The following is a 57,671-nucleotide window of genomic DNA, read 5'->3' on the forward strand; positions in this document are numbered from 1 at the left end:
CCCGAACGATGAGTGTGCCCATGCCGGGCAGCGAGAACAGTGTCTCGACGATGACGGTGCTGCCGATCATGCCGCCGAGTGCCAGACCCATCATGGTGATGAGCGAGAACGACGACGGCCGCAGCGCGTCACTGAACAGGACGCGCAGCGTGGGCATGCCCTTGGCCTTCGAAGCGAGGATGTAATCCTCACGCAAGGTGGTCACGAGGTCGCTGCGCAGAACGCGGGTGAACATCGCCATCTCGAGAAGACTGATGGTGATTGCGGGAAGTATTGCGTGCGAAAGGTTTCCGGAGATGCTGTCACCGATTCGCACCCACTGCGAGCGCGGGAACCAACCCAACCAGTTCACCGTCACCATGATGAGGAGCAAACCGGCCAGGAAGCTCGGAATCGAGAGAACACCGAACGTTGCGGCGCTGATGACGCGGTCGATGACGCCACCCTCGTGATGTGCCGACCACAGTGCGAGCGGAACGGCGACAACAAGAGCGATGACAAGGCCCATCACTGCAAGCTGAACGCTGACCGGGAGAGCCGAGCCGATTGCGGAGAGAACTTCCTGCTGCGGCGGGACCAGCGAGGTACCGAGATCACCGGTAAGGGCGCTCGTCAACCAGTCCCAATAACGAACCAGGAGTGGATCGTTGAGTCCGAGCTGCTGGCGCATTTCCTCGTATTCGGCGGGGGTACGACCCTCACCCAATACCGCGACCGCCGGGTCACCGGGGATCAACGACGCCAGCACGAAGGTTCCGAAACTGACGATGAGGAGCACAATGACGAGCTGGCCCAACTTCTTACCGATTGCGCCGATGTTCATAGATTTCGTCTCCTTCGGGCAGCCAACTCGCAATTCACAGCAATTCCTCGTATCTCATTCGTCTCGGTTAACGTGTCCGGCCCCGCGAGGGCCGGACACGTGTAGGTCGAGTCAGGACTTCCAAACGCTGTCGAACAGCATGATTCCGTCGATGCTCTGCTTCAGGCCGTGAACGTTCGTGTTCCACACGTCCAGCGTCGGGACGTTGCCCCAGACGATCCACGGCACCGTCTCGGTGGCGCGTTCCTGAATCTTTGCGAGAACAGCCTTCTTGTCCTCGTCGTTGGTGGCAACACCGAGCTGATCGAGAAGGACGTCCATCTCGGCGTCGGCGTAGTTGGTGACGTTGTTACGGCCACCGGACTTGATGCCCGTGTACAGACGCTCGAACGGGTCTGCCTCGGACAGTGAACCGGCTGCGGTGCTCATGTCGTAGTCACGGTCGACGTACATCCGCTTGACCAGATCGCCTGCGCCGGTGACGTACTCGATCTGCGTGTCGAAACCGACTGCGTTGAGCATTGCCTGCACGCCGAGCGCAGTCGACTGTGCGGACGGCTCCTGGATGGAGAGGAAGGTGACCTTGCCGTCGAAGCCGTCTGCCTTGGCCTGATCGAGCAGTTCCTTGGCCTTGGCCGGATCCACACCGGTCGGAGCGACGTCGTTGTGCCAGCGGGAGGTGTCCTGGAAGATCACCTGTCCGGGAAGGCCCTTGCCGTTGTTGACGCGGGTGTTGAGGGTTTCGGGGTCGATCGCCATTGCCATTGCCTGGCGCACACGAAGATCCGAACCGGGGCGACCTTCGGCCATGTTGACGTTCGCGATGTAGCCGAGCGACGGGATGTCGATGAAGCCAGGGTTGCCGTTCTCGATCAGATCGAGGATCGGGGTGAGCGTACGCATGTACGCCGCGTCGATGCCACCGGTCTTGAGAGCCTCGGCAGTGGGCTGAGCTCCGACGATGCTGATGAGCTTGAGCTTGTCGACCTTCGGTGCGCCGCCGAAGTAATCGGGACGGGCAGCGAGCAACAGCTCCTCGTTGGGAGCAAAACGCTCGAGTGTGAATGCGCCGGCGCCGATCGGCGTGAACTGATCACCCTGCTGCGCAGCCGGAGCGACGATCATGCCGGGACCAGTAGAGAGCATCGATTCGATACCCGTCCACGGGTCGACGAGGTTGAAGACAACCGTCGACGCGTCCGGGGTGTCCATCGAGGCAACCTTGGCTGCCCACAGGCTCGACTGCGCTGCCTTGTTGTTGACGTAGCGGTTGATGCTGTCGACAACTGCCTTGGAATCGAGAGATGTTCCGTCACTGAACTTGACGCCGTCACGAAGCTTCAGCGTCCACGTCTTGCTGTCCGAGCTCGGCTCGAGGGACTGCGCCAACTGCGGAACGAACGTCTTCTCGATGGGGTCGTAGCGCATCAGCACGTCGTAGATCGCGCTGAGCTCACTGCCACCTGTTGCGCCGGCAACCTGGATCTTCGCCGGATCGAGCGATGTCACTGCGGAATAACCGCTGAACGTCAGCGTGCCACCCGTGGTCGGGGTGCCGGGATCAGCCTGTTCGTTGACCAATCCGATCTTGAGCGCGGAACCCGACTCGACAGATTCACCGCCGCCGCTCGACCCGTTGTCGGCGCACGACGCCAGGAACATACTTGCGGTGATCGCCAGCGTGACCGCAGCTAATCTGCGATGCCCGCGGCGGGAACTACGACTCATTCTGATGCCTCCAAGGCAGGAAAAACTGTGACTTCTTGTTGAACAAGAAACAGTGTGTGATGCGACGCACAGAATGGTTCGAACGAGTCCCGCTCAGTGGAATTGGTTAAGTTGCGGTCCTCAACGGTTATCTAAATCGCCCTGGCCTGCGCATTCCGCCAAACCAAAGAGACCTATCGGTCTAGTCCCGATCTAGTCCCGATCCAAGGTCGCTTCCTCCAGATCCAGCTCACGTAGCACCTTCCGTAGGACCTCGTCATCGATGCGGCCGCCATCGCGTTCGGCAATGAACACAGTCCGCTCGGCGTCGATCATCTCGAGACGCAGAGCCCGGAATGCCGCCGACGGGCTCTCCCCCAGATCGTCGTCGCTACGCCCAAGCCGCTCCCACGCCGAATTGGCTCGGTGCGTGTTCCAGGTCCGCAGGATGTCCGCCGCTCGATCCCGCACCGCGGGCACACCTCCGTCCTGCTCGGCAACCAACTCGTCCAGCCGCGCTGCTGCTGCCCGCGCCGCCTTGTCCTGCGCGGCCGCCTCCGCTCTCGCGTCGGACTGCGCTTCCTCCCCCTGAACACCGAGCGTGCGGATAACCCACGGCAACGAAAGACCGTGCAGGAGCAATGTTCCGACCACGACGACAAATGTCAGGAACAAGATCAGCGAACGCCCGGGGAACTCCTCACCACTGTTCACTGTCAAGGGAATGGCAAATGCTGCTGCCAGCGACACGACTCCGCGCATCCCTGCCCACGACACGACAAATACCGACCGCACCGACACGTCCGGTTCCCGCGCGCGGATCCGCGGCGACAACCACCGCGGCAGGTACGTGGCCGGAAAGACCCACGCGATCCGCACAACCACAACGGTCGCGAGCACCGCGATGGACGCCCACACCACCATCGAGGTGCTGTACCCCTGCAATCCGCTCACAACACTGGGCAATTGGAGCCCGATCAACAGGAACACAAACGACTCGAGGATGAGGTCGACGGCCTTCCACACGGCCGTATCCTGCAGGCGTGTCGCATAACTGGCCCGAGTGGAACGCTGACCCAGGAAAAGGCCGGCCACCACTACGGCAATGACGCCCGACGCATGGATCTCTTCCGCAGCCAGGTAGGTGAAGAACGGCACCACCAAGCCGATTGCACTCTCCATCACCGGATCGCGAAGTTTGCCACGCACTTTGGAGATCACGAACCCCACCGCAAGCCCGATCGCCGTTCCGCCGACAGCGGCGATCACAAACGTCTCGAACCCGCTCGCCAATGTGGCACCCGTGCCAACGGCCGCCGCCAAGGCAACCTTGTAGGCCGTCAGGGCGGTGGCGTCGTTGAGCAGGCTCTCACCGCCCAGGAGTGTCATGATCCGACGCGGCAGTCCGAGCCTACGTCCGATTGCGCTCGCCGACACCGCATCCGGCGGCGCCACAATCGCACCGAGAACCAACGCCGCGGCAATCGAGAACTCCGGCACGATCAGATACGCGACCAAGCCGACCGCTGCGGTCGTCGCGAGGGGCAGACCCACCGCGAGCAACCCGATGGGACGCAGATTCGATCGCAATGCCAGATATGAACTGTCCAACGCCGCCGAGTACAGCAACGGTGGTAACACCACGAACAGAACAAGATCCGGATCGAGCTCGAGATCCGGTACGCCGGGTACCTGACACGCGATCAACCCGAAGACCACCAGTATCAACGGCGACGACAAACCGAATCGACGCGCAACCGCTGCGACCAGCAAAGCCGCTACTACAACCCCCAGTAATATGCCGTTCACTCTGGCAGCATGCAGGATCGGCGGCCACCGTGCACTATGGATGGTGATGAAAAAAATCCTGAAGCGCGTCGCCGCCCGCACACCGGCACCCGAACCGGTGGCAAGCGGTTGCGAAGAATTGGCTGAAACGCCCGAAACCGACCCGGCCGCTTTAACTCCCGGCGTCTGTCAAGAATGCGCCAAGCTGGGCGAGGACAACTGGTCACACTTGCGAATCTGCCTCACCTGCGGCCACGTCGGATGTTGCGACTCCAGCCCGCACCAACACGCCACCAATCACTATCGCGAGACCGGACACCCCGTGATGCGGTCCCACGAACCTGGCGAGTCCTGGCGCTGGTGCTATGTCCACGATCTGATGGACTAGATACCGCGAAATACCTGGACACCCCGAAATACACCGAAGCCGGAGATGCAGTGCGCATCTCCGGCTTCAGCTTTGCCGTACTCAGTTATTCACGTTCCGTCAGTTGGTCTTCCACGCCTCGTCGAAGAACATGATTCCGTCGATGCTCTGCTGGACACCGTGAACGTTCTTGGCCCACACGCCAAGCCACGGCGTGTTGCCGAGGATCTGCCACGGCACAACCTCAGTGGCGCGTGCCTGGATCTTGGCCAGGACCTCTTTCTTCGCGTCATCGGACGTCGCGACACCCAACTCGTCGAGCAGCGTGTCCATCTGAGCGTCGGAGAAGCTTGTTGCGTTGTTACGTCCACCGGTCTTGAGGTTCGAGTACAGACGCTCGAACGGATCGGCTTCCGGAAGGTTGGCGGAGCCGGTCGACATGTCGAAGTCGCGGTCGACGTACAAACGCTTGACGACGTCGGCAACCGAGTTGACGTACTCGATCTGGAAGTCGAAACCAACGGCATTTGCCATCGACTGCAGCGCGAGAGCCATCGCCTGAGCCGAATTCTCCTGCATTGTCAGGTACGTGATCTTGCCGTCGTAACCGTCAGCCTTGGCCTCGTCGAGAAGCTGCTTGGCCTTGGCCGGGTCGACACCGATCGGAGCCTCGTCGTTGTGCCAGCGCGAGCTGTCCTGGAAGATGACCTGCCCCGGTAGGCCCTTACCTTCGTTGAGTCGGTTGTCGAGTGCAACGGGATCCGTTGCCAGAGCCAGTGCCTGACGCACGCGCACGTCGGCGCCCGGGCGACCCGGAGCCGTGTTGAGCAGTGACAGGTACGACAGCGACGGGATGTCGACGTAGCCCGGGTAGCCGGAGTCGATGAGGTCGAGCACGTTCGGCAGTGATCGCATGTACGCGGCATCTGCGCCGCCACTCTTGAGCGACTCGCTCGTGGCCTGCGAACCGACGATGCTGATCATGCGCAACTTGTCCACGTTCGGGGCACCCGCGAAGTAATCCTCACGAGCGTCGAGAATCAGCTCCTCGTTGGGAGCGAACTTCTCGAGTGTGAACGCACCCGCGCCGATCGGCGTGAACTGATCACCCTGCTGCGCGCTGGGCGCAACGATCATTCCGGGGCCGGTGGCGAGCAGCGACTCGATACCCGTCCACGGGTCGACGAGATTGAAGACAACCGTCGACGCGTCCGGCGTGTCGACCGACGCGACCTTCGACGCGTACAGGCTGGACTGCGGTCCCTTGTTGGTGACGTATCGAGCCAGGCTCGACGACACTGCCGCAGAGTCGACCTGCGTGCCGTCACTGAACTTCACACCATCGCGCAGCTTGAGCGTCCAGGTCTTGAAATCCGAACTCGGCGACATCGAGTTGGCGAGCTTCGGAACGAACTTCTGCGACGTGGGATCGTAACGAAGCAGGGTGTCGTAGATCGCCCCGAGCTCCGAGCCGGCCACCGAGCCGGCAATCTGTGTCTTCGAGGGATCGAGACTTGTCACCGCGGAGTATCCACTGAATGTCAGCGTTCCCCCCTTGACCGGATCGCCCTCGTTCGTCGATGCGTTGACGGGACCGATCGTCAGAGCTGAGCCGGACTCGGGTGCGTCGCCGCTGCCGCCGTCCGCTCCACTGTCGGCACACGAAGCCAAGAACAAACCGGCGGAAACAGCCAGTGCGACTGCTGCGACCTTTCGACTGCCGCGCCTAGAACTGCGACTCATTTACGAACCTCCAGATCGGACCTTCAACTGTGATGTGATGCGAAGCTGTCACAGTTTGTGACCTAAGGCACAAGTATTAATTCTCAGTCCCACTCAGTGGAAAGTACGAGGCCAATGGCCTGTGCGCCTTTCTGGCAGTGGGGGCTACCAGAAAGGCGCACGGGGGCGTAGCCCCTACTTCTTCCACACCTCGTCGAAGAGCAGAATCCCGTCGATACTCGGCTGAAGTCCGTGCACATTCTGGTTCCACACGTCCAAAGCCGGTCCGGTGCCCCACACCTGCCACGGCAGGGTTTCGTTGGCGCGTTCCTGAATCTTCACGAGGACGGCCTTCTTGTCGTCGTCGCTGATTGCAACACCCAACTCGTCGAGCAACTGATCCATTTCGGCGTCCGAGTAACCCGTGGTGTTGTTACGCCCACCGGTCTTGAGACCCGTGTAGAGACGTTCGGAGGGGTCCGCCTCGGTGAGGTTGAGAGCAGCGGTCGCCATGTCGTAGTCGCGATCGGCGTACATCCGCTTGACCAGGTCACCGACGTTGTTGACGTTCTCGATCTGGACGTCGAACCCGACGGCGTTGAGCATGGCCTGCACAGCGAGTGCCGTGGCCTGCGCCGACGGCTCCTGCATGGTGAGGTAGCTGATCTTGCCGTTGTAACCGTCCGCCTTCGCCTGATCGAGCAGTTCCTTGGCCTTGGCCGGATCCACACCGATCGGAGCGACATCGTTGTGCCAGCGAGACGTGTCCTGGAAGATCACCTGACCCGGAAGGCCCTTGCCGTCATTGGCCCGGACATCAAGGGTGGCCGGATCGACGGCGTATGCCATCGCTTGGCGCACACGCAGATCCGCTCCGGGTCGACCAGCGGCCATGTTGACGTTTGCGATGTAGCCGAGCGAGGGAATGTCGATGAATCCCGGGTAGTCGGACTCCACCAGATCGAGGATCGGCCCCAACGTTCGTATGTACGCGGCGTCGATCCCACCGGACTTCAACGCCTCGGAGGTGGGCTGTGCACCGAGAATGCTGACCATCTTGAGCTTGTCGACATTCGGCGCGCCGCCGTAGTAATCGGGACGAGCAGCGAGCAGCATTTCCTCGTTGGGAGCAAACTTCTCGAGCGTGAACGCACCGGCGCCGATCGGCGTGAACTGATCACCCTGCTGCGCAGCCGGAGCGACGATCATTCCGGGGCCGGTGGAGAGCATCGGCTCGATTCCCGTCCAGGGATCAACCAGGTTGAAGACGACCGTCGTTGCATCCGGCGTGTCCATCGAGGCGACCTTGGCAATCCACAACCCCGACTGCGGTCCCTTGTTGGTCATGTACCGGTTGATACTCGCCGTGACGGCCTGCGCATCGAAAGGTGTTCCGTCGCTGAACGTCACACCGTCGCGCAGCTTCAACGTCCACGTTGTGCTTTCTGCATTGGGCTCGAGCGACTCCGCCAGCTGCGGTTCAAACGTCTGCTCGATGGGGTCGTATCGCATCAGCACGTCGTAGATTGCACTGAGCTCGCTGCCACCGGTGGAGCCGCTCACTTGAGCCTTGGCCGGATCGAGCGTCGTCACCGGCGAGTAGCCGCTGAACGTGAGAGTACCGCCCTTGGTGGGCGATCCGGGATCGGCCTGCTCGTTGACCATTCCGATCTTCAACGACGACCCGGAATCAGCCGACTCGCCTCCGCCCCCGCCCTCGTTGTCGTCATTTCCAGCACATGATGCAAGGAACAAACTTGCGGTGATCGCCAGTGCGGCAGCTGCCGCGCGGCGACTACCTGATCGGGAATTGCGGCTCATCGAAACCTCCAGGTCGGTCGTACAACTGCGGTGTGAAGCGAAGTTCTCACAGTTTGTGACCTGAGACACAGTGTTTCGCAAAATAGCCTAAGCTGCGCAAAACGACGGGGGAAACACATGAGACTGAACCGCATGGGACTACTGAAGGACATCGGGAGCTGGCGACGCGGAGCAAAGCTGCAGCGACGCCTACGCGACCTCACCGGAACACTCGTGGTTGTCACCGGAGCCGGCAGTGGCATCGGCCGCGAGACCGCGCTCGCTTTTGCCGCCGAGGGCGCAATCGTCGTTGTGTGCGACGTCAACCTCGAAAGTGCCCAGGACACAGCCGCACTCGTCAACTCACCCGCAAGTGCCGGCGGAGCCGAAGCCGTCTTCGGTGGAGGCGCACACGCGTATCACGTGGACGTTTCCGACGAGCACGCCATGACTCGATTCGCGGAAACCGTAGCCGCACATCACGGAGTTCCCGACATCGTCGTCAACAATGCCGGTATCGGTTTTTCGGGAACCTTCGCAGACACCACTGTGGCCCAGTTCGAGCGAGTCATGAACATCAACTTCTGGGGAGTTGTGTACGGCTGCCGCGCCTTCTCACCGATGATGATCAAACGCGGCTCCGGCGGACACATCGTCAACCTCTCGTCCGCCGCGGCATACACACCCCAAAAAGCGTTGACCGCTTACTCGACCAGCAAAGCCGCAGTGTTCATGCTTTCCGATTGCCTGCGCGCAGAACTACTTCCGCACGGAATCGGCGTCAGCACCATCTGCCCGGGGATTGTCGACACCAACATCGTCAAGACCACCGAGTTTGCCGGAACCACTGCAGCGGAACAACTTCGAAACCAAACGAAGGCGGACAACTTCTACCGTCGACGAAACTTCACGCCCGACCGGGTGGCAAGCGCAATCGTCAAGGCAGTGCGAACCAACAAGGCAATTGTGCCCGTCACCCCCGAAGCGAAACTCGGGTACCGACTCAGCCGGTTCTACCCGAGTTCCATGCGCGTCGGAGCCCGCATCAATGCTCTATGAGGCGGGCTCTATGAGGCGGCTGTTAGCTCCCGAATGAAAGACTTCCCGTAAATCCTTGTCGGACGTCGTCTTTCGATCGGGGAAGCACTTCATACGTGTCCGCGTACTGCCCACTGAAGCCGGTCACGGTGATCGGTCGGCCAACCAGAATGGACGCCGGGTCGAGACCCGCCTGCGTGTTCACGAAGATGACAGTGTTTCCTCCCGCTCCCGACACCAAGATCTTGTGTCCGTACGGCAGATCGTCGATGACCGGCGCGCTGACGATGCCGGACACCGTGACAAGCCGTCCCTCACTGCTCTCGCCGATTACACTGAGCGGCAACCGCTCCGGCCGTACCGCCGGGGCGGAACCAAGACGCGTGACCACGCTCGGACGAATGACAAGCAGGCCCTCCTGATCCGCGAGAACACCACTGACCTCGACCTGGTCACCAACAGTCACAACCGAGTTGTCAGGATCACTGACATAAATGCCCGAATTGCCGCTCTGGAGACCAAATCCCTTGTCATAGAAGCTGGATTCGAAATCCCCGGATGACGTAGTCGCAATTCCCGACACCGTAACCTCGGCGCCGATTGGCAGCGAGCGAACGAGCTCGATCGAATTGACCGCTACCACCGATGGCACCGGAGGCAAAGGTTCGGCAACTGCAGGTGCGCCAGCGAATATTGCTACTCCCACAGCACCTGCAGCCGCCCAAGTCAGAACTCGAACATGATTCATCGATGAATCTCCCCCGTATGTAGTGAACAGCAGACAATGACTTCCGCTGACAATACTGAGCTACGGGCAAATATGAGGCAACCGAAGCCGAAGCGCGGCAAGAACGGTCAGGAACCCGAGCTACCGCTCGACCCGAGTGAGCCTGTTCCACCACCGAGGTCGTCGAGCGGATCAGATCCGTCGATACCGCCCGGGAACAGGTATGCCGTGGACACCGTATTGAGCGACGTACCCGAAGTTGCCGGCGCCTTGGCGCGCCAATTGACGATCGGATTCAACACTCCGAACGGGCCACAACCACTGGCAGACGGAATAGCGAAATCGGTTGTCGCACTCTTGACGGGGCTAACCTTCAACGCCCCCGACGGCGCTACTTCGAAAGCCGGACTGGATTCAGCCGTAGGCGTGAGGTGGAAGTTCACCGGCGCCGTTTCGGATCCCAGGTAGCAGTTGTTGCCGAGGAAAGCGTTGTTGATCTTCATCCGAACCGGGAGGCTGATATCCATGTTGGTGATCAGATCGTTGAAGACGGGCACGCCCACCGCCTGCACTTCAGCCGTGACGCCCGCCAAACCGAATAGATTGTTGAACGGAAGATCGATACCGAGCACACCACCCGGCACGGTCATCGGCTTGGCGTAAACACCGAAATGACCGTCATCGCGTGGCAGAAGAACAGTACTCACACCCTCGCCCGCCCCAGCTTCTGCCGCGATGATCATGTCACCGTCACCAATGGGCAGGTTGAACCCGTTGTTGTTGAAGGTCCCGCTGTTGACCACAACGGACACACAGGATTCGGCGGTCGCCGGACAAACAGCCGCGCCGGGAATCGACGCGGCCATCCCCCCGAGCGGCATGGATTCCGCCGAGATCCTCTATGCCGACGGAACCTGCAACGCCATCGCCCAGGGCATGCCGCGATCCGAGGTGCTCGCAGAGTTCAAGGCAGTTGGCGACGTGTATGCCCAGGTCACTCCGATGCCGTCACAGCGAATCGCCGAAATCTATGTGGAGACAGCAGAAAACACGTATTGCTGATCAGGCTTTACCGGCCAGCCAATTGTGCAGCCACGATGTAGCGGTGGTGCCCGAACCGTCGACTACGTAACGGGTGTAGTCGGTATGAACCTGTGACCCGTAGAAATCGACCAACTGATCGACACGCCGATCGTTGGCGCCGGGATCAAGTTGCGCCATGAGAGCGGGAAGCCCACCAGCAGTGATCAAGTCACGAACGATCACAGCCGCCTCGTCGCGCAACGAGAGAGCCGTTGCCGGAGTGGGATCGGAGACTTGCGCCATGAATCCGGCCAGACGCATCACAAAATCGTCTTCGGGCGTCGAGCAGTACAGATCGCCCGCAGCACACAGAGTGACGGTATCGGCTGACAGCCAACCGAATCCGCCGATCCGAGCACCACTGGCGCCGTTACCGCCAACCCACGGACCGATCAACACATCGGACTCGGCGCGACGCGGATCGGACAGCAGACCGACTCCCGCAACACGATTGGGCGGAACGACGCCGATGCCTGTCCCGATTTCGGCTGCGAGGTCGCCGGCCGCGTCGGCGCCCTGGCTGTACCCGACTATCGCGAATCGAGTGTCGCCGCACGACACCGCCATCGCCCCGATCATGCCGCGCGCATTATCGACCGCCTGCCTTTTCGACCTGGCGTAGACATTCGATTCCCACGGGAAGGCGGTAGCCGAGTACGTGACGTAGTCGGTTCGCACCGACGACGGGAGGCCACTGGTGACCGGCGCGAGCATGCCTGCACCGGGCGAAACGCCTGAGGGCTCCCACGTTCCCGGAATCGCCACGACATACAGTTCGGGGCAGGGCGCTGCGGACGCCGTCGGTGCGCCGACGGCCTGCACTACACCAGCGGCCGCAACAACCGACAACATCGCAACAAAGCGCTTTGCACCCATCAAACACCCCGCATCCGATCGGGCAGACCCCTGTAGTCACCGCAGATATTTGAGCAGCATACTTGGTCAGAGCCCTCCTGTGGCGACCTCAACCAGTACTTTCATCCGGCGACCAGCGGACGCCGCCTCAACTCCTTCGACGACGATGTCCGCAAGGGGGACACATTCCACCCAGTGGTCGAGTGGATAAGCGCCCGACGCCATCCGGTCGATGACGCTCTCGAATTCCTTACGCGAACACGAGAGAGACGACATCACTCGTGCCTCGGTCAACATCAGCGCATACGGGTTGAACTGGAGCGGTTCCTTGTACGTCGCTACCAGGACGACTGCGCCGCGCGCTCGCACCGATGCCAGTGCACTCTCGACTGTCGCTGCGACACCGGCACATTCGAACACCGCGTCGGCGCCGTTCCCGTCCGTTCGCTGGGCGACGGCCGCAGCCAGATCATCGATGCCGGGATCGATCACGTCGAACCCCATCTTCGTGGCCACGGCTTGGCGTACCGGCGACGGCTCACTCAGCAGAATCCGGTCCACTCCACCGGCCCGGAGGTTGAGGGCAGTCGCGATACCGATGGGCCCCGCTCCCAGGACGAGCGCAAACTGACCTGCCGCCGCGCCGGAGAGCTCTACCGCATGCAGTGCGACGGATAGCGGTTCGATCACCGCGCCCTGCCTGAGAGTCACGGAGTCCGGAAGAACATGCACGGCACTTGCCGGAACTGCGGTGCGCTCCGACAATCCTCCGCCATGCGCGTTGATCCCATGGAAGGCCGTCATTACACACAGATGCTCGAGACCGCTACGGCATCGCGCGCATTGACCACAGCAATAGTTGGGCGCCACCACTACTCGGTCTCCGACAGCCACGTCCACGACACCGGCACCGATCTCACAGATGATTCCGGAGAATTCGTGGCCGAGGACCTGCGGTCCACACGCGCCAGTCAAGGGATGCGGCTGATCGGAAATCCCGTAAGCGTGAATCAAGCCGAGGTCGCTGCCGCAGATGCCGTTGAACGCCACCTCGACCATCACGTAGCCCTCGCGAAGCTCCGGTTCCGGAATATCCTCGACGCGAAGGTCGTCGACGCCATACAGGACAGCCGCCCTCATGCCTTTGCCGCCAATTCGTCTTCGTACTTCTTTGTCATGTGCGCAATCGCGGCATGTTGTGCCTCGTTGTGACTTTCGCGTACCTTGCCCGCCCTGGTCGCCGCGTCGAATGTGGGCTGCGACTGTCCCTGGAAGTGCGGCGCCACTTGCTGCGCGATCAACTCGAACGAGCGCCGAGTTGCGGCGGGGTTCGCCCAGTCGGTACCCATGATCAGCATCGATCCGAACCCACCTGACTGCTCGACGAGTTTGCCGACCAGTTCCCGCGCCTGAGCCGGAGTTCCGATAACGCCCATGCCGGAGTGGTTCATGTACGCGATCATCTGTTCCATGTCGGCGCCGCCGGAGCCGAAGTGCGGGAACGCCGCGACCTTGCCGAAGTAGTCGATCCACTCTCCGAGCCCGAACCGCACATCTTCCTGCGCTTGCTCTTCCGTCTCCGCAATGTGCATGGGGCACACCAGTCGCCACTGGTCACGATCGACGACGGTACCGAACTCGGTGGCACGTTCCTCCATGATCCCGAAGTGATGACCGAGCGCGTCGAAGCCTTCCGGCGTGAGGGTCGCACCGATCGAGAGCAACCCCAGACCGTGCTTACCGGCCAACCGGGGTCCGGTCGGCGAGGCCACTCCGGCGACCACGATGTCGAACATCGGGTGCGAGTACGGACGAAGCTGCAGTTGCGCGTCGACCAGATTGTGCGTCTTGGTCTTAGCGGTGACGCGCTCACCGTTCAACAGTCGTACCACGATGTCGAGGTTGTCCTCGAGCAGTTCGCGGCACTCCGTGGGATCGAGTCCGATCATCGACGAGTCGGTCGGCAGTGAACCTGGACCGACACCGAGCATTACGCGGCCACGAGTGAGGTGATCGAGAAGCACCAACCGGTCCGCGACCCAAAGTGGGTTGTGGTAACTGAGCGACGTCACACCGGTGCCGAGCTTGATCCGTTTGGTGCGTTCTGCCGCTGCGGCGATGAAGATCTCGGGGCTGCCGATGATCTCACTGCCCGCGCTGTGGTGCTCACCGATCCACACCTCGTCGAAATCGAGACGATCGAGGTGCTCCACCAGCTCCAGGTCACGTTGCAACGCGAGCGTCGGGTTCTGTCCAACCGCATGATGCGGTGCAACGAAAGCACCGAAACGTAGCCTGCCCATGGAAATACTCCTCAATATCGATTGAACCAGTCGATACGACGCTAGAATTAGTTCTAGCTCAGCACCAGTGCACTTTGGGGGACATCAGTGAGTGACATCGCGTTGACCACTGCCGAATACGAGCGAGTTTTCGCAGTCCTCGATCGCTGCGATTCGGTGCGAACGGTGACGGAGTTCCGGGACGTCATAGTCGAGGCGATACCCGCAGCATTCCCCATCCGGCACACATCCTGTTTCGTAGGCGACACCTTCGAGAGCCAGTTCACCGACCGGAACGCCACGGTCACAGCTGCCGGCTCCGGCTCAGACAGCTGGGAGACGATCAAGGCGAATTACCAAGAACATTGGGCACGCCACGACGTATTCAATCTCCCGCAAGCACGGCAGCAGCTCCAATCGACAAGAGTCGCGTCACTTTCCGAGTTGGGCGGGCTACCCAAGCCTGCGGCGGTTTACGTTCACGAATATCTTCATCCGCACCAGATGCATTCGATCACTGCGATGCACCTCGATCTCGCGGCGGGCGGGCATGCACTGATCGGGCTGTTCGATCCCGACAAAGATGCGATAAGGCCGAAAGATCTTCTGGCTCTTCGACTCTTGGCCCGGCAGCTCTCGATACTCACTCGCGGCCTCCAGACCCTGCCAGGACTCGACTTGTTTGCAAAGCTCACGGCACGCCAACGAGAGGTAGCGACATTGGTCGCCGACGGCCGCAGTAATGCCTCGATCGCCGGGCAACTGAATCTCACCCAGGACACCGTCAAGAAGTACGTCAGCCGAATCCTTGCTGCGACCGGATGCGCGTCCCGCACCGAGCTGGCGATCGATGTTCGACGCCAATCTTTCTGATCAGTCGCCACTCGGATAAACCGGCTTCACGAAAAACCGCACCCCACCGTCGTGGTGGGGTGCGGTTTTGTCTTATCTCGTGCGACTAGCGCTGCGGAGCCGCCGTCGGGAGGATCGGAGCCGGAAGCGCCGTCTCACCTTCGAGGTAGGTGTCCACAGCGGCTGCTGCGGAACGCCCTTCGGCGATGGCCCAGACGATCAGGGACTGACCGCGGCCCATGTCGCCGGCCACGAAGACACCGTCGACGTTGGTGTTCCACTTGGACGTGCGGGCGACGTTGCCACGCTCGTTCAGGTCGACACCGAGATCGGTGAGCAGACCCGGCTTTTCGGGTCCGACGAAGCCCATCGCCAGGAACACGAGGTCGGCTTCGAGCTCGAAGTCCGAGCCCTCGACCTTCTCGAAGCGACCTGACTTCATCTCGACCTCATGGGCCTTGAGGCCGGTGACCTTGCCGTCTTCACCGACAAACTTCTCGGTGTTGACGGAGAACAGACGCTCGCCGCCCTCCTCGTGAGCCGAGGCCACGCGATACATCAACGGGTATGTCGGCCACGGAGTCTGCTCGGCGCGAGTCTCCGGCGGGCGCGGCATGATCTCGAACTGATGGACGCTGGCAGCGCCCTGACGGTGCGAGGTACCGAGGCAGTCGGCTCCGGTGTCGCCGCCACCGATGATGACAACCTTCTTGCCCTTGGCATCGATGGTCGGAGCATCGAGATCACCGAGCTGAACACGGTTGGCGATCGGGAGGTACTCCATAGCCTGGTGGATGCCGTCGAGTTCGCGGCCGGGGATCGGCAGGTCTCGAGCTGCGGTAGCGCCGCCGGCCAGAACCACTGCGTCGAACTGCTCGCGCAGCTCGTCAGCCGTGATGTCCACGCCCACATTGACGTTGGTCTTGAAGACGGTGCCTTCGGCTTCCATCTGCTCGAGACGGCGGTCGATGTGGCGCTTCTCCATCTTGAACTCGGGGATGCCGTAACGCAGCAGGCCACCGATGCGGTCAGCCCGCTCGAAGACCGTCACTGCGTGACCGGCCCGGGTCAGCTGCTGCGCTGCAGCCAGACCGGCCGGACCACTGCCGACAACTGCGACGCGCTTGTTGGTGGAACGAGCGGCGCGAACCGGCTTGACCCATCCCTCGTCGAAGGCCTTGTCGATGATCTCGACCTCGACCTGCTTGATGGTGACCGGATCCTGGTTGATGCCCAGGACACAGGACGCCTCACACGGCGCGGGGCACAGGCGACCGGTGAACTCCGGGAAGTTGTTGGTCGCATGCAGACGCTCGATGGCGTCGTGCCAGTGGTCCTTGTACACCAGGTCGTTCCACTCGGGAATCAAGTTTCCGAGAGGGCAACCATTGTGGCAGAACGGAATTCCACAGTCCATGCAACGGCTGGCCTGGGTCTTGAGGTTTTCCTTCGGGAACTCCTCGTACACCTCTTTCCAGTCGAGCAAGCGCAGTGGAACGGGACGACGGACCGGCAATTCGCGCGAACCGTGCTTCAGGAAACCGCTTGGATCACCCACGAGCTGCCTCCATGATTGCCTCGTCGACGTTTGCGCCGCGGATTTCGGCGTCCTTGATTGCCATCAGTACCTTCTTGTAGTCACGCGGCATCACCTTGGCGAAGTGGGTCACCTGCTGGGACCAGTCCGCGAGGATCCGCGCAGCAACCTCGGAACCTGTTTCGTCGCGGTGCCTTTCGATGACACTCTTGAGCCAGACGTACTCGTCGCCCTCGAGGTCCTCGATGTCCACCAGTTCACTGTTGACGTTGGCTTCGAAATCACGGTCCGGATTGAAGACGAAAGCGACGCCACCGGACATGCCGGCACCGAAGTTACGTCCGGTCTTACCGAGAATGACCACCTTGCCACCGGTCATGTACTCGCAACCATGATCGCCCACACCCTCGACGACGGCAGTGGCGCCGGAGTTACGGACTGCGAAGCGTTCGCCGACGATCCCACGCAGTAGCGCCTCACCGCTGGTGGCGCCGAACAGGATCACGTTGCCACCGATGATGTTGTCCTCGGCGACAAAGCCTTCCGCTGCGTTGAGCGGCGGGCGTACGACAATGCGTCCACCCGAGAGACCCTTGCCGACGAAGTCGTTGGCGTCGCCGTTCAGGCGCAGGGTCATACCGCGGGGCACGAATGCACCGAAGCTGTTACCGGCGGAACCGGTGAACGTGATGTCGATGGTGTTGTCGGGCAAGCCCTCTCCACCGAACGCCTTGGTGACCTCGTGGCCGAGCATGGTGCCGACCGTGCGGTTGACGTTGGTGATCGCGGACTCGAATACGACCGGCTCACCCTTGTCGAGTGCATTGCGAGCCGAGACGATCAGCTGCTGATCGAGCGCCTTGTCGAGGCCGTGATCCTGCGTTCCGGTGCAGTGGACATCCTGATCCATGAACGCGGACTCGACCTGGGTGAGGATCGGCGACAGATCGAGATTGCCTGCCTTGCTTCCCTTCCAGTGATCGAGAGCGCGTGTGGTGTCCAGCATGTCGACCTGGCCGACTGCTTCGAGCAGCGTGCGGAAACCGAGTTCCGCGAGAAGCTCGCGAACCTCTTCGGCGATGAACATGAAGAAGTTCTCGACGAATTCCGGCTTGCCACTGAAACGCTTGCGCAGCACCGGGTTCTGCGTCGCAACACCAACGGGGCAGGTGTCGAGATGGCAGACGCGCATCATGATGCAGCCCGAGACCACCAGCGGTGCGGTGGCGAAACCGAACTCCTCGCCGCCGAGCAGAGCAGCAACAACAACGTCGCGACCCGTCTTGAGCTGGCCGTCGACCTGCACGACGATGCGGTCACGAAGACCGTTGAGCAGCAACGTCTGCTGGGTCTCGGCGAGGCCGAGCTCCCACGGTGCGCCGGCGTGCTTGACGGAGGTCAGCGGGGTGGCACCGGTGCCACCGTCGTGACCGGAGATCAGAACGACGTCGGCATGTGCCTTGGAGACACCGGCCGCGACGGTTCCGACGCCGACCTCGGAGACCAGCTTCACGTGGATGCGGGCCTGCGGGTTGGCGTTCTTCAGGTCGTGGATCAGCTGAGCGAGATCCTCGATCGAGTAGATGTCGTGGTGCGGCGGCGGCGAGATGAGTCCGACGCCAGGCGTGGAGTGCCGAACCTCGGCCACCCACGGGTACACCTTGTGAGCCGGAAGCTGGCCGCCCTCACCGGGCTTGGCTCCCTGCGCCATCTTGATCTGGATGTCGGTGCAGTTGGTCAGGTAGTGCGACGTGACACCGAAGCGTCCCGAAGCGACCTGCTTGATCGCACTGCGACGCGAATCACCGTTCTCGTCCGGCGTGAAGCGTGACGGATGTTCGCCGCCCTCACCGGAATTGGAGCGAGCGCCCAGCCGGTTCATCGCGATGGCGAGGGTCTCGTGAGCCTCGGCGGAGATGGAACCGTAGCTCATCGCACCCGTCGAGAAACGCTTGACGATCTCGCTGGCCGGCTCGACCTCGTCGATCGAGATCGACGGCCGCTTGCCGATGTTGAAGTCGAACAGACCACGCAGAGCCGCAAGGCGCTCCGACTGGTCGTTGACCATGGTCGTGTACTCCTTGAACACCTCGTACTGACCGGTGCGAGTTGCATGCTGGAGCTTGAAGACCGTGTCCGGGTTGAACAGGTGGTACTCGCCCTCACGACGCCACTGGTACTCGCCGCCGACCTCGAGCTCGCGGTGAGCGCGCTCTTCCGGACGATCGAGGTACGCGACGCGGTGACGTGCAGCTACATCGGCTGCGATCTGATCGAGGCCGATACCGCCGAGCTGCGACTGCAGTCCGGTGAAGTACTCGTCCGTCAGCTCCTGCGACAGGCCGATGACCTGGAACAGCTGAGCACCGGTGTACGACGCGAGCGTCGAGATGCCCATCTTGGACATCACCTTCAGGACACCCTTGCCGGCTGCCTTGATGTAGTTGGCGATGCCCTTCTCGAGGGTCAGACCCTCGAGTTCCTTGTTCTGCAGGAACTCGTCGATGGTCTCGAAAGCCATGTACGGGTTGACCGCGGCAGCACCGAAGCCGATCAGGAGCGCCATGTGGTGCACCTCGCGGGCGTCGCCGGCCTCGACGATGAGACCGACCTTGGTGCGCGACTTCTCACGAACCAGGTGGTGGTGAACAGCCGAGGTCAGGAGCAGCGACGGGATCGGTGCGTAATCCTCGGTGGACTCGCGATCCGAGAGCACGACGAGGCGTGCGCCACCCGCGATTGCCTGCGAAACCTGGTACTTGATGCCGTCGAGCGCACGACGGATACCGTCGCCGCCTTCCTTGACGGGGTACAGGCCACGGATGACAACACTGCGGAAGCCGGGGAATTCGCCGTCGTCGTTGACGTGAACAAGCTTCGACAGATCGTCGTTGTGCAGGATCGGCTGCGGGAGCGCGATCTGCTTGCAGGAATCAGCGCTCGGGTGCAGCAGGTCACCCTCGGGGCCGAGTGTGGCACCGAGGCTGGTGACAACCTCTTCACGAATAGCGTCGAGCGGCGGGTTGGTGACCTGAGCGAACAGCTGCGAGAAGTAGTCGAACAGCATCCGCGGGCGTGCGGAGAGCACGGCGATCGGAGTGTCGGTACCCATCGAGCCCAGAGCCTCGGCACCGGAGAGGGCCATCGGCTTGACGAGGAGGTTGACCTCTTCGCTCGTGAAACCGAAGAGCTGCTGACGCAGAACGACACGCTCGTGCGACATGTACGTGTACGGGCGATCCGGCAGATCGTCCATGTGGATCAGACCTTCGTCGATCCACTCCTGGTACGGATGCTCGGCAGCGAGTTCCGACTTCAGTTCGTCGTCGCTGATGATCCGGCCCTGAGCCGTGTCCACGAGGAACATGCGGCCGGGCTGGAGGCGGACCTTCTTGACCACGGTGGACGGATCGATCGGCAGAACGCCGACCTCCGACGCCATGACAACAAGGCCGTCCTCGGTGATCCACAGACGCGACGGACGCAGACCGTTGCGGTCCAGCACTGCGCCGATGACGGTGCCGTCGGTGAAGCACACCGACGCCGGTCCGTCCCAAGGCTCCATGAGAGCCGAGTGGTACTCGTAGAACGCCCGACGAGCGGGGTCCATGCTCTCGTGCTTCTCCCAGGCTTCCGGGATCATCATGAGAACTGCGTGCGGCAGGCTGCGGCCGGCGAGGTGCAGCATCTCGAGCACCTCGTCGAAACGAGCGGTGTCGGATGCGCCCTGGGTGCAGATCGGGAAGATCTTCTCGAGGTTCTCGCGGCCACCGAAGACGTCGCTGTCGATGAGGGACTCGCGAGCGCGCATCCAGTTCTCGTTGCCGGTGACCGTGTTGATCTCACCGTTGTGAGCGACCCGACGGAACGGGTGCGCCAGCGGCCACGACGGGAACGTGTTGGTGGAGAAGCGCGAGTGGACGAGGCCCAGCGCGCTCTCGACACGATCGTCCTGCAGATCCAGGTAGAAACCCTTGAGCTGCGGGGTGGTGAGCATGCCCTTGTATACGAAGGTCTGGCCGGAGAGGCTGGGGAAGTACACCGTCTCGCTACCCGGGCCGCCCTTGCCTGCGCCCGCGCTGCCGAGCTCGTGCTCGGTGCGCTTTCGCACGACGTAAGCACGACGCTCCAGGTCCATGCCGGTGAACTTGTCACCCTCGGAACCGATAAAGATCTGACGGAACGTCGGCATCGCGTCGCGCGCCAATGCGCCGAGCGACGAGTCGTCGGTTCCGACCTCACGCCAACCGAGAACCGTCAGGCCCTCTTCGACGACGATCTTCTCGACCGCGGCAGCAGCCTCGTGAGCTTCGGCGTCGCCCTGGGGCAGGAATGCGATACCCGTTGCGTACGCGCCTTCGGCGGGCAGCGAGAAGTCCACGACAGCTCGGAAGAACTTGTCGGGAACCTGCAGCAGGATGCCTGCGCCGTCACCCGTGTTGGGTTCGGATCCGGCAGCGCCGCGGTGCTCGAGGTTCACCAGAGCGGTAATCGCCTTTTCGACGATGTCGCGACTGCGGCGACCCTTCATGTCGACAACAAATGCGACTCCACAGGAGTCGTGCTCATTGGACGGGTGATAGAGGCCCTGGGGGCCTGGAAGTTGCTTCATACCCAGCCTTCGTATGCCATAAATATGCACCGACGACCAGCAACGCTGATGGTCATCAACTTGCAATGCAAGTTCGTAAGCACCGGCACGACGATGTGTCCGGCACAGTCGGTTGAAACTTCTGCGAGTCAACCGTGTAACGAAAACGATAATTCAGAACCCCAGCATGCGCGCAACTAAGGTAGCCCTATATTTGCTCTGAACTGCGGCGATGCAGGACGCCCGAGAGCGCCTCGGAAAGATTCAGGGCTGCGTTCGTGCAGAAAAGTTCCGCTTCACAGGATACCGAATCCCCAGGCAACCGGCCTAAAAGTGCGACAAATGCAACAACTGGCCGCAGCGATAAAGATCAGCTGCGGCCAGTGTGTCTGAAACTGTAGCAAAAGTTGATCGATCAACCAAGGGCTGCTGCGGCATCAATTGTTAACGGAATCTCATTCGTGTGATTTCCCTACGCTCCCTGCGATTTCCGTACGCTCAGCCGCATGACAACAGCGGTGGTCGTGGGCAGCGGCCCCAACGGACTGGCAGCGGCAATCGAACTCGCCCGACACGGTATCGCGGTCCACGTCATCGAAGGCGCCGACAAGATCGGCGGCGGCACCCGCAGCAGTGAATACATTGTCGACGGACTCATCCACGACGACTGCGCGGGCTTCCATCCCACCGCGCTGGCATCACCGTTCTTCCGCGGACTCGACCGGGAATTCGGTTTCGCCGATCACGGATTGGAATGGCTCTGGCCCGAAATCGATCTGGTCCATCCACTCGACGACGGGACCGCCGGGGTTCTGTGGCGCGATATCGACCGAACTGCCGACGAGATGGGCGTCGACGGTAAGCGGTGGCGCTCGGTATTCGGGTATCTGTCGGAGCACTTCGACGCGTTGGTCGAGGACGTCTTTCAACCAATCGTCCATATCCCGAAACACCCGCTGATACTGGCCAGGTTCGGCGCCGGCGCGATTCTCCCCGCAGCTGGTTTCGCACGTATGTGGAAGACCCCACAGGCCCGGGCGCTGTTCGGTGGCAGCGCCGCGCACATGTTCGGTGCGCTGACTACCCCACTGTCCAGTGCGGGCGGACTCATGCTCACCGCAGGCGCCCACGCACACGGCTGGCCAGTCGCCCGCGGCGGCTCCGGCTCTATTGCCGCTGCTCTGACCTCCATTCTGCGCAGCCTCGGCGGCACCGTCGAAACCGGAAACCGGGTCACCGACTTCTCCTCGTTGGCCGGCTACGACATCGTGATGCTCGACCTCGCACCCGACGCCGCCGCTCGACTCCTCGACGGCCATCAGCCCGATCGAATTGCGCGGGCCTACCGCAAGTACCGCTACGGACCCGCCGCCTACAAAGTCGACTACGCCGTGCGCGGCGACTCCGACGGAAGCGTCGTACCGTGGACGAATCCACACGCCCGAAAAGCCGGCGCCTTGCATCTCGCCGGATCGATGCCGGAAATCGCCGCCGTCGAACGTCAGACCGCCCAGGGTGAAATGCCCTCAGCACCATTCATTCTCGTGGGTCAGCAGTTCCTGGCCGACCCATCACGATCAGTGGGAGACATCCACCCACTCTGGTCGTATGCACATGTCCCGCATGGATATTCGGGTGATGTCACCGAGTCCGTCACTCGGCAGATCGAACGCTTCGCACCCGGTTTCCGGGACCGGATCGTCGGCGTGCATGTTCGCAACGTCCCGCAGATGGAGGCCTACAACCCCAATTACGTCGGCGGGGACATTTCTGCCGGAGCAAACACACCGAGGCAGCTCATCGCCCGCCCCAGGTTCGGGTTGGATCCTTATGCCACCGGAGTTCCTGGTGCCTTCCTCTGCTCGTCCGCAACTCCCCCGAGCGGCGGCGTCCACGGGATGTGCGGCTACAACGCGGCGCAGTCGGCGCTGAAGACCAGGAGCTGAAGCGTCCCCGCGGGGACGCTTTTTCGGACAAATGCCTCGCCACAAGACGGTGATTACCTAGTCGTCCGGACACCACTTCAGTGTCACAGGCGTCAGCTCACCCGATTCGGGATCGAAAGGGATTATGCGGAAATATCCTGAGTTCTGATCAACCTCGTCGTCATCGTTGAATTTGATTCCCGACCAAATACCCATCATCGTCGAACCTGCGTGGGCGAGCGCATGTTCGACTTCGCGCTGGGTCACCAGAACGGCAGCGCCAAGAGTCTGTGTGCCTTTGGCTTCCAAGTACAGCAGCTTTCCGCCCTTTTCGGCCGTCGCATCGAAGGGACTACCAAGCCTGGTATCCGTTATCTTCCAGCCCCGCGAACGATAGTGCTCCATCAGGCGGTCTTGTGCAGCATCTTCGATCTTCTTCCGGAGCACCGGGTCCTGCAGTCGCCCCTGAGCTGCCCCTCTACCCAAGCGGCCTTCCGCCTCGACATCAAGGCTGTCCCGGTGTGCAACCCACAACATTTCGAGATCCAACGCTGCGTTCGCCGCCAGCATGATGCCGCCGCCCTGAGGCCGCCAATGCTGCTCAGGCATAGCCTCTTCCAAGGCCTCAGTCGGCAACAGATCTTCGACTGCGAGGACTACATCCCACCGCAGGTCGACATAGTTTGCCGGACGCGCGGAACCATCCCAATGCTTACTCTCGTAAATTTCGCTGGTCACTTTTCCGCTGGCAACTATTCCTCGTCCCTTAGTTCCCTGACGAAGCAGGAAGACCCGGTCACCTGGGCTCACCCCACCCTTTCGCACACCGGTAGACCAGCTGTCCTTGACCTTTACGCGTTTGACTGTTTGGTCGATGGCATCGAGATAGGCGGCACCCCAATCCCATTGATCCGGATTCCATGTAACGATCAATGCAGCATGCATGGCCGATACCTCCTACGCAGACTGGTCCGTACCAAGATCGTAGGGTTCGGTCGCACTTCGGGTTCGACTACAAGCAGTATCCGTCTGAATTGCGTAGATTCTGATCGAAACGTCCCTGCGGGGACGTCTTTTCGGACAAAGCGGGAGGGCTACAACGTTGGACGATCCACCCGAAGAGGCATACGGGCGCGTCACGAACCCGGAACGGTTTGCTCCGTTGATATCGGCTGCCGAAGAGTTGATCCGCGATCTGGTATCCAGGTTCGACGTGACGATTTCCCGCGGTCCGGCGGCACCGTCGAAGTCTAAGACCGTCGCGACGTTGGAGTCTGTACAGATAACTCCAGTTCACGTGGACCAGGCACAGCTCGCGATCACCTTCACGTCGTTTCCCGGGTTGTATCTCGACGTCGGTGCGTGGCAGCACATCGCGCTCCCCTCCTGCGGATGCGACGCGTGCAGTGAGGACGCAGAATCCACCTTGCGGGAGTTGGCTGAATACTCCGAAGCGCTGACTGCTGGGCAACTCTCCGAACGCATCACCGGCAATCTTCGGCCAGTGCTCGAACATTCCTGGGACGGCAACGGCTGGAGTCGTAGCGGCAAGACGCCTTTGTCCAGGGAACGAGCCGCTGAGCTTCGGGCCGCACCGGTGCAACCGCCGGCAGATGGCCGTTGGATGCCGTGGTCGACGACACTGCCCTCCTGACGACACTGCCCTCCTAGACTGAAATCTCAGACGCGAAGGACAGGAGGCCGAGGTGGCCGATAAAACCGGGGTAGCCGCTACAACAGTGGCCGAGGTGATGGCCGAATTGGCCGCGCTCGAGGATCCGAAGGTCCGCGCGGTGAACGAGAAGCACGGCGACGATCACGGCGTGAACCTCACCAAATTGCGTGCCCTCGCGAAGCGGCTGAAGACGCAGCAGGAACTCGCACAACAGCTTTGGAAGACGGATGACACCGCGGCTCGCTTGTTGGCGATCCTGATCTGCCGTCCGAAGGCGTTCGACCGCGACGAGTTGGACGCAATGTTGCGCGAGGCGCGCGCGCCGAAGGTTCACGACTGGCTTGTGAACTATGTAGTGAAAAAGAACCCGCACGCCGAAGAGCTTCGCCTGGCTTGGTCAGGCGATTCGGATCCAGTGGTCGCGAGCGCCGGTTGGGCACTGACCACCGAGCGCGTGGCGAAGAAACCCGAGGGCCTCGACCTAGCGCGTCTGCTCGACGTCATCGAGGCGGAGATGAAGGACGCCCCCGATCGCTTGCAGTGGGCGATGAACCACACCCTGGCTCAGATCGGGATCGAGCACGCCGAGTACCGGGCGCGGGCAATCGACATCGGTGAACGACTGCGGGTACTCGAGGATTACCCGACTCCCCCGAACTGCACATCTCCGTTTGCACCCATCTGGATCAACGAGATGGTCCGACGACAGAACAACGCGTAATTTCCGGACTACCTCAACCAACAAAAAACGAGGCCACAAACTCGAAAGAGTTTGTGGCCTCGTCTGTGGTGGGCGAAGGGGGACTTGAACCCCCACGTCCCTAAGGACACTGGCACCTGAAGCCAGCGCGTCTGCCATTCCGCCACTCGCCCGAGCAACGTCGAAACATTATCACGACAACATTTGAAACTTCTATTCGTACTGGTCACGGCATGAAACGAAGAACACAGGGTACTTCAGTGGGAGGAACCGATATCATGCAGGAACCAGAGGCAGATACTGCCGAACAGCCGTTTGACAGTACCGTGGAACCTGACAGTAGTTCGAACGACACGCGAGTGGGCGATGCCGGCGCTAGTTGCCGAGCATTTTTCCACCGGGAAATGCGAAGCGAGAGGAGACCCCGATGGGCATCGTTCAGCGTTTTGAGCGAAAGCTTCAAGGAGCTGTCGGCGACGCATTCGCACGTGTCTTCGGCGGCGGCGTCGTACCGCAAGAAGTAGAGGCTGCGCTCCAACAGGAAGCGCGCGACCGCGTCGAGCACCTCGGCGGCGGAATTCTCCTTGCCCCCAACCACTATGTGATCACGATCAACAATTCGGATCACGAGGAGTTGGCGGCCGACCGCGACCTCACTATCAAGGCTTTCAGCCGGCATCTGCAGGATTTCATCCGAGATCAGGGCTGGCAGACGTATGGCGATATTTCGGTGACTTTCGAGCCCTCGCCTACATTGCATACCGGTCAGTTCCGCACCCGCGGCACTGTCGACCCGGACGACGATGCCGACCAAGCATCGCCCCGGTCCAATGTTCCGCAGGTATCGTCTCGACCGCCACAATCACCTGCACCTATTGTTCCCCCTGTTTCGAATCCAGTCCCGTCACAACCAGGAGCCGGCACCATGACGCAGAACTCAGGCTACGAGTCCAGCCGCGAACCGGCTGGTCGCCAGCCCGATCAGCAGCCGGCGCGCAACGGATACTCACACGACGACGGCAACTACCCCGCACCACGGGGCCAGGAAGCGCCGCCTCAGAACGGGTACGACCGCGGCGACGGTTACCGCACCGGTGACGATCAGCCGCAGCAGGCGCCCTACGACCAGGGTGGATACAACCAGCAGGGCTACCAGCAGCAGCCGTACAACAACAACCAGCAGGCGTACCAAGGCAGCTACGACCAGCAGGGTTACCAGCAGCAGCCGTACGACGCTCAGCAGGGCGGCTACCAGCAGCCTGCCTACGATCAGCAGTCCTACGACCAGGGCGGTTACAACCAGCAGGCGTACCAGGGTGGTTACGACCAGCAGGGTTACCAGCAGCAGCCGTACGACGCCCAGTCTTACGATCAGGGCAGCTACGACCAGCAGGGTTACCAGCAGCAGCCGTACGACGCTCAGTCTTACGATCAGGGCAGCTACGACCAGCAGGCATACAACAATCAGGGCGGCAACTACGACCAGACACAGTCGTACGCCCAGCAGGGTTACAACCAGGGTGGTTACGCGCCCGCAGCCCCGCAGGCTGCTGTGACGGCAACCCTCCAGCTCGAGGACGGCAGTGGACGCCACTTCCAGCTCCGCGATGGCAGCAACATCATCGGCCGCGGCCAGGAAGCACAGTTCCGTCTTCCCGACACCGGTGTTTCACGTCGTCACATCGACATCCGCTGGGACGGCCGGACGGCAATGCTGTCCGATCTCGGTTCCACGAACGGCACCACAGTTAACGGGGCGCCGGTTCAGGACTGGCAACTCGCCGACGGCGACATCATTCGCGCTGGTCACTCCGAGATCTTGGTCCGTATCCTCTGAGTGTGACGAAGGTTGCTGGCGAATATTCCGATAACAATCGAACATAGGGCGGTCCGTCGGCGCGCCTCCGGCACTCCATGTCAGTATCGTGATCTTTCGGGGCCCCGTGCCCCATATGATGCTGCCAGTCGACAACGCTCGAACCCTTGCTGCGGCGGGGATCGAGCCATAGAAGGAGGTGGACAGCCGTGCAGGGCCTGATTCTGCAACTCACACGGGCAGGCTTTCTGCTCCTCTTGTGGCTGTTCGTCTGGGCAGTCCTGCGCACGCTGCGGTCGGATATCTACGCCGGCTCCGGAGTGCGTGTTCCTCAGCGGTACACACGCGCCGGGAAAGTCCTCCCCTCCCTCGGTAAAACGAAGGTGCCTCGCTATCTGGTCGTCACACAGGGCGCTCTCGCCGGCACTCGCATCACGTTGGGTTCGCAACCCGTCATGATCGGTCGCGCCGACGATTCCACGCTGGTCCTGACCGATGACTACGCGTCGACGCGCCATGCGCGGCTCTCCCAACGCGGGGCCGACTGGTACGTCGAAGATCTTGGTTCCACCAACGGCACTTACCTGGACCGCGCCAAGGTCACCACGGCTGTGCGGGTCCCGTTGGGTACCCCGGTCCGTGTCGGCAAGACGGTAATCGAGTTACGCCCGTGACCCTTGTTCTCCGCTACGCGGCGCGCAGCGACCGTGGTCTGGTGCGCTCCAACAACGAAGATTCCGTGTACGCGGGCGCTCGCCTCCTGGCTCTGGCCGACGGTATGGGCGGCCACGCGGCCGGTGAAGTTGCGTCGCAGCTGATGATCGCGGCACTTGCCCATCTCGACGACGACGAGCCCGGCGAGGATCTGCTCGGCAAGCTAGAGGCGGCAACGCGTGAGGGCAACGACTCCATTGCCGATCATGTCGAGGAAGAACCTGAACTCGACGGCATGGGGACAACGCTCACCGCGATTCTCTTCTCGGGCAGCAAGCTCGGCCTGGTGCATATCGGTGACTCGCGCGCGTATCTGCTGCGCGACAACCATCTGACGCAGATCACCCGCGACGACACTTTTGTTCAGTCCTTGGTCGACGAGGGCCGGATCACTGCAGAGCAGGCACACACTCACCCGCAGCGGTCGCTGATCATGCGCGCGCTGACGGGCAACGAGATCGAGCCGACGCTCACCATGCGCGAAGCCCGCGCCGGCGATCGTTATCTCCTGTGCTCCGACGGATTGTCCGACGTGGTCAGCGACGAAACCATCGAGAACACGATGCGCGAGGGCTCGCAGGAAGAGTGCGCGGACCGACTCATCGAGTTGGCCCTGCGCAGCGGCGGTCCGGACAACGTCACCGTCGTCGTGGCCGACGTCATCGACCTCGATTACGGACAGTCACGTCCCATCGTCGCGGGCGCCGCGTCCACCGAGGAAGAAGAGTTCACTCCTCCTCCCAATACCGCTGCCGGACGCGCTGCCGCTATGCGTCCACCACGCGCGACACCCAAACGTGTTGTTTCCCAGCCTGAACCCGAGCCGAAGAAGAAGCGGAACCGGTTGTGGTGGGTGGTTATCGCCGTTGTGCTGCTCGCGGTGATCGGAGTTGGCGCCGTCATCGGACGCACCGTTATCCGCAACAACTACTACGTCGGCGCCGACGAGGGCCGCGTCACGGTGCTGCGCGGAATTCCCGGTTCCGTCCTCGGTTACTCGCTGCAGGAAGCTGACCTGATCGGGTGCGTCGGCGACGACGACGTCCTGACGCTTGTCTCCCCGAACGAGATCCCGAGCGATTGCAACGTCCTCGAGGTGACCGATCTGCAACCGTCGGCGCAGGAACAGGTCAGGGCCGGGCTGCCGTCTGGCAATCGTACGGACGCGCAGAGCCAGATGATCCGGCTCATCGGCGGCGACCTTCTGCCTCGTTGTGAATCGATTCCGTCCACCACGACTTCGGCGACTCCGACGCCGCCGCCGGTGGGAACAGCGGTGGTTCCGACTACCGAAGCGCCGCCGCCACCGGTAGAGCCTGTGCCTCCCGTGGCAACAACCACCACTCCGACACCGGCACCGACCCCGACCGGAATTCCCGGTCAGACTTGCAGGACGGTCAACTGATGTCGTCCAACGCCACTGCTGGGACGGCTTTTCCGAGCCCGCCCGGAGGTTTTGCTCCGGCGCCGGTCCAGTCCACTCGGCGCAACATGGAACTGATGCTGCTCGGGTTTGCCGTCATCATCACCACGGTGTCACTGCTGCTGGTGGAGGCAAGCCAGGAGCAGAAGATCACTCTGGATCTGGCGAAGTACGCGCTCGCGTACACGGGTCTGTTCCTGATTGCACACTTGGCGATCAGGCGATATGCGCCGTACGCGGATCCGTTGCTGTTGCCGATCGTGGCATTGCTCAACGGCCTCGGCCTGGTCCTGATTCACCGTCTGGACCTGGCCGACCAACAGACTGCGCTGTACAACGGCGTCGAAGCGCCATCGCCGGACGCTAACCAGCAGGTCATGTGGACGGCCCTGGCGATTGCGGGTTTTGTTCTGCTGCTGGTGTTCTTGAGGGACTACCGGTTGATGGCCCGGTTCAGCTACACGCTGGGTCTGGCCGGACTGGTGTTTTTGGCGATCCCGGCAATCCTGCCGGCGAAGTTCTCGAGCGTGAACGGCGCGAAGATCTGGATTCGTCTGCCCGGATTCAGCATTCAGCCTGGTGAGTTCGCCAAGATCCTGCTGATCATCTTCTTTGCGTCGGTCCTGGTTGCCAAGCGCGATCTGTTCACCACGGCCGGCAAGCACTTCCTCGGCATGGACTTTCCGCGTGCCCGCGATCTCGGTCCGATCCTGCTCGCCTGGATCGTGTCCGTCGGGGTGCTCGTGTTCGAGACCGACCTCGGTACGTCGTTGCTGCTGTTCAGCACGGTGCTGGTGATGCTGTACATCGCCACCGAGCGCGTGGGGTGGCTCGTGATCGGTGGCGGACTGCTCGCCATCGGATTCTTCTTCGCCTACAAGATGTTCGGCCACGTCCGCGTGCGCGTCGACACGTGGCTCGATCCGCTCGGCGACTACGCCAATACCGGCTATCAGATTTCGCAGTCGCTGTTCGGCCTGGCCACGGGCGGTATCGCCGGTACAGGCTTGGGCAGTGGCCGGCCCAATCAGGTGCCGTTCGCCAAGACCGACTTCATCATCGCGACCATCGGCGAAGAGTTGGGGCTCATCGGCCTCGCTGCTGTCTTGATGTTGTTCCTGATCCTGATCGTTCGTGGCCTGCGCACGGCACTGGCCGTGCGTGACAGCTTCGGCAAGCTGCTTGCCGCCGGCTTGTCGTTCACCATCGCGATCCAGATCTTTGTCGTCGTCGGCGGCGTCACCAAGCTGATTCCGCTCACAGGTTTGACGACGCCTTTCATGTCGTACGGCGGTTCGTCGCTTCTCGCGAACTACCTCCTGATGGCCATCCTCATCCGAATCTCCGACGCAGCCCGCGCGCCGGTAGTTGCCAAGAAGAAGGGTCCGCCCCCTATCGCCGACGCCAATACCGAGATGATGCCGCGCGTATGAACATTCCCCTACGCCGCGTCGCGATGGCCGTCATGTTGATGGTTGTCGCACTCCTCGCCAACGCGACTTACGTTCAGGTCATCAAAGCCGATGACCTGCGGGCCGACCCCCGCAACTCGCGGGTGCTGCTCGACGAGTACTCACGCCAGCGCGGTCAGATCTCCGCTGCCGGTCAGGTACTGGCCTCGTCCAGCATCACCGAGGATCGGTACAAGTACCTGCGCGAATACCCCAATCCGTACCCGTACGCGCCGGTGACCGGCTTCTACTCGATGCAGTACGGCAGCACCGGCCTCGAGCGCACCGAAGATCCGATCCTCAACGGTTCGGACAACCGGTTGTTCAGCCAGCGATTCTTCGATCTGGTGTCCGGTCGCGATCCGCGCGGCGGAAACGTCGTGACAACTCTCAATCCGGCAATGCAGCAGGTTGCCTACGACCAGTTGACCAGCAAGGGCTACACCGGTTCCGTCGTTGCGATCGAGCCGAGCACCGGCCGAATCCTGAGCATGGTGAGCACACCGAGCTACGACCCGAACCTGCTTGCGGGCCACGACGGCGCCGAGACGACAAAAGCGTGGGACGAACTGAACGCTGACCCAGCCGATCCGTTGGTGAACCGGGCGATTTCCCAGACCTACCCGCCCGGCTCGACGTTCAAGGTGATCACCACCTCGGCTGCGCTCACGAACGGTGCTACCCCGGAGGATCAGTTGACTGCGGCGCCGCAGATCACGCTGCCCGGAACCAGCACCACGCTCGAGAACTACAACGGAAGCACCTGCGGATCCAATCCGACGGCGTCGCTGCGTGACGCGTTTGCGCGTTCCTGCAACACCGCATTCGTCGAGCTGGGTATCAAGGACGGCGCCGACGCCATCAAGGACGAGGCCAAGGCATTCGGCATCGGCCCCAACACTCCCGCCATCCCGTTGTCGGTCGCAGACAGCACCGTCGGCGACATCCCCGACGACGCGGCCCTCGGACAGACCAGTATCGGTCAACGCGACGTCGCTGTGACGCCGCTCGAGAATGCCGTGATCGCCGCGACCGTCGCCAACGGTGGTGTGCGGATGGCTCCCAATCTGATTTCCCAACTGCAGGCACCGGACCTGACCGAGCTCAGTGCACCGGCCCCGGTATCGATGGGCCAGGCGATTTCACCGACGGTGGCGGCAACTCTGACCGATCTGATGATCGGCTCGGAGAACTTCACCGGCGGCGAGGGCAAGATCCCCGGCGTCCAGATCGCATCCAAGACAGGCACCGCCGAGCATGGCGTGAATCCGCGCGAAACACCGCCGCATGCCTGGTACATCGCGTTTGCACCGGCTCAGAATCCGACGGTTGCAGTCGCCGTCATCGTCGAGAACGGTGGCGACCGCGGACTTGCCGCTACCGGTGGCTCGGTGGCTGCACCGATCGGTCGAGCAGTTATCGCAGCCGGAATACAAGGGGGCTGAACCATGGCGTTGAACAATGGCGCTTTGATCGCCGATCGTTACCGACTGAACCGTCTCATCGCCACCGGCGGTATGGGGCAGGTCTGGGAAGCCACGGATTCCCGGCTCAATCGACGCGTTGCCGTCAAGGTACTCAAGTCCGAGTTCTCGTCCGATCCGGAGTTCTTGGAACGTTTCCGGTTCGAGGCGCGCACCACAGCGCAGCTGAATCATCCTGGCATTGCCGGTATTTACGATTACGGCGAGACTCGGGACAGCTCAGGCGATTCCACTGCCTACCTGGTGATGGAACTGGTCAACGGCGAACCGCTCAATGCCGTGTTGGCGCGCGTCGGCCGCCTTGCGGTTCCGCATGCGCTGGACATGCTCGAGCAGACCGGTCGGGCGCTGCAGGTTGCGCACGATGCAGGTGTGGTGCACCGGGACGTCAAGCCGGGCAACATCCTCATCACACCCGCAGGTCAGGTCAAGATCACCGATTTCGGTATCGCGAAGGCCGTCGAGAGCGCGCCTGTCACGCGCACCGGAATGGTGATGGGCACCGCCCAGTACATCGCTCCCGAGCAGGCCCTCGGGCAGGACGCCACGTCGGCCAGTGACGTGTACTCGCTGGGAATCGTTGGTTACGAAGCACTTTCAGGCCGTCGCCCGTTCACCGGCGACGGCGCTTTGACCGTCGCAATGAAGCATGTCCAGGAGATTCCGGCTCCGATGCCGGCCGACCTGGCGCCCAACATCCGCGAACTCATCGACATCACGTTGACCAAGGACCCGGCCGGTCGCTACGCAAACGGTGGCGAATTCGCCGACGCCGTCGCAGCCGTCCGCGCTGGAAGACGTCCGCCGCCACCAGGATTGGGCCAGGGCGGCACGCTGCCGCCGACGGGCGCCACTCAGATAATGCCCCCGACCGCCGGCTACGCGGGTCCGGCCGCGATGGCCGCTGACGATGCGGCCGCAGCAGGTGGACTGACCAGTGGCCAGAAGGCGATGGCGTGGGCCGGCGGTGGATTGATCGCTCTGGCGTTGATCATCGGCGGCGTGTGGATCGCGACGGACGGACCTGACAATTCCTCGCCGGCCGTCGTGACGTCGTCGACAACCACGCGTCCCACGACGACAACAACGCGGCCGACGACAACAACGACGCGTCCCACCACCACCACAACCGTCGAGCCGACCACCACGACAACGCGGCCGACGACAACAACGACCGAGCCGACCACCACGACAACAACGGTGCCGACTACGACGACCACCACCGAGCCGACCACCACAACGACCACAACCACCACGACAACTACAACCACCACGACAAACGCTGCAGAAGAACCGCTAGGACAAGACGAATGACGACACCTCGTAATCTCTCCTCCCGATACGAGCTGGGTGAGATTCTCGGCTTCGGTGGAATGTCCGAGGTTCATCTGGCACGCGACCTCCGCCTCAGCCGAGATGTAGCCATCAAGGTCCTGCGGGCCGACCTCGCGCGTGACCCTACGTTCTACCTGCGGTTCCGTCGTGAGGCACACAATGCTGCCGCACTGAATCACCCGGCGATCGTGGCCGTCTACGACACCGGTGAGGCCGAGACCGACGCGGGACCGCTGCCGTACATCGTGATGGAGTACGTCGACGGCGATACCCTGCGTGACATCGTGCGCAGCAACGGCCCGATGGCGCCGCGTCATGCGATGGAAGTGATCGCGGACGTCTGCGCCGCACTCGACTTCAGTCACCGCAACGGCATCGTCCACCGTGACGTCAAGCCGGCCAACATCATGATCAACCGCGCCGGCGCCGTGAAGGTGATGGACTTCGGTATCGCCCGAGCAATCTCCGACGCGTCCAGCCCGATGACGCAGACGGCTGCCGTGATCGGCACCGCCCAGTACCTCTCACCCGAGCAAGCTCGCGGCGAGCAGGTCGACGCACGTTCGGACGTCTACTCGCTCGGCTGTGTGCTGTACGAGGTCCTGACCGGTCAGCCGCCGTTCTCCGGCGACTCTCCCGTTGCCGTGGCGTACCAGCATGTCCGTGAGGATCCGCCGACGCCGTCGGAGATCAACCCCGACATTCCGCGCGAGCTGGATTCGATCATCCTCAAGGCGATGAGCAAGAACCCCGCCAACCGTTACCAGAGCGCGGGCGACATGCGAAGCGATCTGGTTCGGGTGCTTGGCGGCCAGCGTCCGAGCGCGCCGATGGTGATGAACGACGAGGATCGCACCACGATTCTCGGTGCCGTCGGCAGCGAGACCGGAAATCTCCGCACCGCAGCTGATCCCGTTGCTCCCGTCACCACCGCCGCCGCGAGTAGGCGGGCACCGGAGCCGCCGGCCAAGAAGAAAGGTCTGCGCTACGCGTTGATGGGCTTCGCCGCCGTCATCGTCATCGCGTTGATCGGTGCCTTCCTGTGGCAGGTGAACTCGCCGAAGACGGAAACCGTCGCCGTGCCGACTGGCCTGACCAATCAGCCCGCCGATTCCGCGGAGGCGACTCTCCGCAACGCCGGCTTCAACGTCGAGCGGCAGAACAAGACCGACAAGGTTGTTGCGCCGGGCAATGTGATCACCACGCGCCCGGTCGGCGGAGTCAACCTCGAAAAGGGCAGCACCGTCACGCTCGACGTCTCCACCGGACCGGAACAGGTCGCCATCCCGCGCTTGACCGGATTGAGCCAGGACGACGCCGAACGCAAACTCACCGCCATCGGCCTGCGACTCGATCCCACGATCGGTCAGGCCGCGTCGACGATCGCCGAGGTGGACAAGGTTGTCGGTCAAGATCCGGCGGTCGGGGTTTCGGTTGTTCTCGATTCGGCTGTCTCGATCACCGTCGGTTCCGGTCCCGAACAGGTCCGCGTTCCCGATGTCACTGGCCAGCGTGAAGAGGTGGCGCGACCCAACATCGAAGGTGCCGGATTTGTCGTTCAGATAACCGAGATCGACTCAGGCCTGCCTGCAGGCCAGGTCGTCTCCACTGATCCCGTCGGTGGAACGTCTGCCACCAAGGGCTCGACGGTGACGCTCCGGGTGTCAAACGGCAACAAGATCGCGATTCCCGATCTCACCAACAAGACCGTCTCCGAAGCGTTGACCACGCTGCGTGCCGCCGGTTGGGCGGGAACGGCCGGCCAGTTGGTGCAGACGCAGACCACCACACTGATACCGGAAATGGTCGGCAAGATTCTCTCGCAGACTCAGCCCGCCGGGTCCGAGATCTCCAAGGACGCGGTCGTCACGGTCAGTGTGGGAGCGTTGGGAATTCCCAACCGATAGGTCAGAGTCGGTAAATCAGAGTATTGCCGGCAGGGCTCCACCGAGCGCCGACGCGACCTCAGCTTCGAGGGCCGCGACAAGCGCTTCCGGTGGAGCCTCGCCGCATACCGTCAACCAGTTGGCCAGCATCCGATGCCCACCCTGTGTGAGGACGGATTCGGGGTGGAACTGCACGCAGTGAATGGGAAGTTCGCGGTGGCGCATCGCCATCACGACGCCACTCTCGGTGTGCGCGGTGATTTCCAGTTCGTCGGGAATGGTGTCCTCGAGGACCGTCAGCGAGTGGTAGCGCGTCGCAGTGAACGGATTGGGCAAACCGGCCAGAACGCCGACGTTCGTGTGAAGAACCTTGCTCGTTTTTCCGTGCAACAACTCCGGTGCACGATCCACGGTGGCTCCGAAAGCCGCGCCGATCGCCTGATGGCCGAGGCAGACACCGAGCACCGGCGTCTTGGTATCGGCGCACACCTTCACCAGGTCCATGGTCACTCCCGCGCGCTGCGGAGTGCCGGGGCCGGGGCTCAGGAGAATGCCGTCGAACTGCTCTGCAGCCGCATGAAGCCCGCCCGGAGCGGTCAGTCGCGGATCGTCGTTACGCCACACCACGGCTTCGGTTCCGAGCTGACCCAGGTACTGAACCAGGTTGAACACAAAGCTGTCGTAGTTGTCGACGACGAGAATCCTCATAGGAGCAGGGTAAACGCCCGAGCTAACCGCCGGTGTACGCGGGCACTGTGATCTCGCCCGAACTCGCCTGCGTGTAGCCGAGGCCGAATCTGGTGGCGTACTGCTTGAACACCCGAATTCCCGGTTCACCGGCCAACGCCGCCTCGAGCTGTTCGGTGTTGCCGATCGCTCGCATCACGTACGGCGGGCTGTACGTCCGACCATGCAGGAGCAGAGTGTTGCCGATACACCGCGGCGCCGACGTGTTCACGATTCGCTGGTCCTGCATCCCGACCGCTTCGGCTCCGCCCGCCCACAGAGCGTTCAGGACACTCTGGACGTCCTGCTGATGGACCACAAGGTCGTCCGGGGTGGCGTCGACGGGATACTTGCCATCCGCATTACGCGGAGCGTCGGTCATGGTGACGACTACACCGGGACCGGTCATGGCCGTCAGACCCGCGTCGACGGCCATCGCGTCGAGTTGCGCAAGCGCCTCGGCAACGCCGTCGTCGGACCGCGCGGCCTCCACTTGCAGTTCATTCAGTTGCGCCGAGAGTTCGTCGCGCGTCGAGGAGATACCGTCGGCGTTTGCCTGTGCGCTGCGCACAAGATCGGAGAGCCTGGTGCTGTCGGTGACCTGAAGCTGATTTTCTTCGGCCGAACGCGAAGCGGTGGCGACCATCAGTCCCGCCACGAGGCAGACAACAAGGACACCGACGCGCCAGAAGGTGCGTGACCCGGTGTTGCGTGACCCGGTGGACCTGACGGTTTGTCCCACGTCACTCTCCTAGTTCCTGTCCTGGTTCTTCCTCTGTCATGCCCAGTCGGCCCGTGACCGGCCGGACCCAGCTACGTTAGCGTGTAGGTACACATATGCAGGTCACACCGTAAGAGCGAGGACGTTATGCCCAAGTCGAAGGTACGCAAGAAGAACGACTACACGATCAACCCGGCGAACCGCACTCCGGTCAAGGTGAAGATGGGTCCGTCGAGCACGTTGTACGTGTCGGTGATGCTCGGTTTCATGCTTGTCGGATTGGCATGGTTGATTGTGTATTACTTGGCCGCAGATTCGATCACATGGATGAACGACTTGGGAGCGTACAACTTCCTGATCGGCTTCGGTTTCATGGTTGTCGGACTCATCATGACCATGAAATGGCGTTGACCTGCGCGTTCCCGATTTAGTCCTGATCGTGACCGGCTTTCAATTACATGGGTGTCATTCATCCCCAGTGTGGATAACTCCTGTGGACAACCTAGGAAGTTATCCACATGCTCGAGGATGAATTTCATCCACAGCCTCGTGACAACGGCTCGAACGTAGTCTCGTGGGCCACTCCGATGGGTGCTGTCTACGCGATGTTCGCGGGTGGAATCGCGCTTGCGATCGCCGCGATCGTGGTGCCGACGGAGACTGCCGGACGGTTCCTTCTCGCCCTTGCCGTGATCGGATTGTTCGTGATGGCCGGGCTCGCCCTGAAGCAGCGTCCGCGACTCGCCGTGATCGACGACAACGGCACCCCAGCTATCGCCGTGCAGCGTCTACTAGCGCGCCACGTGTTTCCCCGGCCACAGATCGACCGGGTGCGCCTGGTGCGCTACCCGCGTCTGAGTCGACGCGTCCCCATGCTCGAGATCGACATCGTGGACCGTGCGACCGACACCGAGAAACTGTTGATCTTCGGACGCTGGGATCTGGGCACCAACCCCGAGGATGTCCTCGAGGTGCTCACAGTCCACGGCTTGGTGCCGCCCGAGAAGTAGAGTCGAGCGGTGAGTAGTCCGGAGAGCGCAGAGCGCGATCGCCTTCTCGACCTAGCTGCCGACTACGTGCTCGAGTTCGGCGTCTCCTCTGCAACGCTCCGCGGGTTGAGCCGCGCCCTCGGCTCCAACAATCGCATGCTGCTGTACTACTTCGGGAGCAAGGCCGGTTTGCTCCTCGAGGCACTACGCCGCGCCGGGCTTCGCTTTTCCGGAATAGCCCACCTCCTCGATCTGATCCGCGATTCCGAGATCCCCATCGCGGACCGTCTCCACGGCGCGTGGGACATCCTCGCCGACCCCGAACTTGTTGCCTACCATCGGCTCTTCTTCGAACTCTTCGGAGTGGCCGCATTCGATTCGGAGCAGTACCGACCACTCCTCGAGGGCGTCGCAAACGAGTGGGCCGACGAAACCGCCCGTGCTATAGCCGAAACCGGCGTCGACGCTGAACTTGCCGAAACTCTGGGACACGAAATCGTCGCCGCGTGGCGCGGGTTCCAGATGACGCTGATCGGCGGTGGGGACAGCACACTGGTCGATCGCGCCGCTCGGCATCTGACGGAGTCGATCATCGCTGCTGCGGAACCGATTACATAGCCAGCGCCGCAAGGTCCGGTTGGACGATGTCGAGGGCCTGCTGCGGAACCGCGACGGCTTCGGTCGACCATCCCCAGATCGAGTACAACTCACGGTTCGGATCGGTGTATCCGTCACGGCCGTGCAGCACGCGGTAGTTGTCGATGCAGATCATCTCGCCGGCCTCGGCGCGGAACATCGGTCCACTGTCGCGCACGTGAGTCACCGTCTCGCTCCATTTACGGACCATCGGCCACTGCGCATCTTCGGATTCACCCTCGATCGGCGCGAGGAAGGGGTGGTATCTCGCCTGCTCACGACCACTGGCAACCGTCCTGGCGATGGGCGAGAACGTGGACTGCTGAAAGTTCGGTTCGGAATGGTCGATGTCCACGCTCCAGCAGAAGTCCGCGAGCTCCGCCGTGGACGGATCCAGTGCTAGCAGTCTGGTGAGCTTGACCGCATCGATCAGGAACGAATCTCCACCACTGGGAAGCGCCGGCTGTTTGCACCACAGGAACAGATAATCGGGCGCGTAGTCGCCAAAGGCAAAGCCGTCGTTGTGTGCCGTCATACGGTCCGGCGACATGTCGAAATACCGCTTGCGGCCACGCTTGTCCACCGGCTGCTCGTCGACAACAGCAGCTTCCGCGTCCTGGCTGCGAGCTGTTGCCTCGAACTGGCGTCCGACGCGAATGTACTTGTCACCGAGTAGCTTCGACGCAAACGCAATGGCGTCGGCTTCCGTATGCAGTCCGCCGAACACCGCGGCGCCGTCAAGCGCGATGGCTGCCCGAACTGCCGCCACGGTGTCCACGCGCCGGGGAACGACACTGGCCGTGGTCAGTTGAGAAGAGAACATTCGTGACTCCCTACGTCGAGTTGAACCAAGTGGTTCAACTTCAGAGTAGGGAGGTGGGATTTCGCCGATGTAACTCCGGAAATCGATTCGGTTACGACTGGCGGCGCTCAGATCACCTTGCCGGGGTTCATAATTCCGTGCGGATCCAGAGCATTCTTGATCGCGTGGTGCATCGCGACCACGGCCGGCGAGAGTTCCTGGGCCAGACCACCCATCTTGAGGAGGCCGACGCCGTGCTCACCGGTGACGGTTCCACCCAACTCGAGGGCGTTGTCGATGATCTCGGCAAAAGCGGCCTGGGCACGCGCACGGGCCGCCTCGTCGTCGTGCGGCGTGATCAACAAGGGGTGCAGGTTGCCGTCACCGGCGTGAGCGATATTCGCGATGTGGGTGTCGTGCCGAGCCGAGATCTGTTCGATGCGGGCCAACATTTCCGGAACCGCGGCCTTCGGGACGCAGATGTCCTCGGTCAGCACTGGGCCCAGTCGCTCGAGCGCCGGATACGCGAGACGACGAGCCGAGAACAGCGCGTCGGCTTCTTCCTGGTCAGTGGAGCGGGCACTCCACGTAGCGCCGGAACGGTTGAAACACGCCAACATTCGTTCGGCTTCGGCGTCGCCGATCTCACCGGGAGTGTCGATCCGTCCGAGGAGCACCACCTCGGCATCGGCGGAGAGGCCCATGTTCTTCCACGCGTCGACGGCCAGCAGGCATTGCCGATCGATCAGTTCGAGGGCTGACGGTGTGAGACCTTCTGCGGCAACGGCTTCGACAGCTTTGCCGGCGGCAACAATGGAGTCGAAGTAGCCGACGATGGTGCGTTCGGGATCGCGCTGAGGGCGAAGTTTCACGGTTACCTCGGTGATCACGCCGAGAGTGCCCTCCGATCCCACCATAAGTGCCGAAAGATCGAATCCTGCAACACCTTTGGCTGTGCGACGCCCAAGGCGAACGAGTTCGCCGGTGCCGGTGACCACCTGCATCCCCAACACGTAGTCCTTGGTGACGCCGTATTTGACGCAGCACAGACCGCCCGCGTTGGTCGCGACGTTACCGCCGATAGTCGACCACGGGGCGCTGGCCGGGTCCGGCGGGTACCAGAGGCCTTGCTCGGCGCAGGCCTCACGCAGGTGATCGTTGACCACGCCGGGTTCAACGACAGCCAACCGCTCGAGAGTGTTGATCTCCTTGATGGCGTTCATCGCGTCGAAGGCAATCACTACACCACCGGAGACGGCATTGGCTCCACCGGACAGCCCCGTTCCGGCGCCACGCGTCACCACCGGCGCACCGTGCGCGATGCAGGCGCGGACAACGGCCTGGACCTGCTCCGCAGTGCGAGGACGCACAACGGCAACAGGCATGGCGTACGGAGCCCATTCGGCATCATCGTGCGCGTAGCTCGCCATGATGTCCGGATCGACGATCAAGCGATCCGCATCGATCTGCGAGCCGATCGCCTCGAGGAGCGCGGCGGAATCGACGGTGGCCTGATCAAGCGGAGTCATAATTCCACGATAGTGACACCCGAAATGCCAGCCCATGTAGATTTACTCCAGGAAATCGGCGAATGCATGGGCTATTTCTCCATGCACGGGAGTGACAATGCACGAACAATGGCTACAGATGCTCCTGACCGAGGCATCAACGGATGAACTGATTGCTCATCGTGATCAACTCGCCGAGGCCGCACCTCTTGGCGCGGTTCACGACATCGAACAGGCCGCACGATCCGCTCTCCAACTGCGCAGCCTCCTCGCCCAGCGCCGCCAGCGCGCCACCGAACTGTCCGCTCTCAACGACATCGCAACACTGTTGACCACGATGCACGACCATCACGCGCTACTGCAGGAAATCGTAGACCAGGCAAAACGACTCCTGGGAGTAGATCTCTCGTACCTCGCGCTCATTCACGGCGACATCCTGATCATCGAAGTGACCAGCGGCGCGTATACGTCACAGCTACTCGGACTCACCGTCCCGTTCCGCGAAGGCCTCATCGGACGCGTTGTCGAAAACTCCTCTCCCGCATGGACACCGGACTACCGCAATGATCCGTCGTTTGCGCACATCGGCCCCGCCGACGACGCCGCTCGAGCCGAGAACATGCGCGGACTGCTGGCCGTTCCATTGCAGGTGGACGGCAAGATCCTGGGCGCGTTGTGTGCCTGTAAGCGCCAGGAGCGACGCTTCGGCAACGAGGAGGTTGCACTACTGTCCGCACTTGCCGCTCATGCGTCGGTGGCTATCGAGAATGCTCGCCTCCTCGAGCAGTACCGCGCGACGGTCGCGGAAGTCAACGCCGCCAATACCGAACTTGCCAAGCGCACAGCACTTCTCGAACAGACTCTGACGTGGGACCGCTCGCTGACCCAAGTTGTGTTGCGCGGCGGAGGAGTTCGCGAACTGGTGCAGGAGGCATCGTCGTCGACGCGATGCCCGGTGTTCTTCGTGACCGGCCCGGCCGAAATCCCGTCAGGACTGCAGCACCTGCGTGGCACTGTGGTGCGCGCCTTCGAAATTCTGGCCGCAGATCGACGTGAACAAGCGCTGACTCTGATCGACGGTGATCAGTTCCTGTTTGCCGTCGAGGTCCGCAGCGCCGGGGATCGCCTCGGCGTGCTGTTCCTGACTTCACGCCAAGATCCTACTGCGGCAATGCGATTGGTTCTCGAACGCTCGGCCCCGGCCGTAGCGCTGGCGCTGGTCGGCGAACGTGCGGCCCGGGAAGCCACCCGCCGCGCCCGCGACGCGTTCCTGGTCGACCTCATCACCCGGCCGGCACCGACGCCGTCCGAGGTGACGGGGCAGTTCCGGCTGGCCGGTCTCAATCCGGACCGCTCGTACACCGTGGTGGTGGCCCGCCCTGCCGACGCCGTCGAACGAACGCGTCGGAGCATCGAGGAGATCACCTTTCCTCCGGGAACCGTTGTTGCCGAACATGGTTCCCGCGTCATTGCCATGATTCCGGGGATGACACCCGCCGAGGTCGCTGCCACCTGGGTACAACCACCTGAGAATCCCACCGTCGGTATCGCCGATCCAGCCGTCGGCGGAGAAGGTCTGGCGCGGGCATACGTGGAGGCACAGCGCACCGTCGACGTTCTCGAGACTCTGGGCCGAGAGTCACAGGTCGAGGCCGCGAGTTCGCTCGGCATTTATCGAATCCTGCTCAGCCGCACCGGCCGAGACGAACTGGAAATGCTGACGCAGCGCTCCCTGGGGCCGCTCCTCGAGGAGGAAACCCGGCGCGGTGTTCCGTTGCTGGACACCCTTGCGTCGTACCTGGCTCACAACTGCCGGCACTCCGCGACGGCAACTGCCCTCGCGATCCACGCGAACACCCTGTATCAACGACTCGAATCCATCGACCGATTGATCGGCGCCGAATGGCGTCAGCCGGACCAGGCGCTCGATCTTGCGCTCCTGATCCGGCTGCGTGCCGGTGCGGGGAAGCTCGGTCAAATCTGAGCAGGATTGTCCGATCGCTTTGCCAACATCACAACAAGGGTTGCAGCACAGAGCATCACGCCGCCCACCACCCACAGGCCCGCCTTGGCGTTTCCGGTCACATCGGTGAGCCATCCCGTGATGTACGGAGCGCCGAAGCCCGACGCGTTGCCGATGGAGTTGATCATCGCGATACCGGCGGCCGCACTCGCTCCCGTGAGGAACGTGGTGGGCAGATACCAGAAGACCGGCAGCGCGCACAGTACGCCCACAGCGGTGAGCGATACGGCGATCATGACGGTGAACGGCGAATCCAGGTACAGCGCAATCGGAATAGAGACGGCACCGAGGAGCGTCGGCGCAGCCACGTGCCACATCCGCTCACCGGTCTTGTCGGAGTGACGGCTCCACAGCACCATCGCCACGGCACCGATTGCGTAGGGAACTGCCACGATCAGGCCGGTCTCCATGAGCGAGAAGTCGGTATCGAATGTCTGCTTGAATCCGGCGACGATGCTGGGCAGGAAGAAACTCAGGGCGTACAGGCCGTACGTGATGCCGAAGTACACCAAACCGAATCCGATAACCCGCGGATCACGCAGTGTCTTGGCGGCCGACTGGTGACCGGCGTCGCCGAGTTCTCGTTCCTCGTCTTCCATCGATCGCATGAGCCACGTGCGCTCTTCCAGGGTCAACCACTTGGCGTCGGCGGGTCGATCGGTGAGATAGAACCACACGACAAACGCCAGGATCACCGCGGGTAAGCCCTCGATCAGATACATCACGCGCCACCCGGCCAGGCCGAACAAGCCGTCGCCGTACTGGATGATCGCAGCGGACAGCGGTGCGCCGAGGGCCGACGACAGGGGAAGTGTCAGCAGGAACAGGCCCATCAAACGAACGCGGTACTTCTTGGGGAACCAGAATGTCAGGTAGAGCAGCACGCCGGGGAAGAAGCCGGCCTCGGCGATACCCAAGAGAATTCGCAGGAAGTAGAGACTTCCCACATTCGGTACAAAGGCCAGAGCCGCGGCCAGAATGCCCCAGGTGAGCATGATGCGCGCGATCCACAAGCGTGCGCCGAAACGGTGGAGGGCCAAGTTACTCGGCACCTCGAACAGGAGATAGCCGACAAAGAAGAGGCCGGACGCGAGCCCGAACATCGTCTCGGTCATGCCGAGGTCGGCGCTCATGGTGAGCTTGGCAAACGCGATGTTCGTACGATCCAGATAGTTCACGAAATAGAGCAGGATCAAGAACGGAATGAGCCGCCTGGCTACCTTCTTCACCACACGAGATTCGATCTCGCTTGGCGCAACTCCACCGTCAGGGGTGGCGCGATCGGTGGAGGTCATTGCGGGTGGTACTCCTAAGAATGGCCGGAAGCATCGCTTCTACTTACGTGACTCGAGCCACAGTAGAATTCATTGCTTCGTCGCACTATGTGGATTATCTCCACAGAAGAAGTACCGCTATGTGCACTATCTCTAGCCGCTGGTGAGGAACAGCCCCTGCTCGCGCAGTTGCACGACGCGCATCACGATGATTCCGATCGTGACCACGGTGACGGCGCCAAAAGCGATCCAGCCGATCCGGACTGCTTTCAGCCGATCTTGACCCGCACCCAACCACTGCGGCACGTACAGGAATGCGGCAGCGGCAGCAGCGCCTGCCAGCAGACCACCCGCGTGTCCCCAGAACGAGATGCCTGGCAGCGAAATGCTGATGATCACATTGATCGCGATCACCGAGATGATCGGGACCGGGCTACGACGCAGACGCAACAACAGAACGGCCTGCGCGCCCATGATGCCGAAGATCGCACCCGAAGCACCCGCGGTCCACGACAGCGACGTCACCGACGCAAAGACCGGTTGAAACGCCATCACCGACGCGCTGCCGCCGACCAGCGACACGAGATAGATGCTGATGTACCGGGAGCGGCCCATCACGATCTCCGTGTCGCGGCCCAGGATGTAGAGCGCATACATGTTGACGGCCAGATGCAGGATTCCGAAGTGCAGGAATCCCGACCCGATCAGACGGAACCACTCGCCGCCCGCAACCAGTGCGGGGTTGAGGGCCCAGTTGGCGAAGATCGACGAATCGACCTGATTGTTCATGATGCTGCGCGACTGCACGAGCGTCGCCAGGAACGCCAGGACGTTGAGGCCCATGAGCGTGTACGTCACGACCGGCACCGGCCGCGCCTGCGTCACGGTATTACCCGCGACGCCACGCACGGGTCGAACATCGCGTTGACCGGCAGCTACACAGTCAACACATTGGTAGCCCACCGCAGCCTCACGGAGGCAATCGGGGCACGCCGGGCGGCCGCAACGATTGCAGGAGAGAGCAGTGGGTCGATCTGGATGGCGGACGCACCGCGGTTGGGGCGGGAGGCCCTCACTCGCACCGCCGCCCCAACCGGGGTTAGTCATCTTCGTTGTTTACCTGTTCAGGAGATGGTGATGCTGTTGATGACGACCGGCTCGACCGGGCGATCGGAGCGATCGACCGCGGTGGAGGAGATAGCGTCGACAACCTTGCGCGACTCGTCGTCGAGAACCTCACCGAAGATGGTGTGGCGACGGTTCAGGTGCGGCGTCGGGCCGGTGGTGATGAAGAACTGCGATCCGTTGGTGCCCGGGCCGGCATTAGCCATGGCGAGCAGGTAGGAGCGGTCGAACTGCAGTTCCGGGTGGAACTCGTCGCCGAACTGGTAACCCGGGCCGCCACGGCCGGTTCCGGTGGGGTCGCCACCCTGGATCATGAAACCGTCGATGACGCGGTGGAAGACTGCGCCGTCGTAGAACGGTCCGGTCTTGGCGCCGGATGCGTTCTCGGTGGAGTATTCCTTCGAGCCGTCGGCCAGGCCGACGAAGTTCTCGACGGTCTTCGGCGCATGGTTGCCGAACAGAGCGATCTTGATGTCGCCGCGGTTCGTGTGCAGCGTTGCGGTTGCGGTCTGATGAGTTGAAGTCACCACCCCATCGTGCCATTGTCTGGCTTCCGATGGATGTGAGGCTGCCAAACCGGGGCAAAAGCCAGCGTTCAGGCTTTCCCAGGCGATCGCCAGTTTCACGGAACCTCGTTACCAGGGAGCGCTGGAATCATTCGAGATGCGCACATCAGCGCAATCACCAACGAAAGGCACACACCATGGACCTGAGCTACCTGACTGATCTTTTCGGCGCCTTCACCGATCTCTTCAGCGCCCTCGATTTCTTCAGCGGATCGCTCGGCTGACACCACACCTGCACTGACCACGCGCTGTTGAACTGTGGGGCTGCGCTCCCGCCCGACTGTGGCTCCACAGCTCAACTACCGCAACAAGATCTAACACATCGACGTGAAATCCAGCGGCGCGGCGGGTAGATGGCGTCCCCGTGGAGTGTCGTCCACCAGAATCCCGTCATGGACGACGACGTGACCACCGACAACAACGGTCACCGGCTTTCCGCGCAGCCGCCGACCTTCGTAGGGCGTGTAGTCGGTGGCCATGTGCAGGTCGGCGTCCGAGACGGTCCATTCCAGATCCGGGTCCCAGATAGCTACATCGGCATCGGAACCCGGCATGATCGAACCCTTGCGCGGATAGAGCCCATTGGTGCGAGCCGGATTGGCAGCCGTCAACTGCACAAAACGACTCGGCGACAGACCGTTGGCCGCAACAAACTTCGAGAATACGACGGGCAGGCGAGTCTCGACGCCAGGCAAGCCGTTCGGCATATGACGAACATCGTGGCGGTGTTGACGCTTCTGAACGGTGTCGTAGCAGCAGTGATCGGAACCGATGGTCGTGATGTGACCGGTGAAGAGGTGCTTACCCAATCCGTCGACGGTACCGCGTGAACGCAGCGGTGGGCAGCACACAAATCGTTCCGGTTCTGAGCCTTGGTACTCCGAATCATCCAGTGTCACATGATGTGCCACGACCTCGGTGAAGGCTACCAACCCACGCTTGCGAGCATCGGCAACCAGTTCGACAGCCGCCGCCGACGATTGATGCACAAAGTACACCGGCGCCCGTTGCGATTCCGCAATAGCCAATACTGCTGCTACCGAGGCTGTTTCAGCTAATTCCGGACGCGTGGTCGCCATCCCGGCCGCATCGATGTGCCCACAACTGGCGGCGGCATTCTGCGCGTCACCGACAATGGCGTCCGATTCGCAGTGAATGATCACCATGCCACCAAGATCACGCGTGGTTTGCATGGTGCGCAGAATGGTGTGTTCGTCGGCCATCGACTCGCCGGCATAGGTCGTGAACATCTTGACCGTGCGGATTCCGGCGGCAGCCATCGTAGCCAGTTGATCGGCCGTCGTGTCGTCCCATTCGACAACACATCCGTGCAGAGCCGAATCACACAGACCCTCAGTAGATTTGGTTCGGAGCTTGTCCGCCGCATCCAGCGGATCCTGACCCGGCCTAGGTATCGCAAAATCGATGATCGTAGTGGTGCCGCCGAACACTGCGGCGGTGGTGCATTCGGCGTAGGAATCGAGCGACGTGAATTCACCCGACGTGAACCCGACGTGGCAGTGCGGATCCACCCCACCCGGCATAACCAGCTTCCCCGTAGCGTCGAGCACCGTCGCACCGTCCGGAATCAGCCCGCCCGGCTCTACTATTGCGATGATTTTGCCGTCGCGCATCACCAGATCGGCAAGCCCGCTCCACGACGACTCCACCAGCGTTCCGCCCCGCACAACAGTGAGTGGGGAGGTGGTCACGACTTACTCGCAAGGTACGCACGCCAGCCGCCGCGGTCGCTGATGTCCACCACCTCGGGACGATCCAGCCACTCGGCCCGCATGCGCATGGACAACGACCCTCGTCCGTCGGCAAGAAGAATCACGCCCAGTTCCAACTCCTCCGGCTCACGGGGCAGCAGTTCGAGTCGAAGGAGGTCGTAGTCGACCTCGTACAGCTCACCGGGCACGGTGAATCCACCTTCGGCCACCGGGTGCAATCCGGGGAATTCGTCTCGCACGGAGAAGAACTGGTAGTTCGGCGCGGTATCGGCCGCACCCAGGAACGTCGCCCCTGCCAGCGCGTCGTTCAGTGTTCCGCCGGACAGTGCTTGCCCGTTCACGAACATCGTCACGGTTGCCATTCTTGTCTCCTCTAGTTTCGAATAACGTTGGTATCAGTGCGAGGCGGTCAGTCGCGCCGGCCCGAAGGAAGTGACATCGACAGCCGGTTCCTTGCCCTGGACCAGAGCTGTGAGGACGTCGGCCCACAGCGACGCAAAGGTGAACGAGTATGTTCCACCCGCAACAAAAACGCCTGGTGCACTCTCGAGTTCACCGATGATCGGCAATTCGTCCGGTGTGGTCACAACCGGGCCGGTCCAGACGTCGGACAGCTCGATCTCACCGAGGCCCGGCATCAACCGCCCAGTCTGGGCGAGATTGCCCGCGATGCTCTCCTCGCGGATCGGTGCCGCACCTGCAGTCCGGAACTGTCCTGCGGGCCATCCACCGCCGAGCACTATGCGATTGCGCCTGTCCTGCTTGATCGAAATACCCTCACCGACGTGCTGTACCAACACATTCAAGGTTTCGGGCGGGGCGGCAAGGGTGTGCATTTGCAGCGACAGAGCCCGCAGTTCCAGTTGCACGTCGACCATCGCGGCGACCTCTGCCATCCACGGACCCGCAGCATTGACCACGTGGGGTGCCTGCCACGTCCCCTTCGCGGTACTGACGTTCCAGGATTCACCGATCCGCTCGATTGCCGTGACCTTGGTATCGGTAGCCAGCTGCGCACCACGAGCGACCGCTTCCGCCAGGAGAGCCGGGCCCGCGATATCGGGTTCCGCGTAACCGTCCAAGCCGCACCAGCTGGCACCGGCAATGGTCGATCCGAGTAACGGAAGCTCTTGGCGTACTTCGTCACCGGTGAGAAGACGGGTCGGAATTCCAACTTCCCGTTCCCATTCGTGCTTCTGTACCAGAGCGGCACACTGCTCCTCGGTCTCGGCAACCATGTAACCGCCGCAGCGGACCAGGCCGACACCGCCGGGAACATCGTGCTCGAGCTGATCCCACAACTGACTCGCCGCTAGCTGCAGTGGAAGCAGACGACGCACATCCAGTGCCACACCCTGACCGGGTCGGCGCGTGTGAATCGTCTGAATGTGCAAATTTCCGGCCGTCGTTCCCGATCCGGCGCAATTGGGTACCGACCGATCAAGCACCACGACGCGGAAGCCTGCATCGGTCAGTCGAAATGCCGCTGCAGCTCCCACAATTCCGGCACCGATGATCACGACATCGACCTCGCTGGTCATGAACTCGGTTGGCATGAGCTCGGTTGGCACGGGCTCAGTGGACATGTGTGAACTCCTTCGACGTATGTGCGCTGGCTTCGGCTATGCCGGATCGATCGATGATCGACTGCAGGGCTTCGATGATGCTCGGGTCGGTGACCGGCAGCAGCGGTTCCCGCACGTGACCGCCTGGCTGCCCCAGCAGGTTCATGACCGCTTTGAGCTGGGGAATCGGTGACGCGTGAATGCCGCTGTAGTCACCGTTGATCAGCGCACCGGACAGTGCGCGGTAACGGTCGGCCCATTCCTGCGCTGCCGCAGCATCTTTTGCGGCAACAGCGCGATAGAAGGGGACACTGAAGGGAGCGCCGACGCCACCGCCGTCGATGTTGCCGTCACCACCGAGTTCGAGAAGCGCGGCCAGTCCGCGGCGATGCAGGAAACTACCGAAAATCCTTACCTGCGAAGAGAACTGCTCGACGGTGTCGAGCATGCTCAGCCAATCGCCGGTGCTATCCTTGATCGCCACCACATTCTCTAGATCCGCGATGCGGGCGAATAATCCGGGAATCTTACCCATGTCCACCGAGACCCCGCGCGGCCAGTTGTACGCCATGAACGGTAGATCTGTTGCTGTGGAAACACTTTCGTAGTACGCAACCGTTTCGTCGGCCGACGTGTGAACGTACGGCGGCGGGGTCGCAAGAATTCCGTCCGCACCGGTGCCGGCCGCGTGCTTCGCGAGTCGCCGTGATTCGTCAGCCGTGTATGCGCTCACTCCGATCAGCACGGGGAAGCGACCACTCACGGCGCTCACTGCCACCTCGGCGACAAGTTTGCGCTCGGCATGGGTCTGGGAAAACCACTCACCGGTGCTGCCGTTGATCAGAACTCCGTCGACGCCCATACGTGCGTAGAGATCCATGAGCTCGGCAAATGCATCGACATCCACCGCTCCAGCAGCGTCGAACGGGGTGGGAGACGCGGGCCAATAGCCCGACCAAGCGACATCGTCGCGATTCATAGAAGTAGACCTCTCGATGGAGATGCACAGACTGTGCGAATGGGATCGATTCCATACATTGCTCCGAACCGGTAAAATCGTCAAGCCAGGAAACAGACTCGTAACACGGGCATAGTCGAATGAAGCAACCACGCAGTCAATGAAGCCAAGAGGACACGATGACAGTCACCCTGATCGATGTCGCAAACGCCGCCGGTGTTTCGCGAAGCACTGCATCACGCGCATTGAGTGGATCGGCGTTGATCTCTCCGCAGACCAGGGCGGCCGTGCAGGAAGCCGCGCGCAAGCTGCAGTACCGCCCCAATCGCGCCGCGAGCGCGCTGCGCTCCCGGCGGTCACACCTCATCGGTCTCGTGATGAACAACCTGCTCAACGCGTCGTTCCACACGGTCGCCGAAGTAGTGCAGAAAAGAGCGTCGGACAAGGGTTTTCAAGTCATCCTCTGCATCACAGACGCTGATGTGTCGCGTGAACGTGACGTGCTCGAGATGCTGGCCGAGCACGGCGTGGACGGGACGATCGTGATCGGTAGCGGCCGTAACGCCACCGCGACCAACGACCTGCTCTCGGGAAGCGCCGTCGTCAACCTCATTCGGACTGTGGAAGGCAGCAAAGCACCCAACGTTCTTGCCGACGACATCGACGGTGCCATGTTCGCTACCCGTCATCTACTCGCACTCGGCCACCGCAACATCGGCTATATCGGCGGCACCGACGACGCGACGTCCGGCCGTGAACGGTTCGAGGGATACCGCCGCGCGCTGGCAGAGTACGGCGTCGAGGTGGATGAATCACTGGTCAGAAAAGGCTCTTTCACAACGTATTTCGGAGCCGAGGCAATAGGTTCCCTGCTCGATCACGCGCCGAAGATGACTGCGTTGTACGCCGCCAACCACGAAGCGGTTTTCGGCATCCTTCCCACCCTCGTCGGCCGTGGCGTGAGCATTCCGAACGAGTTGTCCCTGGTGTGCCACGAGGACATGCCGTGGCTAGAGATGTGGCAACCCGCGATCACCACGATTGACAACGGTGCAGTACAACTGGCCAATGTCGCAATGGATCTTCTTTTCCAGCAAATAGATTCGGGGAAACTCGGCAAAGAAGACCATGGCCGTACCTACCGGATCGGCTCGACGCTGATCGACCGAAATTCCTGCGCGCCACATGACGGAGGTCACTGAAAACAGCAACGATCGTGGCGCACGACACGCTGTTTCGTTAACAGTTCGTTTCGTCGGTATCTCTCGCGTTAACGGCGTTGACCCTTCATCAATCGCGTGCCAAGCTCAGTGCAATCGATCCCATGAAACTGATTCGGACGATTCAGAGCCTCCCCAAAATGTGCTTTGGAGCCCGAAAAAATGTAGGCGGAAGCCACTCCCGAAAGGCAACTCGAAAAATGCGCAGAATCCTCGCAGTCGCAGCCGCCACCGCTTTGGCAGCCACCCTCACAGCCTGTGGATCGGGAAGCGACGACACTGCCGCTCCCACCGACTGCACCCCCACACTGGGATCATCGGACCTCGCAGAAGAAGGCACCCTCACCATCGCCACCAACGCCACGCTCCCACCGATGCAGTACGTGGACGAGTCAGGCAAGGTCGTCGGAATGCGCGTTGACCTGGGCAAGGAGATCGCGAACCGCCTGTGCCTGCGCGCCGACTTCGTCAACATCGAGTTCGACGCCCAGATCCCCGGCGTGCAGAGCGGCCGTTGGGACATGATCGACACCGGGATGTTCTACACACCAGCTCGCGCCGAGACCATCTCGCTCGTTCCCTACGAGGTTCAGGCGGTCTCCGTCTCGGTACCGGCAGGAAACCCCGAGTCCATCTCGTCCGTCGACGATCTGGCCGGTAAGACCATCGCCGTCGAGGCACCGGGATACGAGTTCGACACGCTCAACGCATTGAACGAGACATTCAGCGCCGCCGGCAAGCCGACCATGAACGTGCAAACCTTCAAGACGAATGCTGATGCTTACCAAGCACTTTCGGCAGGACAAGCGGACGGGGCGGCGATCGTGAGCTCGGTAACCTCCTTCTACCAGAAGGACGGCCGCTTCGAGACGGGCGTCGACGGCATCAACAACTCACCCTTGGCCCTCGGATTCTCCCAAGGCAGCAAAACTGCCGTCGAGGTGGCGCGCGTCCTCACCGACATGCGTGCCGACGGCTACCTCCCCGCTCTGTTCGAGGAATACGGCGTCGACGGTTACGACGGCGATATCTCCGTCAGTACCGGCCCGCTGCAGCCCTGAGCTCCGCTCATCTTCAATGCTGAGCTCCGCTCATCTAGCCGAAAGGTAACCCCATGTGGTCCTGGGATGCATTCTTCTCGATCTTGACCAGTAAGCAGCTGCTCGAGGGCGCATGGGTCACCATCTGGCTCACTGTCGTCAGCATGGTTCTCGGCCTGATGCTGGCCGTCGTCGTTGCTGCGGCACGCTCCTCCCGCTGGTGGATTCTGCGGGCAATTGTCGGCTTCTACGTGTGGTTGATGCGCGGCACTCCCCTACTGGTGCAATTGGTCATCATCTATACCGGCTTGCCTCAGGTGGGAATCAAGCTCGGAGTCATCGAGTCCGCCCTACTCGGGCTTGTTCTCAACGAAGCCGCCTACCTGTCCGAGATCGTCCGGTCCGGACTGATGTCGGTGCCGGCCGGTCAGACCGAGGCGGCCCGGGCGCTGGGCATGTCGCCGTTCAAGGTATTCCGAGTTGTAGTGCTACCCCAGGCATTTCGCGTCATGATTCCTCCGCTGGGCAACAGCTTCAACGGATTGCTCAAGACCACAACCTTGGTATCGGTCATCTCGGTCCAAGAGTTGTTGCGGCGCACACAGTTTCTGGTACAGGTCAACTTCCGAGTACTCGAAGGCCTGTGCGCGGCGGCTCTGTACTTCCTCGTCCTGACCACTGCCTGGGGAATGATTCAGCGTGTACTCGAAGCCCGCGCCGGCCGGGGATACGACCGTAACTACAAGCGCAAGAACACTTCCGGCGATGCAAAAGTCGCCGAGTCGGCTCAGCTAGCGGAAGCAGTGAACAGATGACCACCACCGACATTGCCGCCGCCACAACGGTTGTTCGCGTCGAGAACATGATCAAGTCCTTCAACGACGTCCGGGTACTCGACGGCATCGATTTCAGCGTCGCCGAGGGCGAAGTTGTACTGCTGCTCGGACCGTCCGGTAGCGGCAAGAGCACCCTCCTGCGCACCCTCAACTGCCTCGAGATCATCGACTCAGGGATCGTCGAAGTATGTGGCGAATCGATGGGCTACGTCGACAGCAACGGCAAACGGCGCTTGCGCAGCGAAGCACAGATCGCGAAACAACGGCAGGGCACGGGGATGGTGTTCCAGAATTTCAACCTCTTCCCGATGATGACCGCCGTGGAGAACGTCGCAGCCGGCCCACGTCACGTACAGGGAGTACCGAAGGACGAAGCCCAGGCGCAGGCGCGCGAACTCCTCGCCCTGGTCGGGTTATCCGACAAAGCCGAGAACTACCCCTCCCAGCTCTCCGGCGGACAACAACAACGCGTGGCCATCGCCCGAGCACTGGCCATGAAGCCGAGCGTCATGCTTTTCGACGAGCCGACCTCGGCGCTCGACCCGGAAATGGTCAAGGAGGTGCTTGACGTGATGGTCCGGCTTCGCGACGAAGGTATGACCATGGTGGTGGTCACCCATGAAATGGCATTTGCCCGCGCTGCCGCGGATCGCATCGTTTTCATGAGTGACGGCAAGATCGTCGAAGACGCTGCTCCGGATCAATTCTTCGACAACCCTCGGAATCCTCGCACCCGGGCGTTCCTGGGGCAGATCCTGTGACAAAGTGGAGTCATGACACGAGTGACCGAGTCCCTCAGCAGCCAGCTTCCCGACACGTTCGACCAGGCCGTGGCCCGCGTCGAAGACTCTTTCGAGGAAACAGCAACCCGCATCAAGGAATCTGACGCAGCCGACAACGCCCGTCGCATCGCCGCTGTTGTCGCCACGGCAACTGCCCGTGGCGCCGGACAGCTCGGCCTGTTCCTGGGCCGTCAGAGCGCTGTTCTCGCCAAGAAGGGCGTGGAGTGTGCAAAGTCCCTCCCCGCCAAGTCAGCGGCGCGTGCAGAGCGTGAACCGAAGCCGCGTGGACGTAAGCGCATCGGCCTGTTCGTCATTGCCGGTGTGGCTGTGATCGGTGGAGCTGTTTTCTACAAGAGCCGCCACCGCGAGCACCCGCCGGTGGCGTCGGCTCCGCCGCGAGTTGACGAACAGACTGCGTAGATCTTGAAGCAAAGAGGCCCGGAACACAGTGTGTTCCGGGCCTCTCTTCGTTGGTGAGCGCCGGTCAGCAGTTCGACGGCGCCGGAACGTTGTTGAACCGATCGATCATGTAGCCGATGGATTCCGGTGTTCCCGTGATGTACGGGGCTAGATGGCCCAGTGCAACACCCGGAGCGACAGAGGGCAGCTCGTTGACGGAGAACTGCACCGTCGCGCCGTTGCTGCACCATTCCCGCGCGAGTTCCTGTCCCTGGCCGAACGGCACGATGTCGTCAGCTCGCCCGTGCTGGATCAGGACCGGCGACGTCGGCGTCAGGTTGCCGATCTTCTGTTCTGCCAGGATCCCCTGTGCAACGGGCAAGCGATCGAGCACAACCGACAACGATTCGCCCGATTTCGTGAACTCAGACGTCTTCTGGAAGGCAAATTGCAGGCCCGTCTCGCCGACGCACTGATTTTTGGTCGCCGCGAGCATCGCGCGTCCACGATCGTTGATTTCCGCGTCGAGTAGCGGCTCCACGTCGGGGTACTGAGCCACGATTCCGTTGAGCGCGTATCCGATCAAGCCGGTGAGAAATGTGCCGTCGATCTGCTCGAGGGTGGCTTCCAGATCAGCCGGAGGAGCGCCCGCGTACGTGCCCTTCAGATCGAGCTCCGGGGCGTACGACGGCTTCAGCTCCGTTGCTGCAGCGGCAGCGCCGCCACCCTGCGAATAACCCCACAGGCCGACGGGCCCGTTGTCGGGAATGCTGGTGTTCGGCAGTTGCTGCGCAGCCCGCACCGAATCGAGGACGGCGTGCGCTTCGGCGGCGCGGTTCACGTACGTGTGGTCGCCCGGCGTTCCCAGCCCGTCGTAGTCGGTGACCACAACGGCAATGCCGTTGAGCAACAACATATTCACCCAGATGGACTCGTAGCCGACCATCACGTCCGTCGGAAACCTGTATTCCAGTCCGGTGTTGAACAGCTTGGACGGGGCACACTGGTCACCTTGTCCGTGAGTACCTACTGCGCTGGCAACCAGTGGACGCGCCCCCTGCCCGGTCCACGGGTTTGTCGGCTCGAGGTACGTGCCGGTGACTGCAACGGGAGCACCAGTGGCGTCTTCGCTGCGGTACATGATCTTGGTGGCGGTAGCCGGCCACGGACCATTCGATCCCGGCACGCTGAGAAGCAAGGGCGTCGGCTCACTGCGAATGAGGTCGCCGTTGTCCCCGGCGGGCAGTTCAGTCGGCGGAGTGTAGAAATCCGCCGGCTCAGCTGCTGCGAACGGCGCCGTTGCAGCACTGACCACCAGTGCTGCAACGGACAGGCCGGCTGCCCACCACATTCGGTTCTTCACGTTCACGTTCTCCCCACGTCGTTTGCACTGTGCTCTGACACACAGTGAACGCAGGGTAACATATACCGCAAAACAAACTTACCGGTAAGGAAAGAACCTTAGAGTCGTTGCTGTACAGCTACTTTCACCTATTTCGTCGGCTCCACATTGTTGGTCAGGAGCGCACGCAACTGCTCGGTGTTCTCCGGCGTCCACGTCGTCGGATGCAAGATGTTGGCCCACATGTCCGCGGCATCTTCGCCGTAGTTGTGCCCATGACCCGACGGAACATCCGCCGAGAACACCATGTCGAGCGTGACCTGCCAGAACGTCACAAGAGGAATCCACGTCATCCCCGGATCGACGTCGCGGCCCTCCGGCTTTTCGCTCAACCAGTCCGGCTTGTTGAGGAGGAGGTCGAACGACCACCACGTGATGGGGTCACTGGCGTGCTGCCAGTAGACGATTCGATCGTCAGCCCAGTCGGCCTCGAGCTCCAAGTCGATCGGATCCGCGGCAAAACGGATCGACTCGCCGCCGTCGATCACGGGAAGAATCTCCCGCGAACCTGAGTCACGATTGTTCGTGATCTCCTGCCACTGCTCCGTGAAGTTGGGTGTGCCCACCCACAAAGCTCCGTCCACGCGCGTCATCATGTCCTGGTCCCCGGCAAAAGCGGCCTGGCCGCCGTACGAACCGAGGCTCTCGCCGAACACGACCAACTCGGGACGCGTCTCCACGGGCAGGTTGATCCACTCCGCAAAAACAGCGTTGAACAACGCGCGGCCGGCAACCATCGGAGTTTCGCGGTCCGCGATGAAGGCCAACGGACTCGGCAGGAACGAGTACTGCATCGACGCAATGGCGGTGTCACCGTCCTCGACATATTCGAACGCCGACGCCACATCCTCGTTGACCCAACCACGACCCGTGGTTGTCACGACGGCCAGAGTTCCGCGGTCGAACCCACCGGTGCGCTTGAGTTCGTCCACAACCCGGTTTGCCACGCCGCGAATCGAATCCGAGGACTCACGCCCGGCATACACGCGGATCGGCTGCTTCGCCTCACGCCCCGTCAGCGCCGTGATCTCCGCCGCGGTGGGGCCACTACCCATGAAGGTGCGCCCTTCCTGCCCCAGCGAGTCCCAGGCTTCCGCAGACATCGGTGAACCACTGCGTTCGGCAATGAGCGGCTGTTCGATACCGTCCGGAGTTTCGGTATCCGCACCAGAGAAGCTCCAGTTCGCGAACGCGATCAACCCGTTGTACAGCGCACCGTTCACGACAAAGACAGCAAGAGCGAGAACCACAACAAGGCTGGCGACCTTCGCCGCTTCCTTCGGGACAAACCGCAATGCGAACTGCGAAAGGCGGTTCGTGGAATGGCGAATGCCCCGCGATGCCTCGAGCAGAATGAACCAGATGAACAGCGAAATGAGCGCAACCAGAAGGTAGTTTGCCGCACTGTCACGCGGCATACCGACAAGTTCACGGACGATCCGCTGCCACCGCGCCCCCAGAATCAAGAAGAGCGGAACCGCGATCACGGCCACCACCGCCATCGTCCGCCACGCGATCTTCTTCGTGCGCTCCGACCACTGCGGTTCGACGCCACACTTACGAACCGTCCACGCGACCAGAGTTCCGATCGCATAACCCATTGCCAGCGAAATGCCCGTCGCAACGCCCTGCAAGTACCACACTCGGGGCAGGAGCGACGGGGTCATCGACCAGGTGAAAAACACCAGTGCAAAGGCAAGGCCGACAGGATGAAGCGTCCCGCAATAGCGGCGTATGCGGTCCCACACAGATCTCATGCGGGAATCGTAAGCGCAGAGCGTCCGA

General features: G+C 62.0%; 50 protein-coding genes and 1 tRNA gene. 23 read left to right on the top strand and 28 right to left on the bottom strand.

The features are described from left to right. From FEZ60_RS29555 to FEZ60_RS29565, 3 genes are all read right to left on the bottom strand, one after another. The coding region (locus tag FEZ60_RS29555) for an ABC transporter permease (RefSeq protein ID WP_172937358.1) at nucleotides 1–823 on the bottom strand (823 nt) is incomplete at its 3' end. A 111-nt stretch (nucleotides 824–934) separates the two neighbouring features. Then, a complete protein-coding gene (locus FEZ60_RS29560; protein ID WP_045066168.1) occupies nucleotides 935–2,551 on the bottom strand; it encodes an ABC transporter substrate-binding protein in 1,617 nt (538 codons plus the stop codon). 192 nt (nucleotides 2,552–2,743) lie between these two features. Further along, on the bottom strand, nucleotides 2,744–4,339 hold the full coding sequence (locus FEZ60_RS29565; RefSeq protein ID WP_045066167.1) for a Na+/H+ antiporter: 1,596 nt from the start codon (nucleotides 4,337–4,339) through the stop codon (nucleotides 2,744–2,746). A 46-nt stretch (nucleotides 4,340–4,385) separates the two neighbouring features. On the opposite strand from FEZ60_RS29565, the gene FEZ60_RS29570 reads away from it, so the two are divergent. Then, nucleotides 4,386–4,706, top strand: a complete 321-nt coding sequence (locus tag FEZ60_RS29570; protein ID WP_033235431.1) for a UBP-type zinc finger domain-containing protein — start codon at nucleotides 4,386–4,388, stop codon at nucleotides 4,704–4,706. 99 nt (nucleotides 4,707–4,805) lie between these two features. On the opposite strand, the gene FEZ60_RS29575 is transcribed toward FEZ60_RS29570, so the two are convergent. Next, the gene (locus tag FEZ60_RS29575; protein WP_033235349.1) at nucleotides 4,806–6,428 is read right to left on the bottom strand and encodes an ABC transporter substrate-binding protein; all 1,623 of its coding nucleotides are present in this window, start codon (nucleotides 6,426–6,428) and stop codon (nucleotides 4,806–4,808) included. Nucleotides 6,429–6,602: 174 nt separating this feature from the next. After that, entirely contained in the window at nucleotides 6,603–8,228 is a 1,626-nt protein-coding gene (locus tag FEZ60_RS29580) for an ABC transporter substrate-binding protein (RefSeq protein WP_045066166.1), read from the bottom strand. A 132-nt stretch (nucleotides 8,229–8,360) separates the two neighbouring features. Between FEZ60_RS29580 and FEZ60_RS29585 the strand changes: the two genes are divergently transcribed. Then, a complete protein-coding gene (locus FEZ60_RS29585; protein WP_045066165.1) occupies nucleotides 8,361–9,266 on the top strand; it encodes an SDR family NAD(P)-dependent oxidoreductase in 906 nt (301 codons plus the stop codon). Nucleotides 9,267–9,288: 22 nt separating this feature from the next. Here the strand turns inward: FEZ60_RS29585 and FEZ60_RS29590 are convergent, their stop codons facing one another. Further along, the gene (locus FEZ60_RS29590; protein WP_045066162.1) at nucleotides 9,289–9,993 is read right to left on the bottom strand and encodes a hypothetical protein; all 705 of its coding nucleotides are present in this window, start codon (nucleotides 9,991–9,993) and stop codon (nucleotides 9,289–9,291) included. Between the two features lie 107 nt (nucleotides 9,994–10,100). Continuing rightward, on the bottom strand, nucleotides 10,101–10,775 hold the full coding sequence (locus FEZ60_RS29595; RefSeq protein WP_239654667.1) for a hypothetical protein: 675 nt from the start codon (nucleotides 10,773–10,775) through the stop codon (nucleotides 10,101–10,103). On the opposite strand from FEZ60_RS29595, the gene FEZ60_RS29600 reads away from it, so the two are divergent. Then, nucleotides 10,768–11,034: a hypothetical protein gene (locus FEZ60_RS29600; protein ID WP_239654666.1), complete on the top strand. Its 267-nt coding sequence runs from the start codon at nucleotides 10,768–10,770 to the stop codon at nucleotides 11,032–11,034. The two genes, FEZ60_RS29595 and FEZ60_RS29600, sit on opposite strands and share 8 nt — an antisense overlap. On the opposite strand, the gene FEZ60_RS29605 is transcribed toward FEZ60_RS29600, so the two are convergent. The 3 genes from FEZ60_RS29605 to FEZ60_RS29615 form a co-directional block, all read right to left on the bottom strand. Continuing rightward, a complete protein-coding gene (locus FEZ60_RS29605; protein WP_172937730.1) occupies nucleotides 11,035–11,931 on the bottom strand; it encodes a cutinase family protein in 897 nt (298 codons plus the stop codon). Nucleotides 11,932–11,997: 66 nt separating this feature from the next. Beyond that, nucleotides 11,998–13,050: a 2,3-butanediol dehydrogenase gene (locus FEZ60_RS29610; RefSeq protein WP_092805362.1), complete on the bottom strand. Its 1,053-nt coding sequence runs from the start codon at nucleotides 13,048–13,050 to the stop codon at nucleotides 11,998–12,000. After that, a complete protein-coding gene (locus FEZ60_RS29615; protein ID WP_033235345.1) occupies nucleotides 13,047–14,213 on the bottom strand; it encodes an LLM class flavin-dependent oxidoreductase in 1,167 nt (388 codons plus the stop codon). Before FEZ60_RS29615 ends, FEZ60_RS29610 begins: the two co-directional genes overlap by 4 nt. A gap of 87 nt (nucleotides 14,214–14,300) precedes the next feature. Here FEZ60_RS29615 and FEZ60_RS29620 point away from each other — a divergent pair, with 87 nt between their 5' ends. Further along, a complete protein-coding gene (locus tag FEZ60_RS29620) occupies nucleotides 14,301–15,065 on the top strand; it encodes a LuxR C-terminal-related transcriptional regulator (protein ID WP_172937731.1) in 765 nt (254 codons plus the stop codon). 85 nt (nucleotides 15,066–15,150) lie between these two features. On the opposite strand, the gene FEZ60_RS29625 is transcribed toward FEZ60_RS29620, so the two are convergent. Together FEZ60_RS29625 and gltB are read right to left on the bottom strand one after the other, a co-directional pair. Further along, nucleotides 15,151–16,602, bottom strand: a complete 1,452-nt coding sequence (locus FEZ60_RS29625; protein WP_045066156.1) for a glutamate synthase subunit beta — start codon at nucleotides 16,600–16,602, stop codon at nucleotides 15,151–15,153. Further along, nucleotides 16,595–21,193: a glutamate synthase large subunit gene (gene gltB / locus FEZ60_RS29630; RefSeq protein WP_033235342.1), complete on the bottom strand. Its 4,599-nt coding sequence runs from the start codon at nucleotides 21,191–21,193 to the stop codon at nucleotides 16,595–16,597. Before gltB ends, FEZ60_RS29625 begins: the two co-directional genes overlap by 8 nt. A 485-nt stretch (nucleotides 21,194–21,678) precedes the next feature. Here gltB and FEZ60_RS29635 point away from each other — a divergent pair, with 485 nt between their 5' ends. Then, the gene (locus tag FEZ60_RS29635; RefSeq protein WP_172937732.1) at nucleotides 21,679–23,118 is read left to right on the top strand and encodes an NAD(P)/FAD-dependent oxidoreductase; all 1,440 of its coding nucleotides are present in this window, start codon (nucleotides 21,679–21,681) and stop codon (nucleotides 23,116–23,118) included. A gap of 57 nt (nucleotides 23,119–23,175) precedes the next feature. Here FEZ60_RS29635 and FEZ60_RS29640 read toward each other — a convergent pair whose 3' ends face one another. Next, nucleotides 23,176–24,042, bottom strand: a complete 867-nt coding sequence (locus FEZ60_RS29640; RefSeq protein WP_172937733.1) for a DUF3883 domain-containing protein — start codon at nucleotides 24,040–24,042, stop codon at nucleotides 23,176–23,178. Between the two features lie 157 nt (nucleotides 24,043–24,199). Between FEZ60_RS29640 and FEZ60_RS29645 the strand changes: the two genes are divergently transcribed. Then, entirely contained in the window at nucleotides 24,200–24,751 is a 552-nt protein-coding gene (locus tag FEZ60_RS29645; RefSeq protein ID WP_172937734.1) for a DUF6226 family protein, read from the top strand. 97 nt (nucleotides 24,752–24,848) lie between these two features. Then, nucleotides 24,849–25,493, top strand: coding sequence for a DNA alkylation repair protein (locus FEZ60_RS29650; protein WP_172937764.1), 645 nt, complete (start codon nucleotides 24,849–24,851; stop codon nucleotides 25,491–25,493). Between the two features lie 66 nt (nucleotides 25,494–25,559). On the opposite strand, the gene FEZ60_RS29655 is transcribed toward FEZ60_RS29650, so the two are convergent. Next, nucleotides 25,560–25,645, bottom strand: a tRNA-Leu gene (locus FEZ60_RS29655). A 254-nt stretch (nucleotides 25,646–25,899) separates the two neighbouring features. On the opposite strand from FEZ60_RS29655, the gene FEZ60_RS29660 reads away from it, so the two are divergent. The 7 genes from FEZ60_RS29660 to pknB all read left to right on the top strand — a co-directional run bounded on the left by FEZ60_RS29660 (nucleotide 25,900) and on the right by pknB (nucleotide 35,602). Further along, nucleotides 25,900–27,309 (top strand): DUF3662 and FHA domain-containing protein, encoded by a 1,410-nt coding sequence (locus tag FEZ60_RS29660; RefSeq protein WP_141485318.1) that lies wholly within the window; start codon nucleotides 25,900–25,902, stop codon nucleotides 27,307–27,309. 188 nt (nucleotides 27,310–27,497) lie between these two features. Next, a complete protein-coding gene (locus FEZ60_RS29665) occupies nucleotides 27,498–27,962 on the top strand; it encodes an FHA domain-containing protein (protein ID WP_033235336.1) in 465 nt (154 codons plus the stop codon). Next, nucleotides 27,959–29,407 (top strand): PP2C family serine/threonine-protein phosphatase, encoded by a 1,449-nt coding sequence (locus FEZ60_RS29670; protein WP_172937735.1) that lies wholly within the window; start codon nucleotides 27,959–27,961, stop codon nucleotides 29,405–29,407. Before FEZ60_RS29665 ends, FEZ60_RS29670 begins: the two co-directional genes overlap by 4 nt. Then, nucleotides 29,407–30,858, top strand: a complete 1,452-nt coding sequence (locus FEZ60_RS29675) for an FtsW/RodA/SpoVE family cell cycle protein (RefSeq protein WP_033235334.1) — start codon at nucleotides 29,407–29,409, stop codon at nucleotides 30,856–30,858. The genes FEZ60_RS29670 and FEZ60_RS29675 overlap by 1 nt, the downstream gene beginning before the upstream one ends. Next, complete coding sequence (locus FEZ60_RS29680) at nucleotides 30,855–32,321, top strand: penicillin-binding protein 2 (protein ID WP_033235333.1); 1,467 nt, start codon at nucleotides 30,855–30,857, stop codon at nucleotides 32,319–32,321. The genes FEZ60_RS29675 and FEZ60_RS29680 overlap by 4 nt, the downstream gene beginning before the upstream one ends. Nucleotides 32,322–32,324: 3 nt before the next feature. After that, on the top strand, nucleotides 32,325–33,674 hold the full coding sequence (locus FEZ60_RS29685; RefSeq protein WP_033235332.1) for a protein kinase: 1,350 nt from the start codon (nucleotides 32,325–32,327) through the stop codon (nucleotides 33,672–33,674). Then, the gene (gene pknB, locus FEZ60_RS29690; RefSeq protein ID WP_033235331.1) at nucleotides 33,671–35,602 is read left to right on the top strand and encodes a Stk1 family PASTA domain-containing Ser/Thr kinase; all 1,932 of its coding nucleotides are present in this window, start codon (nucleotides 33,671–33,673) and stop codon (nucleotides 35,600–35,602) included. The genes FEZ60_RS29685 and pknB overlap by 4 nt, the downstream gene beginning before the upstream one ends. A gap of 15 nt (nucleotides 35,603–35,617) precedes the next feature. Here the strand turns inward: pknB and FEZ60_RS29695 are convergent, their stop codons facing one another. After that, nucleotides 35,618–36,289 carry an aminodeoxychorismate/anthranilate synthase component II gene (locus FEZ60_RS29695; RefSeq protein ID WP_172937736.1) on the bottom strand — a complete coding sequence of 224 codons (672 nt, stop codon included), beginning with the start codon at nucleotides 36,287–36,289 and terminating at the stop codon, nucleotides 35,618–35,620. A gap of 22 nt (nucleotides 36,290–36,311) precedes the next feature. Continuing rightward, on the bottom strand, nucleotides 36,312–36,953 hold the full coding sequence (locus FEZ60_RS29700) for a DUF881 domain-containing protein (protein WP_080711785.1): 642 nt from the start codon (nucleotides 36,951–36,953) through the stop codon (nucleotides 36,312–36,314). Between the two features lie 222 nt (nucleotides 36,954–37,175). Between FEZ60_RS29700 and crgA the strand changes: the two genes are divergently transcribed. The 3 genes from crgA (at nucleotide 37,176) to FEZ60_RS29715 (ending at nucleotide 38,635) form a co-directional block, all read left to right on the top strand. Then, on the top strand, nucleotides 37,176–37,439 hold the full coding sequence (gene crgA / locus FEZ60_RS29705; protein WP_033235329.1) for a cell division protein CrgA: 264 nt from the start codon (nucleotides 37,176–37,178) through the stop codon (nucleotides 37,437–37,439). 107 nt (nucleotides 37,440–37,546) lie between these two features. Next, entirely contained in the window at nucleotides 37,547–38,038 is a 492-nt protein-coding gene (locus FEZ60_RS29710; protein ID WP_172937737.1) for a PH domain-containing protein, read from the top strand. Between the two features lie 9 nt (nucleotides 38,039–38,047). Beyond that, nucleotides 38,048–38,635: a TetR/AcrR family transcriptional regulator gene (locus FEZ60_RS29715; protein ID WP_172937738.1), complete on the top strand. Its 588-nt coding sequence runs from the start codon at nucleotides 38,048–38,050 to the stop codon at nucleotides 38,633–38,635. On the opposite strand, the gene FEZ60_RS29720 is transcribed toward FEZ60_RS29715, so the two are convergent. Both FEZ60_RS29720 and FEZ60_RS29725 read right to left on the bottom strand, forming a co-directional pair. After that, on the bottom strand, nucleotides 38,628–39,476 hold the full coding sequence (locus FEZ60_RS29720; protein WP_172937739.1) for a TauD/TfdA family dioxygenase: 849 nt from the start codon (nucleotides 39,474–39,476) through the stop codon (nucleotides 38,628–38,630). The two genes, FEZ60_RS29715 and FEZ60_RS29720, sit on opposite strands and share 8 nt — an antisense overlap. Nucleotides 39,477–39,583: 107 nt before the next feature. Beyond that, on the bottom strand, nucleotides 39,584–40,984 hold the full coding sequence (locus FEZ60_RS29725; protein WP_045066097.1) for an FAD-linked oxidase C-terminal domain-containing protein: 1,401 nt from the start codon (nucleotides 40,982–40,984) through the stop codon (nucleotides 39,584–39,586). 97 nt (nucleotides 40,985–41,081) lie between these two features. On the opposite strand from FEZ60_RS29725, the gene FEZ60_RS29730 reads away from it, so the two are divergent. After that, nucleotides 41,082–42,947, top strand: coding sequence for a GAF domain-containing protein (locus FEZ60_RS29730; RefSeq protein ID WP_172937740.1), 1,866 nt, complete (start codon nucleotides 41,082–41,084; stop codon nucleotides 42,945–42,947). On the opposite strand, the gene FEZ60_RS29735 is transcribed toward FEZ60_RS29730, so the two are convergent. From FEZ60_RS29735 to FEZ60_RS29770, 8 genes are all read right to left on the bottom strand, one after another. After that, the gene (locus FEZ60_RS29735) at nucleotides 42,938–44,281 is read right to left on the bottom strand and encodes an MFS transporter (RefSeq protein WP_045066093.1); all 1,344 of its coding nucleotides are present in this window, start codon (nucleotides 44,279–44,281) and stop codon (nucleotides 42,938–42,940) included. The two genes, FEZ60_RS29730 and FEZ60_RS29735, sit on opposite strands and share 10 nt — an antisense overlap. 132 nt (nucleotides 44,282–44,413) lie before the next feature. Then, nucleotides 44,414–45,367: a rhomboid family intramembrane serine protease gene (locus FEZ60_RS29740; RefSeq protein ID WP_045066090.1), complete on the bottom strand. Its 954-nt coding sequence runs from the start codon at nucleotides 45,365–45,367 to the stop codon at nucleotides 44,414–44,416. 17 nt (nucleotides 45,368–45,384) lie between these two features. Beyond that, the gene (locus FEZ60_RS29745) at nucleotides 45,385–45,912 is read right to left on the bottom strand and encodes a peptidylprolyl isomerase (protein WP_033235424.1); all 528 of its coding nucleotides are present in this window, start codon (nucleotides 45,910–45,912) and stop codon (nucleotides 45,385–45,387) included. A gap of 95 nt (nucleotides 45,913–46,007) precedes the next feature. Next, a complete protein-coding gene (locus FEZ60_RS29750) occupies nucleotides 46,008–46,196 on the bottom strand; it encodes a hypothetical protein (RefSeq protein ID WP_155276690.1) in 189 nt (62 codons plus the stop codon). A gap of 69 nt (nucleotides 46,197–46,265) precedes the next feature. Then, a complete protein-coding gene (gene hydA, locus FEZ60_RS29755; RefSeq protein ID WP_172937741.1) occupies nucleotides 46,266–47,663 on the bottom strand; it encodes a dihydropyrimidinase in 1,398 nt (465 codons plus the stop codon). Beyond that, on the bottom strand, nucleotides 47,660–48,046 hold the full coding sequence (locus FEZ60_RS29760; RefSeq protein WP_033235322.1) for a gamma-glutamylcyclotransferase: 387 nt from the start codon (nucleotides 48,044–48,046) through the stop codon (nucleotides 47,660–47,662). Before FEZ60_RS29760 ends, hydA begins: the two co-directional genes overlap by 4 nt. 33 nt (nucleotides 48,047–48,079) lie before the next feature. Next, entirely contained in the window at nucleotides 48,080–49,270 is a 1,191-nt protein-coding gene (locus FEZ60_RS29765) for an FAD-dependent oxidoreductase (protein WP_242484909.1), read from the bottom strand. Then, a complete protein-coding gene (locus FEZ60_RS29770; protein ID WP_033235321.1) occupies nucleotides 49,260–50,228 on the bottom strand; it encodes a dihydrodipicolinate synthase family protein in 969 nt (322 codons plus the stop codon). Before FEZ60_RS29770 ends, FEZ60_RS29765 begins: the two co-directional genes overlap by 11 nt. A 158-nt stretch (nucleotides 50,229–50,386) precedes the next feature. Here FEZ60_RS29770 and FEZ60_RS29775 point away from each other — a divergent pair, with 158 nt between their 5' ends. The 5 genes from FEZ60_RS29775 to FEZ60_RS29795 all read left to right on the top strand — a co-directional run bounded on the left by FEZ60_RS29775 (nucleotide 50,387) and on the right by FEZ60_RS29795 (nucleotide 54,505). Beyond that, nucleotides 50,387–51,409, top strand: coding sequence for a LacI family DNA-binding transcriptional regulator (locus tag FEZ60_RS29775; protein WP_033235320.1), 1,023 nt, complete (start codon nucleotides 50,387–50,389; stop codon nucleotides 51,407–51,409). A gap of 218 nt (nucleotides 51,410–51,627) precedes the next feature. Then, nucleotides 51,628–52,488, top strand: coding sequence for an ABC transporter substrate-binding protein (locus FEZ60_RS29780; RefSeq protein WP_033235319.1), 861 nt, complete (start codon nucleotides 51,628–51,630; stop codon nucleotides 52,486–52,488). A gap of 53 nt (nucleotides 52,489–52,541) precedes the next feature. Then, nucleotides 52,542–53,282, top strand: coding sequence for an amino acid ABC transporter permease (locus FEZ60_RS29785; RefSeq protein WP_033235318.1), 741 nt, complete (start codon nucleotides 52,542–52,544; stop codon nucleotides 53,280–53,282). Beyond that, nucleotides 53,279–54,064: an amino acid ABC transporter ATP-binding protein gene (locus FEZ60_RS29790; protein WP_033235317.1), complete on the top strand. Its 786-nt coding sequence runs from the start codon at nucleotides 53,279–53,281 to the stop codon at nucleotides 54,062–54,064. Before FEZ60_RS29785 ends, FEZ60_RS29790 begins: the two co-directional genes overlap by 4 nt. 12 nt (nucleotides 54,065–54,076) lie before the next feature. Further along, nucleotides 54,077–54,505 (top strand): hypothetical protein, encoded by a 429-nt coding sequence (locus tag FEZ60_RS29795; protein WP_033235316.1) that lies wholly within the window; start codon nucleotides 54,077–54,079, stop codon nucleotides 54,503–54,505. A gap of 64 nt (nucleotides 54,506–54,569) precedes the next feature. On the opposite strand, the gene FEZ60_RS29800 is transcribed toward FEZ60_RS29795, so the two are convergent. Both FEZ60_RS29800 and FEZ60_RS29805 read right to left on the bottom strand, forming a co-directional pair. Further along, entirely contained in the window at nucleotides 54,570–55,847 is a 1,278-nt protein-coding gene (locus tag FEZ60_RS29800) for a lipase family protein (protein ID WP_045066077.1), read from the bottom strand. Nucleotides 55,848–55,975: 128 nt separating this feature from the next. After that, the gene (locus FEZ60_RS29805; RefSeq protein WP_033235315.1) at nucleotides 55,976–57,643 is read right to left on the bottom strand and encodes an alpha/beta-hydrolase family protein; all 1,668 of its coding nucleotides are present in this window, start codon (nucleotides 57,641–57,643) and stop codon (nucleotides 55,976–55,978) included. Nucleotides 57,644–57,671 lie beyond the last annotated feature (28 nt).

It is taken from the genome of Rhodococcus sp. MS16 (genome assembly GCF_013277795.1).
Classification (GTDB): Bacteria; Actinomycetota; Actinomycetes; order Mycobacteriales; family Mycobacteriaceae; genus Rhodococcus_F; species Rhodococcus_F globerula.

Coding starts and splice junctions, on each gene's coding strand:
- FEZ60_RS29795 (WP_033235316.1), top strand. CDS start 54,077: ATGACACGAGTGACCGAGTCCCTCAGCAGCCAGCTTCCCGACACGTTC.
- FEZ60_RS29585 (WP_045066165.1), top strand. CDS start 8,361: ATGGGACTACTGAAGGACATCGGGAGCTGGCGACGCGGAGCAAAGCTG.
- FEZ60_RS29650 (WP_172937764.1), top strand. CDS start 24,849: ATGGCCGAATTGGCCGCGCTCGAGGATCCGAAGGTCCGCGCGGTGAAC.
- FEZ60_RS29720 (WP_172937739.1), bottom strand. CDS start 39,476: ATGTTCTCTTCTCAACTGACCACGGCCAGTGTCGTTCCCCGGCGCGTG.
- FEZ60_RS29710 (WP_172937737.1), top strand. CDS start 37,547: ATGCTCGAGGATGAATTTCATCCACAGCCTCGTGACAACGGCTCGAAC.
- FEZ60_RS29730 (WP_172937740.1), top strand. CDS start 41,082: ATGCACGAACAATGGCTACAGATGCTCCTGACCGAGGCATCAACGGAT.
- FEZ60_RS29760 (WP_033235322.1), bottom strand. CDS start 48,046: ATGGCAACCGTGACGATGTTCGTGAACGGGCAAGCACTGTCCGGCGGA.
- FEZ60_RS29570 (WP_033235431.1), top strand. CDS start 4,386: ATGAAAAAAATCCTGAAGCGCGTCGCCGCCCGCACACCGGCACCCGAA.
- FEZ60_RS29615 (WP_033235345.1), bottom strand. CDS start 14,213: ATGGGCAGGCTACGTTTCGGTGCTTTCGTTGCACCGCATCATGCGGTT.
- FEZ60_RS29610 (WP_092805362.1), bottom strand. CDS start 13,050: ATGAGGGCGGCTGTCCTGTATGGCGTCGACGACCTTCGCGTCGAGGAT.
- FEZ60_RS29775 (WP_033235320.1), top strand. CDS start 50,387: ATGACAGTCACCCTGATCGATGTCGCAAACGCCGCCGGTGTTTCGCGA.
- FEZ60_RS29675 (WP_033235334.1), top strand. CDS start 29,407: ATGTCGTCCAACGCCACTGCTGGGACGGCTTTTCCGAGCCCGCCCGGA.
- FEZ60_RS29560 (WP_045066168.1), bottom strand. CDS start 2,551: ATGAGTCGTAGTTCCCGCCGCGGGCATCGCAGATTAGCTGCGGTCACG.
- pknB (WP_033235331.1), top strand. CDS start 33,671: ATGACGACACCTCGTAATCTCTCCTCCCGATACGAGCTGGGTGAGATT.
- FEZ60_RS29735 (WP_045066093.1), bottom strand. CDS start 44,281: ATGACCTCCACCGATCGCGCCACCCCTGACGGTGGAGTTGCGCCAAGC.
- FEZ60_RS29685 (WP_033235332.1), top strand. CDS start 32,325: ATGGCGTTGAACAATGGCGCTTTGATCGCCGATCGTTACCGACTGAAC.
- FEZ60_RS29680 (WP_033235333.1), top strand. CDS start 30,855: ATGAACATTCCCCTACGCCGCGTCGCGATGGCCGTCATGTTGATGGTT.
- FEZ60_RS29700 (WP_080711785.1), bottom strand. CDS start 36,953: ATGGTCGCCACCGCTTCGCGTTCGGCCGAAGAAAATCAGCTTCAGGTC.
- FEZ60_RS29765 (WP_242484909.1), bottom strand. CDS start 49,270: ATGTCCACTGAGCCCGTGCCAACCGAGCTCATGCCAACCGAGTTCATG.
- FEZ60_RS29580 (WP_045066166.1), bottom strand. CDS start 8,228: ATGAGCCGCAATTCCCGATCAGGTAGTCGCCGCGCGGCAGCTGCCGCA.
- FEZ60_RS29780 (WP_033235319.1), top strand. CDS start 51,628: ATGCGCAGAATCCTCGCAGTCGCAGCCGCCACCGCTTTGGCAGCCACC.
- FEZ60_RS29740 (WP_045066090.1), bottom strand. CDS start 45,367: ATGACTAACCCCGGTTGGGGCGGCGGTGCGAGTGAGGGCCTCCCGCCC.
- crgA (WP_033235329.1), top strand. CDS start 37,176: ATGCCCAAGTCGAAGGTACGCAAGAAGAACGACTACACGATCAACCCG.
- FEZ60_RS29725 (WP_045066097.1), bottom strand. CDS start 40,984: ATGACTCCGCTTGATCAGGCCACCGTCGATTCCGCCGCGCTCCTCGAG.
- FEZ60_RS29805 (WP_033235315.1), bottom strand. CDS start 57,643: ATGAGATCTGTGTGGGACCGCATACGCCGCTATTGCGGGACGCTTCAT.
- FEZ60_RS29640 (WP_172937733.1), bottom strand. CDS start 24,042: ATGCATGCTGCATTGATCGTTACATGGAATCCGGATCAATGGGATTGG.
- FEZ60_RS29770 (WP_033235321.1), bottom strand. CDS start 50,228: ATGAATCGCGACGATGTCGCTTGGTCGGGCTATTGGCCCGCGTCTCCC.
- FEZ60_RS29790 (WP_033235317.1), top strand. CDS start 53,279: ATGACCACCACCGACATTGCCGCCGCCACAACGGTTGTTCGCGTCGAG.
- FEZ60_RS29660 (WP_141485318.1), top strand. CDS start 25,900: ATGGGCATCGTTCAGCGTTTTGAGCGAAAGCTTCAAGGAGCTGTCGGC.
- FEZ60_RS29785 (WP_033235318.1), top strand. CDS start 52,542: ATGTGGTCCTGGGATGCATTCTTCTCGATCTTGACCAGTAAGCAGCTG.
- FEZ60_RS29575 (WP_033235349.1), bottom strand. CDS start 6,428: ATGAGTCGCAGTTCTAGGCGCGGCAGTCGAAAGGTCGCAGCAGTCGCA.
- FEZ60_RS29695 (WP_172937736.1), bottom strand. CDS start 36,289: ATGAGGATTCTCGTCGTCGACAACTACGACAGCTTTGTGTTCAACCTG.
- FEZ60_RS29605 (WP_172937730.1), bottom strand. CDS start 11,931: ATGGGTGCAAAGCGCTTTGTTGCGATGTTGTCGGTTGTTGCGGCCGCT.
- FEZ60_RS29635 (WP_172937732.1), top strand. CDS start 21,679: ATGACAACAGCGGTGGTCGTGGGCAGCGGCCCCAACGGACTGGCAGCG.
- FEZ60_RS29590 (WP_045066162.1), bottom strand. CDS start 9,993: ATGAATCATGTTCGAGTTCTGACTTGGGCGGCTGCAGGTGCTGTGGGA.
- gltB (WP_033235342.1), bottom strand. CDS start 21,193: ATGAAGCAACTTCCAGGCCCCCAGGGCCTCTATCACCCGTCCAATGAG.